Source organism: Flavobacterium flevense, from assembly GCF_900142775.1.
GTDB lineage: Bacteria > Bacteroidota > Bacteroidia > Flavobacteriales > Flavobacteriaceae > Flavobacterium > Flavobacterium flevense.
This window is the reverse complement of sequence record NZ_FRCC01000005.1, coordinates 115,344-173,014: the sequence shown is the minus strand read 5'-3', so window position 1 is coordinate 173,014 and position 57,671 is coordinate 115,344. Positions and strand designations below refer to the sequence as shown.

Annotated in this window: 49 protein-coding genes (2 of these 49 cut by a window edge); 19 read left to right on the top strand and 30 right to left on the bottom strand. The window is 33.3% G+C overall.

All coding sequences use genetic code 11. The annotated features are described in order from the left end of the window. From BUB89_RS10265 to BUB89_RS10240, 6 genes are all read right to left on the bottom strand, one after another. Positions 1–136, bottom strand: the 5' portion of a protein-coding gene (locus BUB89_RS10265; protein WP_073244694.1) for a four helix bundle protein. The gene continues 224 nt to the left of window position 1, outside the view; the window shows 136 of its 360 coding nt (coding positions 1–136); it begins with the start codon at positions 134–136; the stop codon falls past the left edge of the window. 140 nt (positions 137–276) lie between these two features. Beyond that, positions 277–816: an IS1096 element passenger TnpR family protein gene (locus tag BUB89_RS10260; RefSeq protein ID WP_073244692.1), complete on the bottom strand. Its 540-nt coding sequence runs from the start codon at positions 814–816 to the stop codon at positions 277–279. A gap of 101 nt (positions 817–917) precedes the next feature. Continuing rightward, positions 918–1,520 carry an HPP family protein gene (locus BUB89_RS10255; protein ID WP_073244690.1) on the bottom strand — a complete coding sequence of 201 codons (603 nt, stop codon included), beginning with the start codon at positions 1,518–1,520 and terminating at the stop codon, positions 918–920. 10 nt (positions 1,521–1,530) lie between these two features. Next, positions 1,531–2,805, bottom strand: coding sequence for a chloride channel protein (locus tag BUB89_RS10250; RefSeq protein ID WP_073244687.1), 1,275 nt, complete (start codon positions 2,803–2,805; stop codon positions 1,531–1,533). Between the two features lie 199 nt (positions 2,806–3,004). Next, positions 3,005–3,394: an SMU1112c/YaeR family gloxylase I-like metalloprotein gene (gene gloA2 / locus BUB89_RS10245; protein ID WP_073244685.1), complete on the bottom strand. Its 390-nt coding sequence runs from the start codon at positions 3,392–3,394 to the stop codon at positions 3,005–3,007. Between the two features lie 17 nt (positions 3,395–3,411). Then, positions 3,412–3,972: a sugar O-acetyltransferase gene (locus BUB89_RS10240; RefSeq protein WP_073244683.1), complete on the bottom strand. Its 561-nt coding sequence runs from the start codon at positions 3,970–3,972 to the stop codon at positions 3,412–3,414. A 1,174-nt stretch (positions 3,973–5,146) separates the two neighbouring features. Between BUB89_RS10240 and BUB89_RS10235 the strand changes: the two genes are divergently transcribed. Both BUB89_RS10235 and BUB89_RS10230 read left to right on the top strand, forming a co-directional pair. Further along, entirely contained in the window at positions 5,147–5,623 is a 477-nt protein-coding gene (locus BUB89_RS10235) for a TlpA family protein disulfide reductase (protein WP_073244681.1), read from the top strand. 11 nt (positions 5,624–5,634) lie between these two features. Further along, complete coding sequence (locus BUB89_RS10230; RefSeq protein WP_073244679.1) at positions 5,635–6,240, top strand: thioredoxin family protein; 606 nt, start codon at positions 5,635–5,637, stop codon at positions 6,238–6,240. A gap of 58 nt (positions 6,241–6,298) precedes the next feature. Here BUB89_RS10230 and BUB89_RS10225 read toward each other — a convergent pair whose 3' ends face one another. The 5 genes from BUB89_RS10225 to BUB89_RS10205 all read right to left on the bottom strand — a co-directional run bounded on the left by BUB89_RS10225 (position 6,299) and on the right by BUB89_RS10205 (position 10,675). After that, positions 6,299–7,069 carry a CDP-alcohol phosphatidyltransferase family protein gene (locus BUB89_RS10225; protein ID WP_073244677.1) on the bottom strand — a complete coding sequence of 257 codons (771 nt, stop codon included), beginning with the start codon at positions 7,067–7,069 and terminating at the stop codon, positions 6,299–6,301. A gap of 58 nt (positions 7,070–7,127) precedes the next feature. Next, positions 7,128–8,150 (bottom strand): COX15/CtaA family protein, encoded by a 1,023-nt coding sequence (locus BUB89_RS10220; protein WP_073244675.1) that lies wholly within the window; start codon positions 8,148–8,150, stop codon positions 7,128–7,130. An 86-nt stretch (positions 8,151–8,236) separates the two neighbouring features. After that, complete coding sequence (locus BUB89_RS10215) at positions 8,237–9,658, bottom strand: CCA tRNA nucleotidyltransferase (protein ID WP_073244673.1); 1,422 nt, start codon at positions 9,656–9,658, stop codon at positions 8,237–8,239. A gap of 24 nt (positions 9,659–9,682) precedes the next feature. Continuing rightward, on the bottom strand, positions 9,683–10,069 hold the full coding sequence (locus BUB89_RS10210; protein ID WP_073244671.1) for a GxxExxY protein: 387 nt from the start codon (positions 10,067–10,069) through the stop codon (positions 9,683–9,685). 36 nt (positions 10,070–10,105) lie between these two features. Further along, a complete protein-coding gene (locus tag BUB89_RS10205; protein ID WP_073244669.1) occupies positions 10,106–10,675 on the bottom strand; it encodes an L-threonylcarbamoyladenylate synthase in 570 nt (189 codons plus the stop codon). A gap of 299 nt (positions 10,676–10,974) precedes the next feature. Between BUB89_RS10205 and BUB89_RS10200 the strand changes: the two genes are divergently transcribed. Beyond that, entirely contained in the window at positions 10,975–12,807 is a 1,833-nt protein-coding gene (locus tag BUB89_RS10200; RefSeq protein ID WP_073244667.1) for an ABC transporter ATP-binding protein, read from the top strand. Between the two features lie 54 nt (positions 12,808–12,861). Here the strand turns inward: BUB89_RS10200 and BUB89_RS10195 are convergent, their stop codons facing one another. Together BUB89_RS10195 and BUB89_RS10190 are read right to left on the bottom strand one after the other, a co-directional pair. After that, positions 12,862–14,106 carry a glycosyltransferase gene (locus BUB89_RS10195; RefSeq protein ID WP_073244665.1) on the bottom strand — a complete coding sequence of 415 codons (1,245 nt, stop codon included), beginning with the start codon at positions 14,104–14,106 and terminating at the stop codon, positions 12,862–12,864. A 5-nt stretch (positions 14,107–14,111) separates the two neighbouring features. Further along, positions 14,112–15,299, bottom strand: coding sequence for a glycosyltransferase family 4 protein (locus BUB89_RS10190; protein WP_159434573.1), 1,188 nt, complete (start codon positions 15,297–15,299; stop codon positions 14,112–14,114). Between the two features lie 382 nt (positions 15,300–15,681). On the opposite strand from BUB89_RS10190, the gene BUB89_RS10185 reads away from it, so the two are divergent. Beyond that, a complete protein-coding gene (locus BUB89_RS10185; RefSeq protein ID WP_073244661.1) occupies positions 15,682–16,467 on the top strand; it encodes a DUF5672 family protein in 786 nt (261 codons plus the stop codon). An 18-nt stretch (positions 16,468–16,485) separates the two neighbouring features. Further along, a complete protein-coding gene (locus BUB89_RS10180) occupies positions 16,486–17,253 on the top strand; it encodes a lipopolysaccharide kinase InaA family protein (RefSeq protein ID WP_073244659.1) in 768 nt (255 codons plus the stop codon). A 3-nt stretch (positions 17,254–17,256) separates the two neighbouring features. Here BUB89_RS10180 and BUB89_RS10175 read toward each other — a convergent pair whose 3' ends face one another. The 3 genes from BUB89_RS10175 to BUB89_RS10165 all read right to left on the bottom strand — a co-directional run bounded on the left by BUB89_RS10175 (position 17,257) and on the right by BUB89_RS10165 (position 20,293). Further along, positions 17,257–18,294 (bottom strand): CDP-glycerol glycerophosphotransferase family protein, encoded by a 1,038-nt coding sequence (locus BUB89_RS10175; RefSeq protein ID WP_083552680.1) that lies wholly within the window; start codon positions 18,292–18,294, stop codon positions 17,257–17,259. Between the two features lie 3 nt (positions 18,295–18,297). Next, positions 18,298–19,362, bottom strand: coding sequence for a glycosyltransferase family 9 protein (locus tag BUB89_RS10170; RefSeq protein WP_073244656.1), 1,065 nt, complete (start codon positions 19,360–19,362; stop codon positions 18,298–18,300). Positions 19,363–19,477: 115 nt separating this feature from the next. Then, a complete protein-coding gene (locus tag BUB89_RS10165; RefSeq protein WP_073244654.1) occupies positions 19,478–20,293 on the bottom strand; it encodes a 2,3,4,5-tetrahydropyridine-2,6-dicarboxylate N-succinyltransferase in 816 nt (271 codons plus the stop codon). A gap of 186 nt (positions 20,294–20,479) precedes the next feature. Here BUB89_RS10165 and BUB89_RS10160 point away from each other — a divergent pair, with 186 nt between their 5' ends. The 9 genes from BUB89_RS10160 to BUB89_RS10120 all read left to right on the top strand — a co-directional run bounded on the left by BUB89_RS10160 (position 20,480) and on the right by BUB89_RS10120 (position 30,217). After that, a complete protein-coding gene (locus BUB89_RS10160; protein WP_073244652.1) occupies positions 20,480–20,713 on the top strand; it encodes a hypothetical protein in 234 nt (77 codons plus the stop codon). Beyond that, complete coding sequence (locus tag BUB89_RS10155) at positions 20,703–20,984, top strand: type II toxin-antitoxin system RelE/ParE family toxin (protein WP_073244650.1); 282 nt, start codon at positions 20,703–20,705, stop codon at positions 20,982–20,984. The genes BUB89_RS10160 and BUB89_RS10155 overlap by 11 nt, the downstream gene beginning before the upstream one ends. Position 20,985: 1 nt before the next feature. Next, positions 20,986–21,402, top strand: a complete 417-nt coding sequence (gene ruvX / locus BUB89_RS10150; protein ID WP_073244648.1) for a Holliday junction resolvase RuvX — start codon at positions 20,986–20,988, stop codon at positions 21,400–21,402. Between the two features lie 112 nt (positions 21,403–21,514). Then, positions 21,515–23,008, top strand: coding sequence for a malate:quinone oxidoreductase (locus BUB89_RS10145; RefSeq protein WP_073244646.1), 1,494 nt, complete (start codon positions 21,515–21,517; stop codon positions 23,006–23,008). Positions 23,009–23,195: 187 nt separating this feature from the next. Further along, positions 23,196–24,110 (top strand): YihY/virulence factor BrkB family protein, encoded by a 915-nt coding sequence (locus BUB89_RS10140; protein WP_073244644.1) that lies wholly within the window; start codon positions 23,196–23,198, stop codon positions 24,108–24,110. Positions 24,111–24,131: 21 nt separating this feature from the next. Continuing rightward, positions 24,132–24,680, top strand: a complete 549-nt coding sequence (locus tag BUB89_RS10135) for an NADPH-dependent FMN reductase (protein ID WP_073244642.1) — start codon at positions 24,132–24,134, stop codon at positions 24,678–24,680. Between the two features lie 102 nt (positions 24,681–24,782). Continuing rightward, positions 24,783–26,645, top strand: coding sequence for a DNA topoisomerase IV subunit B (locus BUB89_RS10130; protein WP_073244640.1), 1,863 nt, complete (start codon positions 24,783–24,785; stop codon positions 26,643–26,645). Positions 26,646–26,843: 198 nt separating this feature from the next. Next, the gene (locus BUB89_RS10125) at positions 26,844–27,470 is read left to right on the top strand and encodes a hypothetical protein (protein ID WP_073244638.1); all 627 of its coding nucleotides are present in this window, start codon (positions 26,844–26,846) and stop codon (positions 27,468–27,470) included. 11 nt (positions 27,471–27,481) lie between these two features. Further along, the gene (locus tag BUB89_RS10120; protein ID WP_073244636.1) at positions 27,482–30,217 is read left to right on the top strand and encodes a DNA gyrase/topoisomerase IV subunit A; all 2,736 of its coding nucleotides are present in this window, start codon (positions 27,482–27,484) and stop codon (positions 30,215–30,217) included. Positions 30,218–30,288: 71 nt separating this feature from the next. Here BUB89_RS10120 and BUB89_RS10115 read toward each other — a convergent pair whose 3' ends face one another. From BUB89_RS10115 to rsfS, 14 genes are all read right to left on the bottom strand, one after another. Beyond that, complete coding sequence (locus tag BUB89_RS10115; protein WP_073244634.1) at positions 30,289–32,811, bottom strand: pectinesterase; 2,523 nt, start codon at positions 32,809–32,811, stop codon at positions 30,289–30,291. Between the two features lie 162 nt (positions 32,812–32,973). After that, positions 32,974–33,282, bottom strand: coding sequence for a hypothetical protein (locus BUB89_RS10110; protein WP_073244632.1), 309 nt, complete (start codon positions 33,280–33,282; stop codon positions 32,974–32,976). A gap of 139 nt (positions 33,283–33,421) precedes the next feature. Next, on the bottom strand, positions 33,422–34,879 hold the full coding sequence (locus BUB89_RS10105; RefSeq protein WP_073244630.1) for a sialate O-acetylesterase: 1,458 nt from the start codon (positions 34,877–34,879) through the stop codon (positions 33,422–33,424). Positions 34,880–34,990: 111 nt separating this feature from the next. Beyond that, a complete protein-coding gene (locus BUB89_RS10100) occupies positions 34,991–35,740 on the bottom strand; it encodes a shikimate dehydrogenase family protein (RefSeq protein ID WP_073244628.1) in 750 nt (249 codons plus the stop codon). Between the two features lie 2 nt (positions 35,741–35,742). After that, positions 35,743–37,137 (bottom strand): tetratricopeptide repeat protein, encoded by a 1,395-nt coding sequence (locus BUB89_RS10095; protein ID WP_073244937.1) that lies wholly within the window; start codon positions 37,135–37,137, stop codon positions 35,743–35,745. A 127-nt stretch (positions 37,138–37,264) separates the two neighbouring features. Further along, positions 37,265–38,458 carry an aspartate aminotransferase family protein gene (locus tag BUB89_RS10090; RefSeq protein ID WP_073244626.1) on the bottom strand — a complete coding sequence of 398 codons (1,194 nt, stop codon included), beginning with the start codon at positions 38,456–38,458 and terminating at the stop codon, positions 37,265–37,267. 125 nt (positions 38,459–38,583) lie between these two features. After that, positions 38,584–40,218, bottom strand: coding sequence for an OstA-like protein (locus BUB89_RS10085; protein WP_073244624.1), 1,635 nt, complete (start codon positions 40,216–40,218; stop codon positions 38,584–38,586). A gap of 178 nt (positions 40,219–40,396) precedes the next feature. Continuing rightward, complete coding sequence (locus tag BUB89_RS10080; protein ID WP_073244622.1) at positions 40,397–41,179, bottom strand: superoxide dismutase; 783 nt, start codon at positions 41,177–41,179, stop codon at positions 40,397–40,399. Positions 41,180–41,196: 17 nt separating this feature from the next. Then, the gene (locus BUB89_RS10075) at positions 41,197–41,457 is read right to left on the bottom strand and encodes an acyl-CoA-binding protein (protein ID WP_073244620.1); all 261 of its coding nucleotides are present in this window, start codon (positions 41,455–41,457) and stop codon (positions 41,197–41,199) included. Then, positions 41,457–42,110, bottom strand: coding sequence for a phosphatidylserine decarboxylase family protein (locus tag BUB89_RS10070; protein WP_073244618.1), 654 nt, complete (start codon positions 42,108–42,110; stop codon positions 41,457–41,459). The genes BUB89_RS10075 and BUB89_RS10070 overlap by 1 nt, the downstream gene beginning before the upstream one ends. Beyond that, positions 42,100–42,990, bottom strand: a complete 891-nt coding sequence (locus BUB89_RS10065) for a phosphatidate cytidylyltransferase (protein ID WP_073244616.1) — start codon at positions 42,988–42,990, stop codon at positions 42,100–42,102. The genes BUB89_RS10070 and BUB89_RS10065 overlap by 11 nt, the downstream gene beginning before the upstream one ends. Before the next feature lies 1 nt (position 42,991). Continuing rightward, complete coding sequence (locus tag BUB89_RS10060; RefSeq protein WP_073244614.1) at positions 42,992–43,594, bottom strand: lactate utilization protein B/C; 603 nt, start codon at positions 43,592–43,594, stop codon at positions 42,992–42,994. Between the two features lie 111 nt (positions 43,595–43,705). Further along, the gene (ftsH, locus tag BUB89_RS10055) at positions 43,706–45,631 is read right to left on the bottom strand and encodes an ATP-dependent zinc metalloprotease FtsH (protein ID WP_073244612.1); all 1,926 of its coding nucleotides are present in this window, start codon (positions 45,629–45,631) and stop codon (positions 43,706–43,708) included. Positions 45,632–45,647: 16 nt separating this feature from the next. Then, positions 45,648–46,019 carry a ribosome silencing factor gene (rsfS, locus tag BUB89_RS10050; RefSeq protein ID WP_073244610.1) on the bottom strand — a complete coding sequence of 124 codons (372 nt, stop codon included), beginning with the start codon at positions 46,017–46,019 and terminating at the stop codon, positions 45,648–45,650. Between the two features lie 96 nt (positions 46,020–46,115). Between rsfS and BUB89_RS10045 the strand changes: the two genes are divergently transcribed. From BUB89_RS10045 to BUB89_RS10025, 5 genes are all read left to right on the top strand, one after another. Further along, positions 46,116–46,841: a biotin--[acetyl-CoA-carboxylase] ligase gene (locus BUB89_RS10045; protein WP_073244608.1), complete on the top strand. Its 726-nt coding sequence runs from the start codon at positions 46,116–46,118 to the stop codon at positions 46,839–46,841. A gap of 415 nt (positions 46,842–47,256) precedes the next feature. After that, on the top strand, positions 47,257–48,942 hold the full coding sequence (locus tag BUB89_RS10040; RefSeq protein ID WP_073244606.1) for a sodium/sugar symporter: 1,686 nt from the start codon (positions 47,257–47,259) through the stop codon (positions 48,940–48,942). A 340-nt stretch (positions 48,943–49,282) separates the two neighbouring features. Next, complete coding sequence (locus BUB89_RS10035) at positions 49,283–53,344, top strand: hybrid sensor histidine kinase/response regulator transcription factor (RefSeq protein ID WP_073244604.1); 4,062 nt, start codon at positions 49,283–49,285, stop codon at positions 53,342–53,344. A 609-nt stretch (positions 53,345–53,953) separates the two neighbouring features. After that, positions 53,954–55,351 (top strand): hypothetical protein, encoded by a 1,398-nt coding sequence (locus BUB89_RS10030; protein WP_073244602.1) that lies wholly within the window; start codon positions 53,954–53,956, stop codon positions 55,349–55,351. A gap of 43 nt (positions 55,352–55,394) precedes the next feature. Continuing rightward, positions 55,395–57,671: the 5' portion of a SusC/RagA family TonB-linked outer membrane protein gene (locus tag BUB89_RS10025; RefSeq protein WP_073244600.1), read on the top strand. Its footprint extends 753 nt past the window's final position; the window shows 2,277 of its 3,030 coding nt (coding positions 1–2,277); it begins with the start codon at positions 55,395–55,397; the stop codon falls past the right edge of the window.

Below are 57,671 nucleotides of genomic sequence, written 5' to 3'. Positions count from 1 at the left end.
TTGAAATAGTACTTCTTCTTAATTGAGAGGTTAAACCAAAAACTTCTTCTTTTGGAAATTTTTTTGTGTCAGTGTAAATTTTTGTTGTTAACAACATGGCTTTTTGCCAAACTAATAGTTTTCTAAAGTTGCTCATTTTTATTGAAGTTTCTAAGTTGTAAGTTTCTGAACTCCTAAGTTATTGTTTTTGTCTAATTAAAAACTTATATTTCAATAATTTACAATACTAAAAACTTAGATACTTAGTTTCTCAGCAACTTAGTGACTCAAAAAAAACTAATTCCAATTTTCTTCAAAGCCGTAATCTTCATAACTGTCGTCTCCTTCAAACATATCCATGTCATCTTCGTCAAGACCGTCTTCAAATTCGTCATAAAAATCATCTGCATTTTCTGCTTCGAAGTTTTTTTCTAAAGCTTCGTCAGGCATTTCTCCGTGCGAAAATAATGTTTCAGGATAAATAGCTCCTGCTGTTTGTTCTTCAATTGCGGCAAGTTCTACTAAAAAAGTCCACATATTAATAAAATCATACACATAAATGATTTTAGTGTTTTCTTCATCCAGAATATCCGAAAGTTTATAATCACTCATGATTTTTTGTTCGCCGGGAACATCGCCGGTATCAAAAAGCGAAATTTCATCTTCCTGATTCCAGGTTTCATCACAGGTGTAAAAAGAAGCGACTTCCATACCGTCAAACCCAAAGGAATTGAAGATAGCATTGTGTAAATCTTCTAAAGTATCATCATCTAGTATAGCGATATCTCTGAAAATATCTTCTTCTGCGTCTAAGATTACTCTAAATTTATAAACCATAATCGTTGTTTTTATAAAATTCAAAGGTACATTTAATCCTTTTTAATCCCAATGCGATTTGTGAATTTTTATAAACAAACCACGATAGTTTTGATAATGAATTAGTTATTTCGTTTAAGGCGCTGAATGATTTTCTGGTATCGTTTGTGGTAAGTGCTGTGAGCAGGATACTTACGGCTGGAGGTCATATTATTAAAAATCAAAGCAGTAAAAAACAGGATTAAAACCCCGGTTAATACAGGAGATACTACGTACCAATAACCCAATTCTTTAATTTTATCAGTTCCAATAATTGCAATTAAGGCAGTTGCACCTCCGGGTGGATGCAACGTTTTAGTTATTTGCATGAATACAATGGATAGAGAAACGGCAAGAGGAGCAGCAATATAAATGGCATCCGGGAATAAATAATTCACCGATACACCAATGAAAGCCGAAATTAAGTGACCTCCAATAAGATTTCGGGGTTGTGAAAACGGACTTTCGATGATTCCATAAACCAAAACGCTGGATGCTCCAAAAGAACCAATAAGGTAAATAACGTCCTGATGAGAGAAACTTTGGTTTTGAAAATACGAAATAAGCCCTATACCAATAAAAGAGCCTAAAAAAGACCAAAATTGCTCTTTATAATCGATCAGTGTCTCTTTGTATAAAATGTATCGGGTTTTGCGGTATCCGCGTTTAATTTTGCGAGTAGGCATGAGTTATAATTTAAATACTTGGAACAAAAGTATACACCGTGTTTGGGTAAATCATTTTGGCGGTATATTTAGAGATTAAGCAAGCAGCTAAGATTGGAAAAAACAACGTATAATTATTGGTCAGTCCGCAAACTAAAAAGATAGCGGTAAACGGAGCGTGGATACTGGCGCTCAAAACGGCTGCCATACCAATAACCATAAAATTGACCGGGATAATTTGGCTGTCGAAAAAAGTATTCAATAGCAAGGCAAATAATAATCCTAAAAAAGCACCAATAAACAAACTAGGGGCAAATACACCACCGTCACCACCGGATACCAGTGTAATCGACGTTACAATTGGTTTTAAAAGTAAAATACTTAAAAAAGTAAAACCTAATGTAAAAGTCAGAGGGATTTCATTATTAGCATTCATAATTCCTTTTATGGCATGATATCCTTCACCATACAATTGAGGGAATATAAATAGCGAAATACTTAAAATTATTGAGCCAATAATTATTTTGTAATAATGAGTCGAAATTTTTGCAAATTGGGATTTGAAAAACAACACACATTTGGTTAAATAAACCGAATTGATTCCGGCAAGGATTCCCAGTAGAATAAAATAAGGAATAGCTCTTAAATGCCAGGTGGTGATAGTAACCGAAAATAAAGGAGCTTCCTTTAAAAGCGTTAGTAAACCAAAAGCTATCGAAACCGCAATCAGATTCGAGATGACAAAGGCACGTGTGACTTTTCTGGAAATTACTTCCAGAGCAAATAAAATTCCGGCGATAGGACTGCTGAATAAAGCGGTAATTCCTGCTGCAATTCCGGCACAAATAAGTTCTGTTTTGTATTGGCGAAAGATATTTTCTTTTTGTTGTGCTACAGATCCTATGGTGGCTGTGGCAACTACAGTAGAAACTTCTATTCCGGTAGAACCACCAAAAATTACAGTTAATAGTCCGTTTATCGTATGAGAAGGAATTTTGTACGAAGGGAGATTTTTTGTTTTAGAATTAGTGCTTTCAAAAATCTCTTTTATTCCTTTGTTTTCTTTTTTCTTAAAAAGGTATTGACGCAAAAAGTAAATTACTGATAAGCCAAAAACAGGGAATAAAATATAAAAGAACGGATTTACAGTTGCCTGATGAAAGAATATCTCTTCATAATATTCGGTCATTTTTTTTAAACTTATTCCTAAAAGTGCTGAAAGAAAACCAATTAAAAGAGAGACGATTACTAGTTTTTGGAGTTTAATAAGTTGGTAGTTTTTTTTAATTTGTGCGGTAGTTTTCATTACTTGAAATCTTTATTGAACGGCAAAATTATGTAAAAAAAACAAAAACCTGCGTTTTCGCAACAAAAAACAAGTTTTTTTTAACTATAGAAAAACATCTGATATCTTTTCTTTGATTTGTATCAATGATAAGATTTTACAATGAGAGAGTTTGTTAATTGGAGTTTTTTCAGGTTTAGAAATGAATTAAATTAAGAAATTAAAGTTCGTAGAATTCAATAGGTAAATTATCAGGATCAGCAATGAATGTAAATCGTTTACCGGTAAATTCATCTACGCGAATGGGTTCTGCGTCAATGTTTTTCGAATTTAAAAAAGAAACAGTTTGGTCTAGGTTTTCAACGGCAAAAGCCAAATGACGTAATCCTTGCGCTTCTGGTCTGGAAGGTCTTTCGGGAGGATTAGGGAAAGAGAATAATTCGATGCAATAATTTCCTGATAAAGCTAAATCCAGTTTGTAGGATTTTCGTTCTTTGCGATATACTTCACGAACAATTTCCAGTCCGAGTATTTCAGTGTAAAACCGTTTCGATTTTTCGTAGTCCGAACAAATGATGGCGATATGGTGAATGTGTTTTAGTTGAATCATTTTTTGAAATGGCTAGATTAATCTTGATTTAATTTTCGAATTACTTTAGCGGGATTGCCAACAGCAAGTGAATTGTCAGGAATGTTTTTAGTTACAACTGAACCGGCTCCGATGACGCATCCTTTTCCAATAGTCACTCCGGGACAAATTACCGAATTGCCACCTATCCAGCAATCGTCTCCTATGGTTATAGGTAATGCATTTTCAAGTGTTTTTCTAAGTTCGGCATCGAGCGGGTGAGTGGCGGTGTAAAGCTGAACAGCAGGCGCGAAAAAAACATTGGAACCAATGGTGACTGTACTGCAATCCAGCACCACACAATTGACATTAAAATAGACGTTCTCTCCACAAATAATATTGTATCCATAATCGCAATGAAAAGGTGGTTCGATATATAAATTGGGACCGGCATTTGGGATCAGTTCTTTTAAAATTTCTTTCGCTTTTTTAGTCAATCGGTATTCGGTTACGTTCAATCGATGTAATAAATTTTTAGCTCTTCTTCGGTCTTTTACTAGGGTAGTATCGCCTGCTAAATAATAGTCTCCGTCAATCATTTTTTCTTTCTCCGTTTTCATGTTTTTCGAGGTGTTTTTTTAGTGATTTTTAAGTCTGTTTATTTGAATCTTTTTTGAGCCTTTTTTAAGTTGGAAAAAGGAATTTTTATTTGTTGTTTTTTGGTGATAAGTTCAGCTGAAAAGGGGAGAGTAAAGCTGCTTTTTTTTCTTCGGTTTTTGCTACTTGTAAATATAGATTAAAAATGCAAAACAGCGATCTTTTTGTTATGATTATTTGGGTGAAGAAGTAGAGAGGAAGACAAAGCTGTTTTTCGAAATTCAATTTGAAGGTAATGGAAAGGTGTTTTTTTGATGCCTTCTCAGGTGCTAAAAAGGGGTGTTTTTTTGATTGTTTTTTATTTAAAGTAATTATTTAGGTAAATGTAATTATTGTTTTTAATTTATTTGTTTTTGTTGAGGTTTTTAGTTTTTTGGATAGGATTAAGTGTGATGTTAATTAAAAATCAGTTGCTTAACTTTTTTGTTTAGGTAATTATTTTTAATGTACTGGAATATAATTTTTTAAATTGTAGTTATAGATTATTTCTATAGTGCTTTTTTAATGAATTTAGGTGATTTATAACTGATTTTATCTCCGTTTTATTAAGGATTTTGATTTTTTGAGACAAAATTATTTTTAATTTATTTTTGCAGTTATGTTTGGTAAAAATATAATTATTAGTTCGTTTAAAAAACGTTTTTACAACTTTATTTTTAAACCAATTTTGGATTCTGAAAAGCGTTATTTTCTTTCTTGCTAAAAATGAGATTAATTTTTTTTGGAGAAAAAATATTGGAATTAAAATTTAGTTTTGAGTTCAGGAAATTATTTTCAGACTCAAATTTTAGAATCTTTTCTGTTTTAAATCTAGTGTAAAAAGCAGTAAAATCAGGAAGGATTTTTGCTGCTTTTCAGAAGGTTTTTTTAGTGGTTTTTCGAGTGTAATTTAAGTAGGTTTTTTAGCCCTTAATTCAGCTTAAAAAGGGGGCTGAAAAAATCATTTTTTTTGCATTTTTTTCGGACTGTTTTTAGAAAGAAAAAAAGGTGTTTTTTTTACTCCGGATGAGGCTCTTTTTTTGATGAACCGAGAAGCTTTTTCCGGATGCTTCGAGTAATAATTTTATGTTAATAGAGAAAGGAAAACAGTTTAAAGATTGTAAATTCGTTCGATTGATAATTTAAAAAATAACTAATATGAAATGGTATATTTTAGGAGCTTTTATGTTTCTTTTTTCTGTTCAGATTCAGGCTCAAAAAGTGGCTGTTTTTGATCGTTATGCTGATATTGAAAAGACAGTCTTGAATGATGAAAACACAACTTATGTGGTGAACTTTTGGGCTACCTGGTGTGCTCCATGTGTGAAAGAATTACCCCATTTTGAACAACTCAATTCAGAAAATAAAAAGGTAAAAGTAGTACTTGTCAGCCTGGATTTTAAAGATCAGTATGAGGCAAAATTATTACCTTTTATAAAAAAGAAGAACATAAAATCAGAAGTGGTTTTACTTACTGATAAGGATTATAATTCCTGGTTGCCTACCGTAGATAAAGACTGGTCGGGTTCTATTCCGGCAACTTTAATTATAAAAAATGGTAAAAAAGTATTTGTAGAAAAGATGTTTACCAGCTATGAAGAATTAGACCAATTTGTGAATTCGAATATTAATTAACAATATTAACTATGAAAATTTTATCTCCTGTTTTGTTATTTGTTGCTGTCTTTTGTCTGGCAGCTTTTACCTCAAATGCGCCTTCCTCCTATAAAATTGGGGATACCGCTACTGATTTTAAGTTAAAATCTGTAGATGGAAAAATGTATAGCATGGCTGATTATAAAAATGCCAAAGGGTATATAGTGGTTTTCACCTGTAATCATTGTCCTTTTGCTGTAAAGTATGAAGACAGAATTAATGATTTGGCTAAAAAATACAAATCAAAAGGCTATATTTTGCTTGCAATTAATCCGAATGATCCTGCCGTGCAACCGGAAGATAGCTTCGAATTAATGAAAGTAAGGGCTAAAGAGAAAGGATTTGCGTTTCCTTATCTGTTTGATGAGGGACAGAAGATTTATCCGCAATATGGTGCTACTAAAACGCCTCATGCTTTTTTATTGGATAAAAACCGTGTGGTAAAATACATTGGAGCGATAGATGATAATGTGGATAGTGCAACTGATGTAAAAGAAAAATACCTTGAAAATGCGATTGCTGCATTAGAAAAAGGAGAAACACCATCACCGGAACTAACAAAAGCTATTGGCTGTACGATTAAAACGAAAAAATAATACGTTAAGTAATATTTTATGGAAAAAAGAGTAAAAACAAGCCGTTTTTACTCTTTTTTTATTTAATGTAAATTCTGCGGATTCCTATTAAAACAAAAATCAATAAGGAATAGCTAATAAAAAAGGGAATGATTATTTCTATCCAGCCTAAGGGCAGTAATACGGCAATCAGTAATAATTGAAACCCTAAGCCGTACAGTGAAAGAAAGGTCATGAACCAGTTAGGAAATGTTTTTACTTTATAAGCTTCAGGGTCTAAAGTGTGGATGATTTTATCAAAAATACCATAGACCATCGTATAAATCCGGAAAAGAAAATCAACTGCTTTCTGGCTTTCTCCCGGAAGTGCCTTAGGAGATTTATATTCGAAAATTTTACTCGTTGAATCGCCACCAATGGACTTGGTTCTTAAAATGACATAGTAATAATTGTATAAAGTGCCCTGTAACTGAATGCAGCAAAAAGACAATAAGGTCAACCATAATGAGGTGGCAGAAACGTAGCAAATAGTCAGAAAAAATAAAAAGTTAAGGATGATGTCAAAAATACTATCCAGATATCTTCCGCTGTAGGACGGTGTGTTTTTTATGCGGGCTAATTCCCCGTCGGCTGCATCAATAATAGATTTTAAAAGTATAAAAAATCCCGCCCATACATAATGATTACTCCAAATGCAATAAATACCCACAATCCCTGAAATGCCAAACAAAAGTGTGACATGAATAGGGGTAAACCGGGTATTTTTTAATGAATTGGCTATTAATTTTCCCAAAGGCCTTCCGTAATCGGATAAATCTAAAAATTTATCATGTGCAGCAAGTTTAGACATTATAAAAAAGGAACAGAAGATGCGACAATATAGTCCATGTAAATATAGTTTATTTTGATTACTTAGACAATCTGTGCAAAGTATAGGTCATGGCTAATAACAGGAAAAAAGCATTTACCTGATGAATTAATCCCAGCCATAAAGGTACTCCGTAAAGTAAAGTAAATACTCCCAGGGCAAATTGTACAAAAACAAGAAAAACTAATGTCAGAATTCCTTTTTTCTGATTGAAATCTAAAATATATTTTTTGCTTTCGATATATAAATACAGCATCATTCCTACCACCACATAAGCTAGGGTTCTGTGAATGAATTGTACGCCACTCTTGCCTTCGGTGAAACTTAAAAGAAGGCTGTCCTGCTCCAGAAAAACACTCTCATGTATGAATTGTCCATCACTCATCAATGGCCAGTGATTGTGAATTAATCCTGCATTTAATCCTGCAACAAAACCGCCGTAGATAATTTGCAATAACAGAAAAAACATCGCATAGCGGGCTATTTTACGTAATGATTTTTCTATATTTCTCTTTACAGGATAAATCAAATCTAAGGCTACCCAAAAGGTATAAGCAAATGTAATAAAAGCAGTGGTAAGATGTAAAGCAAGTCTGAAATGGCTTACATCAGGATTGTCTATTAATCCGCTTTTTACCATAAACCATCCAAAAAAGCCTTGCAATCCTCCCAATAACAGCAGAATAATGCATTTTTTTATAGTACTCTTGTCCAGTTTTCTTCGAATTAAAAAATAAATAAAAGGAATGATAAATACCATCCCGATAGCACGACCTATAAAACGGTGAAACCACTCCCAGAAATAGATGTACTTGTAATCATCAATGGTGAAATCATTGTGTATGTTGATTTTTTGATATTCAGGAAATTTCTTGTATTGCTCGAAAGCTTCATGCCATTTAGCTTCCGTAAGCGGAGGAAGTGTATCCGTGATCAAATGCCAGTCGGTCATGGATAAACCGGAATTAGTCAATCTGGTGATACCGCCTACTATGACCATTATAAAAATTAACACACAGCCTGAAAGTAGCCAGATAATAACGGGTTTATTCTCTTTTTTCATTTTGTATTCTTTATTTTAGAACATTAGGGTTTTGTCTATTTGTAAACGAACTTAATGATTTTTTATTTTCGAACTTTATGATTTAGTTATTTTGTAATTTTTTCTAATCCCAGTTTCTTAGCTCTTTTGATCACAAATTCATAAGCCGCTTCGTATTCATTTGGAATCTCACCTTCTAAAATTGCTTCTTTAACTGCTTCTTTTAAAACACCAATTTCTCGGGAAGGTTTTAAATTAAAGATCTCCATAATTTCTTCGCCCGAAATAGGTGGTTGGAAATTCCGAATAGAATCTTTCTCTTCAACTTCAACGATTTTCTTTCGAACAATCTCAAAGTTTTTATGGTATTTCTTGAATTTTGCCGGGTTCTTAGTGGTAATGTCTGCTTCGCAAAGTGTCATCAAATTTTCAACATCTTCACCTGCATCAAAAACCAGTCTGCGAACAGCGGAATCGGTTACAAGATCCTGAGATAAAACAATAGGACGCGAACTCATAACTACCATTTTTTGAACAAATTTCATTTTTTGATTCAAAGGCATGTGCAGGCGTTCAAAGAGTTTTTTGACCATTTTTCCGCCTAAAAACTCGTGACCGTGAAAAGTCCAGCCTTGTTTTTTATTGAAACGTTTGGTAGGTGCTTTTCCAATATCGTGTAATAATGCCGCCCATCGTAACCAGACATCATCCGTATTTGGACAAATATTATCTACCACTTCAAGTGTGTGATAAAAATTGTTTTTATGGGTTTGTCCTTCAATTTCTTCTACCTGATTTAATGCTGTTAATTCCGGGATTAACAAATCTAAAAGGCCTGTTTTGTATAAATGTAAAAAACCAATTGAAGGCTTATCTGTAGCCAGAATTTTGTTCAGTTCATCAACAATTCGTTCACCGGAAATGATTTTGATACGCTCCGCATTTTTTGTGATAGACTGAAGCGAATTTTTCTCAATTTCAAAATTTAATTGTGTGGCAAACCGGATGGCCCGCATCATTCGGAGCGGATCATCAGAAAAAGTAATGTCCGGATCTAATGGGGTTTTCAGAATTTTATTTTCTATGTCCTGCAAACCATTAAAAGGATCCAGCAATTCACCAAAATTGTTTTCACTTAATGATAATGCTAATGCGTTAATGGTAAAATCACGTCGGTTTTGATCGTCTTCCAGCGTTCCGTTTTCTACAACAGGGTTTCTGCTGTCGTGTGTATAAGATTCTTTTCGGGCACCTACAAATTCGATTTCGGTGTCTTCAAATCGCAGCATGGCAGTTCCGTAGGTCTTAAAAACCTGAACTTTTGGTTTTTTAGGGAGTAATTCAGATACTTTTAAGGCCAGTTCGATTCCGCTGCCTACAGCAACAATATCGATGTCTTTTTTAAAATCCCGTCCTAAAATTAAATCCCTCACAAAACCGCCTATGACATAGCTGTCCACGTTAAGCGCTTTGGATGCTTGAGAAATAACTTCGAAAATTGGATTATGTAGAGATGATTTGTAGTTCATAATGGATTACCGCAAATTCGCAAATTAATTTTTTGAATCTATAATACGTTTATATTCTAATGATATTAAGTTGAAATTGGCAAGTATTGCTAATTTGTTTTTAGAGATTTTGAGGTAGTTTAAACACTGATTGTAATGACTGTTGTTGAAACAATCAACAGTTTTTATTTCAAGAATAATTTTATCATAAACTACAAAATCTGCATAAAATTTATGTTTTAAAGTCGTGTCTTTATATTTAACTGAAAACTCTTTTTCTCGTTGAAATGGAATATTTTGTTTTAGGAATTCATATTCGATAGCATCCTTATATACAATTTCAGAAAATCCTTTCCCCAAATTTTTATGTACTTCAAATAGAATGCCTACTATTTTGTAATTTTCTTCCTTGTAAATGTATTTTTCTTCCATACGAGTAAAAATAATTTGCGAATTTGCGGTAAATATTTATTTCCGTATCACTTTTACCTGAGAATCATTAGTCAATTTAATAATTGTTGACGGGTTCTGGCAAATTTTTTCGCGATGCAAATTTACAACATAGTCCACGCCTTTTATAATTTCGGGACTGATTTCTTTGAAACTTTTTGGAGTGGGCTGACCTGAAATATTAGCCGAAGTGGATACTAAGGGTTTCTTCATTCGTTCCAGTAATTTAAAACAAAAAGGCTCTTTAATTAGTCTGATTCCCAGGGTTTTGTCAGGTGCAATGATATTTGGAGCAACATTTCTTGGGTTGTCCAGGATTAGTGTCGTAGGTTTTTCAGATAAATCCATGATTTGCCATGCCACTTCAGGAATTTCTTTAAAAACGTTGTACAGCATTTTTTCGCCATTCATCAAAACAATCATGCTTTTGGTTTCTTCCCGTTGTTTTAAAGCATAAATTTTTGCAATAGCATCGGGGTTTGTAGCATCACAACCTATTCCCCAAACAGTGTCGGTGGGATAAAGGATGATTCCGCCTTCTTTAATTATTTCAAAAGCTTTATGAACTTCTTCGTTTAGATTTTCCATTTGATATAAAAAATACAAGTGATAAATTGATAATTGCAAAGGAACAAAAAATATTGATGAAATTTTCAGGTATTTATATACATCTGAGGGAGAAAATAAGGCTGATTTTGTTAAAAAAGGGTGTTTTGTTCTTTGTAAATTTTATCAAAATTGAATATAGAATTAGCAGCGGAAAATAAATACCTAAAAGTTGTTAATTTATAGGCTCTTCCCTTTGATTTGCTAGGTTTAATACTATTTTAATTTTATCTTTGTACGCAAAAAAGATTCCTAAAAAATTATATAGTTTAGTCTTCTCAATGAAAAATTTCAAACGCTTTTTAAAGTATTTAATACCTCACAAGAAAAATTTAATAATCAGCATCATTTTTAATGTTTTATATGCCTTTTTTTCGGCTATTTCGATGCTTTCACTGTTTCCATTAATGAAAGTATTGTTTTCTGATGGTGAAAAAGTGCGTGTAAAACCGGTTTATGAAGGTTTTAAAAGTTTAGACAAAAGTTATTTAGAAAATTCACTAAATTATTTTATTACACAAAACACCGAAACCAACGGCGCTTTAAGCACTTTGATATGGATGGTGGTATTTGTATTGACAACATTTTTATTAAAAAATCTGTTCAATTTTATTTCGATAGTTTACATGACGTATCTGAATAACGGAATTTTAAAAGATTTGAGAAATGATGTGTATCAAAAAGTCATCAGTTTACCGGTTTCTTTTTTCTCGAATGAAAGAAAAGGAGATTTGATTTCGAGAATGACCTCAGATATTAATACGATAAAAAGTGCTTTCTTAAGTATTTTGATGATGGTTAGTGAGCCTTTGACTATTGTATTTACATTGGCATCTATGTTTTTTATAAGTTGGAAATTAACCATTTTTGTATTTCTTTTTCTGCCAATTTCCGGGTTTTTAATATCCAGAATGAGTAAATCGATTAAAAGTCAGTCAGGAGATATTTTTTCTTTGGAAGGACATTTATTATCCGATATCGAAGAAACTCTGGGCGGGATAAAAGTGATTAAAAACTTTACATCAGAGAATTTCTTTATTCGACGTTACTTAAATTCTACAGAATTTATCAACAATCTGAATAACAAAATTGGAGTCAGAATGAGTCTTGCCGGTCCTATGAGTGAATTTTTAGGGATTTTTGTAATCTCTATTTTGTTAGTTTATGGAGGATCTTTAGTTTTAATTGATGGTTCGATGAGTGGTAGTGCTTTTATAGCTTACATGGGATTAGCCTATCAGATATTAACACCGGCTAAATCGATTACTAAGGCTAATCAGGCTTTGATGGGCGGGAATGCTGCTTATGAAAGAGTTGCTTTTATTCTGGATGCGACCAATCCGTTAAAAGACAATCCGGATGCTAAAGAAATCACCGAATTTAAAAGTGAAATTAAGTTTACGAATGTTTCGTTTAAATATGATTCGGAATATGTTTTAAGAGATTTTAATCTGACTGTTCCAAAAGGAAAAAGAGTCGCATTAGTAGGAGAATCGGGTAGTGGAAAATCTACTTTGGCAAATTTGGTTACCCGATTGTATGATGTTACCGAAGGAAGTATCACCTTTGACGGTGTCAATATCAAGGACGTTACGACCAATTCTTTGCGAAAACAAATGGGAATTGTAGCTCAGGATTCTATTTTGTTTAACGATACCATTGCTAATAATATTTCGTTAAGCATTGATAATCCTAGTATGGATGCTATAATAAGTGCTGCAAAAGTAGCGAATGCTCATAATTTTATTTCGGAATTCCCGGAGCAATACAACAGTCCTGTAGGTGATGGAGGCGGAATGTTGTCAGGCGGACAGCGTCAGCGTGTGGCAATTGCCAGAGCGGTGATGAAGAATCCTCCGATTATGATTCTGGACGAAGCCACATCAGCTTTAGATACCGAATCGGAAAAATTAGTACAGGTAGGATTAGAAAACATGATGGAAAACAGAACATCGATTGTGATTGCACACCGTTTGTCAACCATTCAAAATGCCGATTTAATCGTGGTAATGAGTAAAGGAAGAATTGTGGAACAAGGAACTCACGAGGAGTTGTTAAACAAGAATGGTAATTATGCTAATCTGGTAAGTTTACAGTCGTTGGAAGTGAATTGATTCTAACAATTAATACAAACCTGGTACTAAAAAAGGTTTGATAAATAACTGAAATTACCGATTGGTTTTTTCTTTTTTGTGAGTAAGAAGCGTTTTTATCTTTATAAACAGATTCTTTTCGTATTTCTTAATATCGTTTTTCAGCCGTATGTTTTCGGTGATTAGATTGTTGTTTTTTTGTAAAGAGATATTGTTTTTTTCTTCAAATAAAACATTTATTTTCTCTAATCGGGACCGCATTAAATTCCCAATATTTTCTTTACTAAAGTAATTTTCTATGGTTTGTTGGGCATTTAGTTTTATGTCTTCCAGATTTTCATAATTATCGTACACCAACTTTAAAATTTTCTTTGCATTTTCAATATCCGGTTCGGCATATTCATAACCCTGCTTTATAAAACCGGAATCTTTATCTTTTTGAAGTAATTGATAGGGAACCAGAAAACTGTTTTGATTATTCATGAATTCTAAATTTCCTGAATAAGCTGTCCCAATAACTATTTTATACCTTAGCATAGCCTCGGCAAGAGTAAGTCCAAAACCTTCTGCCCGATGTAGCGAAACATACGAATGACAGGAATCTATAAGCTGTATAAGTTCTTTTTTAGTATAGTTTTCGTTAATAAGAATTATGGAATTTTGGTTTTTTGTCTTTTCAATAAGTTCTTTGTAAAGGCGTTTGTTTTTTTCTAAATTAACTGTTTTTAAGATTAATACAACGTTAGTGGTATTAGGAAATGTGTCTAAAAAGCATTGAATAAGACCATCGGTGTTTTTTCTTTCAGGTGTGCTCAGTGAGTCAAATATGGATAAAAAAACAAATTTATCTTGTAACTCTATTTTTGATTTATTTTTCTCAACTTCAATAGCTTCAATTAAATGAGGGATTTTTATAACTGGTTTAAAAGAATAGGAAGCGAATACATTTTGGCAAAAGCCGCTTGGAACCCATATCTCATCAAAAAGGGAAAGCAAATCGATATATTCTTCCAGAAGTTTATTGAATTCCCAAGCCCAGTAAGCAATATTATAACTGTTTGAAGACGAATCTATGTTATTATTTAAAAGAAAACGAGAAATATCATTAATATTGATATGATAAATATTAATTATTTCACCATTATTTGAGTCAGATAAAAGTATACTTTCTTTAATAAAGCGGTCTCCTTTCTCAATGTAATTAACTTTGTTAACGGAGAGAAAAGAGTTTTTTAGTGCTGCAAAATTGGCTCTTGCAGCTTCTGAAATACCAGAGGTTTTGGAAAAAGTAGCATGATAATTAATAATGGTATTTTCCATTTTTTTTAAATTTCTTTTAATACAGATTTTAATTTTTCTTTGGAAAAAGGATAAAGACTTTGGGCTGAGTTGTCCGATAATTTTGACCAAATTTCTTTATCATTATAAAGTTTGATTATCTGTTTAGAGAATTCGTCAGCAGTTTCAGATATATAAGCATTCTTTTTGTTTTCTAAAAACATTCCTTCAGCTCCTATTGGGGTTGTAACTACAGGAAGGAAATACTCAAAAGACTGACCTATTTTACCTTTTACTCCTGCTCCGTATCGCAAAGGTGCAACCATTAGTTTAGAAGAAATAAAATAGGATTCAATATTTTCTACAAATCCTAATAATTTAAAATTGGGATGGGAAATGGAATGAATTTTGTTTTTTACATTCCCTATTACGTTAACCTTTATGTTAGGTAATTTTAGCCAGACTTTTGGCATTATTTCTTCATATAAATAATGGATAGCATCAATATTTGGTTCATGTGAAGAACCAATAAATAAAATATCATTCCTCTTTTCGAATGGAGCAATTTTACTCTCTTCTATTTTGCAATAATGTATATTTGAAATTAACAAAATCAGACTTTCTTTTAAGTACTGAGACATGATTTCTTTTTCTACTTCTGATATGGCAATAATGATATCAGCTTTTTTTGCTAACTGAGTTTCAATTTTATAATAATGATAATATTTTTTCCTTAGTGAAATTCGAAAAGGATCTAATTCGATAGCTCTTTTGTATCTTAAAAAATGAATGTCAATCATGTCAAAGATAGATTTTGAAAGAGGGAAACACGTGGAAAGTTTATATAAGTATTTATTAAAGTTTTTTGGTCCATTATACCAGATATAATCAATATGGGGAATCGATTGTAAAAAAGCAATATAATTTTTGAATAGATTGCTCTCTAAATAGACAATAACCCCCAACTCTTTAAAAAAGGTAACATATTTATCAATTTTAAAAATGTTTTCTACACAAATGATGCAGTTATAACCCATTTCTTTATATGAAATGATTATTTCCTTAAATCGGTTAGAACCAGAATCCTGATCATATTTAGGTAAGGAGTTGCTTACAAATACAATTGTTTTTTGATCATAATTGTACAACTCAAGATTTGGTATAAAAGTAATACCGTGTCTTTTTAATTCTTTTTTTTTCTTAAAATGGATTTGTATAGACTTTATTATTTTCATAGCTTTTTTAGCAATCATGGATTATTAATGAAAATAATTTTAGATATTATTCTTTTATTATTTTAAGTTAAGATGCTTGAATTTTAAAAAGGTTGCTTGTTAATTTTAATAAAGAGTCAGCAAAGGATTAATTGTTTCAGGCATGAGTTAATTACCATGTGGTAGGAAATAAAAACAATTCATACATATGCATATTGTTTATATCGTGTTTAAGAGTTATATGGAATTAAATTCTATAATATTTGAAAATTTAATTTATAAATAATCAGGTTTTATTATTTATAAGATTATTTTTGTGATGTTGATTTCAATTTTTAAGAAAGTTCAAACAAGTTTGTTAAAGACTAAAGAAGCTTGAAATTTTAGATTTAATATAAAATATATGTCTGAACATTTAGTAAAAGTAGTTATCCCTGTTTATAGAGAATTTTTTGGTGAACTTGAAGAAAAATCATTTTTACAATGTTGTAAGGTTTTGAAAAATTATGAAATTGTAATTGTCCATCCTGATGGATTAAACTATTCGTATTTGTCTGAAATAAATCAAAGAATAACTACAGAAAGCTTTCCTGAATATTATTTTAAATCTATTAAAGGTTATAATGAATTGCTGTTGAATTCTTTGTTTTACGAAAGATTTTCGGATAGTGAGTATATTTTAATTTATCAGTTAGATGCTTTTGTTTTTAAAGATGATTTGGAAAAATGGTGCAATAAAGGATATGATTATATTGGATCACCGTGGATTGCTACACCAATAGATTCATTAGGAATGAAAATTTTTGATAAAATTGCCAGAATATTTTGGTCTAAAAAGAAAAAAGAGAGACAACAAATTTTTTATAAAGTTGGTAATGGAGGTTTTTCTCTTAGAAAAGTGGCTTCTCATTTAGCGATTGCTAAAGATAAGCATCAATTCATTTTTGATTTTTTAAATCAAAAAGAAAAGAAAATTTATGCAATTGAAGATGTTTTTTGGTCTTTAAAAGCTCCGGAGTTTGATGAAAATTTCAAAATTCCGGATTACAAAGAAGCTGTTTTTTTTGGAATGGATAGAAAACCTGAACTTGCTATGAAATTAACTAAGAATGTACTTCCTTTTGGATGTCATGGAATAAATAAGCCCAAAGTAACTGAGTTTTGGAAACCAATAATTAACAAATATTAAAATTGATTTTCTAGATTTATGACTACAAAATTTGAATCGAATAGAATTATAATAAATCAGACAGAAATAAACAATTTTATTAATAACTTCAATTCACAGGGAACTCTTTTTGGGGATGGAAAAAGAAATAAAATAAAGTTGTTTGAACTTGAAGGAAAAACAATCAATATTAAATCCTTTAAAATTCCGCATTTAATTAATAAAATCGCCTATAAATATTTCAGAAAAACAAAAGCAAGACGTTCTTATGAGTATGCTACTGTTTTACTGGAAAAAGGAATCGGGACACCACAACCAATCGCTTATTTTGAGAATTACGATAGTGTAGGATTAAAAGAAAGTTATTATGTTAGTGAACATCTTGTAACCGAATTGACTTTTAGAGAATTAGTTACTAATCCGGAATATCCGGAGCATGAGATTATTTTACGCCAGTTTACTCGTTTTTGTTTTAACATGCATGAGAAAGGAATCGAATTTTTAGATCATTCTCCCGGTAACACTTTAATTAAAAAAAGCAGTGAGGGTCAGTATCAGTTTTTCCTGGTTGATTTGAACAGAATGAATTTTCATCAGCAAATGACTTTTGAACAAAGAATGAAAAACTTAAACAGGCTTACACCTCAAAAAAGTATGATTGCTGTAATGAGCAACGAATATTCACAATTTTATACTGAAAAAACCGAAGCTGAAATTTTTGATAAAATGTGGCAGGAAACCTTTGAGTTTCAGGAAAAATTTGCTCGAAAAAAACGATTAAAAAAGAAACTAAAATTTTGGAAATAAAGCTTACCACAATTTATAATATTTCAACAATTTTCTAATCTTATATTTTCGAATTAAATTCCATGGTTTTGATTTTAGGTGGGATTTGTCTTTATTAAAAAAAGTAATAGAAGCATCAATTACCCGCTCGCTGGATTTTCCATCAAAATAAGGATGAGTCAATTCGATATATTCCCGAATAGTTTTCATAATATTTTCGGGTTTTGTCAAAGCTAAATCAATTGCATTTTCAATTTCAGAAACTACTGTAACATCAATAAGATGTTCAAATGGGACTTTAGTTTTAAAAGTAACAACTGGTTTTTCTTGTAGCAAAAATTCAACAATTGCAGATGTCGTGTCAGAAAACATCAAATCTGCTTGCTTGAAAAGAGGAGTTAAGTCAGTAGTGTCAAAATAACTAAAATGCTCATTTTCTAGTTGTATAAATTTTAATTTTATCTCTTCTTCTAACTTAGGATGCAATACACATAAAAACTGATATTTTCCGGTTTCAGACAATCTTTTTATTTCTTGGTAAACCAAATCATTTTTAGCAAGACTCAAACTTGTGGTAAAGGTAGAAGAAATTAAGATTACGGGTTTTTCGGTTTTTGGTTTAGGAACAATAGGGAATAAAGGATCTACTTTAGACCAGCCGGTTTCTATAACTTCAAAATAACCATATTTTTTTGCTAATTGCTGAAAAATCACTGTTGTAGAAGGACCTTGAGTGGTATAGAGATCAAAGAAACCACGAATTTTGAAATGAGAATTCATTTCTTGTCGTTTATTGGATAAAAAACCATGAAAAATTTGAACTTTAATACCTGAGAAAAAATCTGCAACATTATCCGTCGCTGTTAAGACAATGTCAGGATTATAGTTGATGACCTCATTAACCGTGTTGAGAATTTTTTCGCTTTTAGAGAAATAGTGTTTTGTTTCCTCTAAGTCAGAAAACCAATATACTTCATATCCGCGTCGTTCAATTTCTTCCTGAAGCGGTTTTCCAATGGGGATGCTATATGAATAGGATATATAAATTAGGAATTTGTACATGGTTTAATGTAAATGTGAATTTAAAAAATGAGTTAAACTCTCAAAGATAAGAGATGGTTTTAAAAGGCTGTAATAATGAGCATAGTTTTTTTTACGCTCTTTTCTGTTTTTAGTAGTCAATAAATTGGGATAAAAATCTTTTAAATGGATGGCTTTGTTTATTATGCCATCGTCGAATGTACTCCAACTTTCCTTATCTATCCAGGGAGAAAAAATAGTATATGTGGGCTTGTTTAGTGCTTTTGCCATATTTATGGCGCCTCCATCATTTCCTATAATTACATCACATTGATTCATAAGGGCAATAAAAGTCCTTAAATCATTTCCTAATAAGTCAAAATAGATTTTTTTTTGGGTTGCTGTTTCGCAAGTATTAAAAATTATTTTAGCGTCTTCTATTTGTTTTGGAAGATAATTAAAAATAATATTTACATCATTATTTGTGGCAATATGATCAATTATTTGAGCCATGTAATCCAGTGGATAAGTCTTAGTATTCTCGCTTCCTAAAAGACTAATCATTACTGTTTTTTTGCTTTTGTTTACTTCATGTTTGTTAAAAATTGCAATTGCTTGTTGGTTTTCTTCAGTACTAACAAATAATTTGGGGTAAGGATCAATTGCAATGGTTAATTTCAAAGGATTTAATAAAGAAAGTCTTCTTTCTATAGCTAAACCCATTTGAGTTTTTGGATTCATGGCAAAAGGAACCTTATCGGTATATAAATAGGAAAAAAAGTTTTTCTTATAGGATATTGTTTTTTTTGCACCGCTTAAAAATACTATAAGTGTACTTTCTAATTTTAGATAAGCATCTATTATTACATCGTATTTTGTTGCTCTAATCTGAAAAGCTAGCGCTAAAAGTTCTTTTTTGTTTTTTCTGTGTTTTTTTTCAAAAGGGATGATAGTGTCAATATTCGAATTGCCTTCTAATACAGGAATGGTTTCCTTGTAGACTAAATAATCTATTTGAGCTTCAGGATAAGCTTTGCGTAGATTGTTACAAATAATACTACTGGCAAGCACATCACCAATCATTTTTTGTTGAATTACAAGTATTTTCATGTAGAAGTTGAATCTTTTAAAAGAATACAAATTGAAGCAAAAAATTCCAAATTACAATCATTTTGCAGACTGTAATTTGGAATTTATATATTTAAAATTTCTAATATTAGAAAAATTATACCGCTACGTCATACTCTCTTAACGCATTGTTTAGAGATGTTTTTAAATCAGTAGATGGTTTACGGGTTCCAATGATTAAAGCACAAGGAACCTGATATTCTCCACCTGGGAATTTTTTAGTATAACTTCCTGGAATAACTACTGAACGGGCAGGAACAAAACCTTTCATTTCAACAGGCTCATCACCAGTTACATCTATAATTTTAGTAGATGCTGTCAAACATACGTTAGCACCCAAAACGGCTTCTTTACCTACGTGAACTCCTTCAACAACGATACAACGAGAACCTACAAAAGCACCGTCTTCAATGATAACCGGAGCTGCTTGTAATGGCTCTAAAACACCACCAATACCAACACCGCCACTCAAGTGAACATCTTTACCTATTTGAGCACAGCTACCTACAGTTGCCCAGGTATCCACCATGGTTCCGGCATCAACATAAGCACCAATGTTTACATAGCTTGGCATCATAATAACACCGCTTGAAATATATGAACCGTAACGGGCAGAAGCACCAGGAACTACACGAACTCCTTTTTCAGCATAGTCTCTTTTTAATTCCATTTTGTCATGGTATTCAAAAATTCCTGCTTCCAATGTTTCCATTTTTTGAATAGGGAAGTACATTACTACCGCTTTTTTTACCCATTCGTTTACTTGCCATCCTTCACCTTTTGGTTCAGCAACACGTAGTTTACCAGAATCTAATAATTCGATAACTTCTCTAATCGCGTTAGTTGTTGTTTCTTCCTGCAACAAAGCTCTGTTTTCCCAGGCTTGTTCTATAATTGTTTGTAATGCGCTCATTGTTCTATAAATTTTTGGCAAATATAGACTTTTTAAGTAAAAGCAAAAAGTGAAAGTTTTTGCAAAATGTTAGTTTTTCGTTATTACGATTGCTTTGAGTATTCCTATCTAAACGTAAGAAACTCACTGTCTAAAAAAAGCAACCTATTCCCAAATGTTTTATCTTTGTATACTAAACTCAAAATTATGGAAACCATTAGATTAGAATTTCAGCCCAATATTAAAGCCAAAATTTTAGAAGTTTTGAGTGCTTTTTCTTCGGATGAACTAAAAATAGTTCAGGAAGATGCAGATTTTGATGAAAACAAGAAAAAATTAGACGCTGCTTTGGCTAAGATTAAAAACGGAACAGCTGAAAGTTGCTCTTTGGAAGAGTTAGATGCGTTTCTGGAAAAGACTATTTCAGAATATGAAAATTGAAATCACTAAAGATTTTAGATTGGATTTAGATATTCAGATTAGATATATTTCCAAAGACAAACCTATTGCTGCAAGAAAGTTTAAGGTTGACTTAATTAAAAATATCAAGAAAGATTTAAAAAATCCATTTCATTTCAAAAAATCCAGATATTATAAGGATGAAAACATTCGAGATTATGTTTTTAAGGGATACACTATTGTATATTATATAGATGTAAAACAAGAAATTATTTCAGTTTTCGGTTTCATAAAACATAAAAATTCGTTGTAAAATGCCAAGAATTCTCTCCATAGACTACGGTCAAAAACGTACCGGAATTGCGGTAACTGACGAAATGCAAATTATAGCATCGGGATTAACAACCATTCCCAGTGCTACGGCTATTGATTTTTTGAAAGATTATTTTTCGAAAGAAAAAGTAGAGTTGGTACTCATAGGTGAACCCAAACAAATGAACGGCGAACCTTCGCAAAGCGCTTCCATTATTAAAGGATTTGTAACGCATTTTACCAATCATTTTCCGGATATGAAAGTGATTCGTGTTGATGAACGTTTTACTTCTAAAATGGCTTTCCAAACCATGATTGATAGCGGATTAAATAAAAAACAGCGTCAGAATAAAGCATTGATTGACGAAATTTCGGCCACTATAATGCTTCAGGATTATTTGTCTCGTAAAACATTTTAATTATTTATCAAAACCGTATTGTTTAGTGATAAATGTAACTTTTTGGAGATGAATTAGCCTTTTAATTGTGATAATATTAAAGTATCTTTGCACTTTATAAAAAAACACAATTATGTCTGATACAACCATACGCTCAAATAGTGATGTAGTTCTTATTGGAGCTGGAATTATGAGTGCTACCTTAGGTTTGATTCTGAAGGAATTACAACCTGATATTACCATTGATATTTATGAAAGATTAGATAGTGCAGCAGCCGAAAGCTCTGATGCATGGAATAATGCCGGAACGGGGCATTCTGCATTTTGCGAATTAAATTATACTCCCGAAGGAGCTGATGGAAGTATTGATCCTAAAAAAGCGATCAGTATTGCAGAATCTTTTGAAGTTTCCCGTCAATTTTGGGCTTATTTAGTGCAGCAGGAAAAAGTATCAGCTCCGGAAAATTTTATTAAAAGAATTCCGCATATCAGTTTTGTATGGGGAGATAAAAACGTGGAGTATCTTACAAAACGTTTTAAAGCCCTTCAGGCCAATCCGCTTTTTGAAGAAATGGAATTCAGTACTGATTTTGCTGAATTAAAAAAATGGATGCCGCTGGTTATGGAAGGCAGAAAAGAATCGGAGAAAGTAGCAGGAACTTCTATGGCTATAGGAACCGATGTGAATTTTGGAGAACTGACAAGAAATATGTTTGGTTACCTGACTAAAATGGAAGGTGTAAATATGTATTTCCACCATGAAGTTAGAAAGTTAAGACAACGTGAGGACAAATCATGGAGAATAAAAATCACCGATTTAAGTTCAGGTAATAAACGAAAAGCCTATACTAAATTTGTGTTTATTGGTGCAGGTGGAGGTTCTTTACCTTTATTAGAAAAAGCGGATATTCCGGAAGGAAAAGGTTTTGGAGGTTTCCCGGTAAGTGGGCAATGGTTAAGATGCACCAACCCGGAAGTAATTGCAAAACACGAATCTAAAGTATATGGTAAAGCAAGTGTGGGTGCACCCCCAATGTCTGTTCCACATATTGATTCCCGAATGATTAATGGAGAGAAACAACTGTTGTTTGGACCTTTTGCTGGTTTTTCAACACGTTTCCTGAAAAATGGATCCTACTCTGATTTGCCAAAATCTATTCAACTTGACAATATTGTGCCAATGGTTATGGCTGGAATAAAAAACATTCCATTGACTAAATATCTTATTGAGCAAGTGCGTCAATCTCCTGCTGACAGGATTAAAGCTTTAAGAGAATATGTTCCGGGAGCGAAGTCTAAGGATTGGGTAATTGAACGTGCCGGACAACGCGTACAGGTGATTAAGAAAGATGAAAAAGAAGGTGGTAAGTTAGAATTTGGTACTGAGGTAATTACTTCAGCAGACGGAACTTTATCAGTATTACTGGGAGCTTCACCAGGAGCGTCAACGGCGGTTTCTATTATGCTTGATGTCATAGGAAGATGTTATAAAGACGAAATGAAAACTCCGGAATGGCAGGATAAATTCAAAAAAATGATTCCTTCTTACGGACAAAAATTAAACGAAAATCCAGAGTTGTTAAAAGAAGTGAGAGCAAATACAGCCGAGGTGCTTAAATTAAAATAAAACACTTTGGATTACCAAGGATATAACTAATCCCAGCATTTGTATGTTGGGATTTTTTTATGTGTGATTATAATGTAAAAAAAAGAAGCTTTTAGAAGGTGGAAATATGATAACTATTTGATGAAATGTCGAAATATGTTTTTTTAATTATTGCTTAAATTTGGAAGGATAATTAAAAAACAGTCACGTGAAAAGTCAAAATACATTTTCAAAATCATGGAACTTACTAAAAGATACTTTTTTAGAATTTATAGATGATAATGCCATTAAATTAAGTGCCGCATTATCCTATTACACCATATTTGCATTACCGCCTTTGTTGATAATAATTATAACAATATGTGGTTTCTTTTTTGGAGAAGAAGCAGTTACGGGACAGCTTTATGGACAAATAAACAGAATGGTAGGTGATGACGCTGCAATCCAGATTCAGGAAGCTATAAAAAACGTACAATTAGCAGATAGTAATATTTTTGTCAGCATCTTTGGGGTAGTGATGCTGCTCATAGGTGCATCCGGTGTTTTTGCCGAAATACAAAGTTCTATAAATTTTATTTGGGGATTAAAAGCCAAGCCAGATAAAGGTTTGAAAAAATTCATTCAAAACCGGCTTATGTCATTCTCGATGATTGTCTCTGTAGGTTTTTTAATGCTTGTAAGTTTGATTTTAAATGCTACTTTAGATGTTTTAAATGCCAGATTAAAGCTTTACTTACCTGAGAGTACCATCTATCTTTTTTATGTGATTAATTTAGTAATTGTTTTTGCGAGTATCACGTTGCTTTTTGCAATTATTTTCAGGACCCTTCCTGATGGAATCATAAAATGGAAAGATGCTTTTATTGGTGCTTCTTCAACTGCCGTTCTTTTTATGGTAGGTAAATTTGCAATAGGATTTTATCTAGGGAATTCAACTATTGGTAGTGTTTATGGAGCAGCAGGATCTGTTATTATAATATTAGTCTGGGTCTATTATTCGGCTATAATTTTGTATTTTGGAGCTGAATTTACTAAAGTTTATGCCAAATCTTATGGAGGAGCAATTACTCCAAATGCGTATTCAGTTAAAATAAAAAAAGAAATTTTTGAGGAAAAAGAGTAAAAATATTCAATACATATAATTATGAAAATAGTCGCTTTTGGCGCAAGCCCAAGTAAAAATTCGATAAATAAAAAACTGGCTACTTATGCTGCAGGTTTGTTTAAAGATGCCACAGTGGAAGTATTGGATTTAAATAACTTTCAAATGCCGGTTTTTAGTGTAGATATTGAAAAAGAAATTGGTCAGCATGATTTAGCCAAATCCTTTTTGGATAAAATAACAAATGCTGATTTTTTAGTAGTTTCATTAGCGGAAAACAATGGGAATTATTCGGCAGCTTTCAAGAATCTTTTTGACTGGTGTTCCAGAATTTCGGTCAAAGTGTTTCAGGAAAAGCCTATGCTTTTAATGGCAACTTCGCCAGGAGGAAGAGGAGGTAGTTCGGTATTAGAAATAGCAACGAATGCATTTCCAAGATACGGAGCCGATATTAAAGCTACTTTTTCATTGCCGTTATTTAACGATAATTTTGATGTTGAAACAGGGAAAATTTCTAATTCAGAAATGGATTATCAATTGAAAAAAATAGTCGAAAGTATCCAGCTTAATTTTAAAAATAGTAATCTGTAAAAATTCTATTCCATTGTCAATATCATTATTGATAACTTTGGCGGCAAGCCCTTTTAAAATAGGGTTAGATATGCTATATTAGCAGAAAATCCACAAAATTTAATGTCAGATCAAAGTAAATATACCGAAGATAATATTCGGTCACTCGACTGGAAAGAGCATATTCGTATGCGTCCGGGTATGTATATTGGGAAATTAGGTGACGGTTCGTCTCCGGATGATGGTATCTATATTTTATTAAAAGAAGTTCTCGATAACTGTATCGACGAATTTGTAATGGGTGCCGGTAAAACGATTGAAGTATCCATTAAAGATAAAACGGTGGCTGTAAGGGATTATGGTCGTGGAATTCCGCTGGGAAAAGTAGTAGATGTGGTTTCTAAAATGAATACCGGAGGAAAATATGATTCTCTGGCATTTAAGAAATCGGTAGGTTTGAATGGGGTAGGTACTAAGGCGGTGAATGCTTTGTCTAATTATTTTCGTGTAGAATCAGTTAGAGAAGACAAGCAAAAAGCAGCCGAATTTTCTGCCGGAAATTTAGTTCTGGAAGAAGATGTTATTGATACTACAAAACGAAAAGGAACCAAAGTTACCTTTACACCTGATGAAGCTATTTTTAAAAACTACAAGTTCCGTAATGAATATGTGGTAAAAATGCTGAAAAATTATTGCTACCTGAATGCAGGATTAACGATAATTTATAACGGTGAAAAATATTTTTCGGATAATGGATTAAAAGATTTATTAGATGAAAATATTGCTATCGAAGATATGGTTTATCCTATTATTCATTTAAAAGGAGATGATATCGAAATCGCGCTGACGCATAGCAAATCCCAATACAGTGAAGAATACCATTCTTTTGTAAACGGACAAAATACAACTCAGGGAGGAACACACCTGGTAGCCTTTAGAGAAGCAATTGTAAAAACCATCAGGGAATTTTATAATAAAGGTTTTGAACCTTCAGATATTCGAAAATCCATTGTCAGTGCCGTAAGTGTAAAGGTGATGGAACCTGTTTTCGAATCACAGACTAAGACAAAATTAGGTTCTACAGATATGGGTTCTGAACCCGGAATGCCATCGGTACGAACTTTTGTCAATGATTTTGTCAAAAATAATTTAGACAACTATTTACATAAAAATCCGGAAACGGCTGATTTGCTTTTGCGCAAAATTCTTCAGGCCGAAAGAGAGCGTAAAGAGCTTTCAGGTATTCGAAAATTAGCCAAAGACAGAGCTAAAAAGGCGAGTTTACACAATAAAAAACTACGGGATTGCCGCGTGCATTTACCGGATGTTAAAAATCCGCGATATCTGGAAAGTACTCTTTTTATAACCGAGGGAGATTCGGCTTCGGGTTCTATTACTAAATCACGTGATGTGAATACACAGGCTGTTTTTAGTTTGCGTGGTAAACCATTGAATTCTTACGGGATGAGCAAGAAAATTGTTTATGAAAACGAAGAATTTAACTTGTTACAAGCGGCATTAGATATCGAAGACGACATGGAAAACCTGCGTTACAACAACATTGTAATTGCAACCGATGCCGATGTTGACGGAATGCACATTCGATTATTGCTGATTACTTTTTTCCTGCAATTTTTTCCGGAACTCATCAAGGAAGGACATTTGTATATTCTGCAAACGCCTTTGTTTAGAGTTCGAAATAAAAAAGAAACTATCTATTGTTATTCAGAAGAAGAACGAAAAGCAGCCATTGAAAAATTAAAACCGAAACCGGAAATCACCCGATTTAAAGGTTTGGGAGAGATTTCGCCTAATGAGTTTCAGTTTTTTATTGGTGAAGACATTCGACTGGATCCGGTGATGATGGATAAAAATACCTCGGTAGAACAATTGTTGTCTTTTTATATGGGAAAAAACACACCGGACCGACAAGAATTTATCATCAAGAATTTAAAAGTAGAATTGGATACTCTGGAGGAAGCTTAATGATTATTAAAAAGGAGTTAGGGAAAGGGTTTTCTGTTGAAAATCTTGACAGAATGAGGAAATTTTATCAAACCTATTCAATTTCGTCGATACTGTCTACGATTTTGGAATTAAAGAATTCCGCAACAGTGTCGCGGAATTGAATTTTTAAAAATTATTTTCTGTTTTCAAACTCACGTAAACTACTATTTGTAATAAATGAAGAGAATAATATTTTTGATTGTTATTATAGCTTTAGTTTCTTGTAAAAAGGAGAAAACTAAGAGTTCAACTTCATCTGTGACAGAAGGTATTCCGATTGCTAGATCAGTTAGTAAAATAATTAAACAAAGAGATTTTTCTATAAAGAATTTTTCAAGAATTGAATTAATTTCTTATTATGATAGAATCTCTTGGGATACAATAAAATACAAAGGCGAACAACCAATTAATAAAATCTTAGTAGATGATTTTAAACTTACTTTTGATTCTACCATGGTTCAAGAGAGGGTTGTTTTGAATAAAACTCAAGAAAAAGAACTTATAAATTTAATAGTTTGTGATACTTGTATTCCTGAAGAAATTTCTTCGGCTTGTTATATGCCAAGACATATGATTATATTTAGAGATTCGAAAGATAGAATTATAGGTTATAATGAGTTTTGCTTAAATTGTGCGGGGTCTAGAATTTCACCTAATTTAGATGGATTTCAAAAATATTGTTATTCAGACATGGGAGAATTATTTAAAAAATTCGGGATTAAGCTTTTTGTCGAAGATGATCAACTAGGAAAAGAATATTCAATTATTGATAGTTTAAAAAGAAGTAAAAAGAAACTGAAATAAATTCAGCATAAATGAAAGACGAAGAAGACGATAACATCATTCCTGATAACGAAGAAAATAATTCAGAAGAGAATCCTATTGATGCGAATCAGGAGGGAGAAGAGAGCGAAGAAATTATTGAAGTAAATGCAAATTCTTTTGAAGGAGAGCATTTTTATAATCATGATGAAGAAGGAGATGGCAGTGACACGATTACTAAAGTTACCGGTATGTACAAAGACTGGTTTCTGGATTATGCTTCTTATGTAATTTTGGAGCGTGCTGTTCCGGCTATTGAGGACGGATTTAAACCTGTTCAACGCCGAATTATGCATTCGTTAAAAGAATTAGATGATGGACGTTACAATAAGGTGGCTAATGTTGTAGGACATACCATGCAGTATCATCCTCACGGAGATGCGAGTATTGGTGATGCGATGGTGCAAATAGGTCAAAAAGACTTATTAATCGATTGTCAGGGGAACTGGGGAAATATCCTTACTGGAGATGGTGCTGCGGCTTCCCGTTATATTGAGGCGCGTTTATCTAAGTTTGCTTTGGAGGTTTTATATTCGCCTAAAATTACCGATTGGGGTGTTTCCTATGATGGTCGTCGGGCAGAACCGAACAATCTTCCGGTGAAGTTTCCGTTGCTTTTAGCACAAGGAGCTGAAGGAATTGCTGTGGGACTTTCTACTAAAGTGTTACCGCACAATTTCAATGAATTAATTGATGCATCGATTAAAATACTTAAAGGAAAACCGTTTACGCTATATCCTGATTTCATGACTGCCGGTATTGCTGATGTGTCCAATTATAATGACGGAATGCGTGGTGGTCGTGTACGTGTGCGTGCCAAAATTGCGCAAATAGACAAAAATACCTTAGCGATTACTCAAATTCCTTTTTCAACAAATACGACTACTTTGATAGACAGTATTTTGAAAGCTAATGAAAAAGGGAAAATCAAAATCAAGAAAATTGAAGACAATACCGCTGCTGAGGTCGAAATTTTAATTCACCTGTATCCTGGCGTTTCTCCGGATAAAACCATTGATGCGCTGTTTGCCTTTACGGCTTGTGAAACTTCGGTAGCACCTTTAGGTTGTGTAATTGAGGACAACAAGCCTTTGTTTATAGGGGTTTCGGCAATGTTGAAAATTTCAACTCACAGAACGGTCGATTTATTGCGACAGGAATTAGAAATTCAATTAGAAGAGTTAAAAAATAAATGGCATTTTGCTACTTTAGAGAAAATCTTCATTCGGGAAGAAATGTACATTGATTTCAAATTGTATTCAGACAAAGAAGCTTTGTTTAAATACATGTACGATCGATTTGAACCTTTCTCGAAATCATTTGTCAGAGCAATTAATGATGACGATTTACAGCGTTTGACGCAAATTCCGATGATTCGTATCACGCGTTTTGATTCTGATAAAGCAGATGATTTTATCGCCAGATTAGAAGATGAAATGAGAGAAGTAGAACATAATCTCGAACATCTGACTGATTTTGCGATTGCTTATTTTACCAAATTAAAAGAGAAATACGGAAAAGGTCGTGAACGCCAGACCGAATTACGCATTTTTGATGATATCGAAGCCACTAAAGTAGTTTTAAGGAATACGAAGTTATATGTAGATCGCGCAGAAGGTTTTGTGGGAACGAGCCTGAAAAAAGACGAGTATGTTGCCGATTGTTCGGATATTGATGATGTGATTGTTTTTCTTCGCGATGGAAATATGATGGTAACTAAAGTAGATGCTAAAACTTTTGTGGGGAAAGATATTATCCATATTGCTGTTTTTGACAAAAGTGATAAACGTACTATTTATAATATGGTGTATCGCGATGGAAAATCAGGACCTTCTTATATCAAGCGATTTAATGTTTCAGGAGTCACCAGAGATAAATTATATGATTTAACTAATGGGACAAAAGGTTCACAAGTATTGTATTTTACTTGTAATCCAAATGGTGAAGCTGAGGTAATTACGGTTATTTTACGCCAGATAAGCAGCATTAAAAAATTAAAATTTGATATTGATTTCGCTAATTTAGCTATTAAAGGGCGTGCTTCTAAAGGGAACTTAGCCAGTAAGCATCCAATTAAAAAAATCGAAATTAAAGAAAAAGGAATTTCGACTTTATTACCAAGAAAAATTTGGTATGATGATACCGTTCAACGATTAAATGTAGATGGAAGAGGGGAGCTATTGGGTGAATTCAGACCAAATGATAAAATTTTAATTGTTCAGCAAACCGGAAAATTAAAAGTTGTTATTCCGGAACTATCCACTCATTTTGAACCTGATATGATTGTTTTAGAAAAATGGATTCCTAAAAAACCAATTTCTGCAATTTATTTTGACGGCGAAAAAGAACGTTATTATCTGAAGCGTTTCTTAGTGGAAACAGAAAATAAAGAAGATATTTTTATCACCGAACATCCAAAATCACAACTGGAATTAGTCTCTACAGATTATCGTCCGGTGGTGGAATTGGTATTCTCAAAAATCAAAGGAGTTCAAAAAGAAAGTATTACAATAGATGTAGAAAATTTTATCGCTGTAAAAGGCTTTAAAGCGCTTGGTAATCAATTGACTACGGATAAAATAAAACAGGTGAATAATCTGGAACCGTTACCTTATGAAGCTCCTGAGGAAATAATTCCCGAGGAATTAGAAGTAAGAGGAGAGTTGAACGCTGATGATACTAGTATTCAACTGGAAGACGATGGTCAGATAGGGCTTGTTTTAGAATAAAAATAAGTGATTTAAAAAAATATAATACCCCAAAAAAGTCAGATACTATTTTGGGGTATTTTTATACAATATTATTTCCATTCTGCATGGATTTCATTAATCATTGTTGGAGAACCACCGTTATAAAGAATTCCAAAATTCCCTGAAACACCAGGCTGAATAATTGCATCTAACATAGCTTCTGGATAAACCCCGTCAGTAGTTGCTTTTTTCACAGTCGAACTGCTGTTGGATACTTTTGCCATGAATTGATTCGCTTTTATTTCCATAGTAATGGTACAATCTCCGTTAAAAGCATTGGTGGTTACGGCTTTGCTTATTTCAGTAGCAACTCCATTTTTATATTCTAATAAAATACAATCTACGGCATCGTGGTGCTTTGTGGTTCTAATCAAACGCAGCCCATAACCACTTTGGGTTTCCGGATTGTACTTTATCAGTACATCCATGTACATATGCGCGACACTAAAGCCTTGACCGGCAGTTTTAAAAGGCGTTACGTCCAGAATAAGTTTCATATCAGTATAGTCTCTTTTAGCTGCGGTATAAAGCAGTTTTCCGGTGCGTCCTGTTTGTAAAAGGCCACGTTTATTATTGGCACCATCAATCCCTTCGCCATAATACCAAACATCTTTAAGATTCGAAGGAGTACCATTTTTTTCTTGTTCCAATGGAGCAAATGTCCAAAATCCCGGAATAATGGCGAGTTGGTTTTTAGTCGAACTGTTTTTGAAATCAGTGGAAAGAATATTGCTGTCAGCAGTAATATCCCGGCTCGAAATGGGTTTTGGTGTAATTACAGTGAAAGCTTTTCCGGCATCACTCCGGATGTGTTTTGGAGCCACCGAAGCCATAATGTAATATCCTGTGTCATTTATAGTAAGCGGATAGCTTACAAGCGGGACATTATCTCTTGAAACCAAAATTTCAATAGCATTTTTTCCTGTACTATCTGAACAGCGGTACCAGTTTACCTGAGATTCATCTTTAAAAGAACTGTCAATCTGGTATTTCAAAGTAATTATTCCGTTATTTATTTTCGAAAGTTGTGGTGCTTTTGCAAATGAGGGGCTGGCTAGTTTTGGCGGAGCCACATCAATCACAGTAGCCGCTTCTAAACCGGAAGCCGTTTTTGCAGTTATAAGTATCGTTTGTACTTCGTTCTTAGAATTATTAGGAATCACTTCGCATTCGCTTCCATCCTTATTTGGTTTCAAACTTACAAAGGTTGTGTCTTTGTCTTCCAAAGACCAGATTATTTTTTCTCCTTTTAATTCATAATTGCCAAAACGGTTTACGGTTGCTTTTAAGACCGCTTTATCTTTGTTGGTTTCTATAGCATTTTGGGACGAACTAATTAGTAGTTGGGTTGGAAGCTGCGTGTATTTTTTCTGATTTTCTTTTTCAGCAGCCAAAACGGTATTTTTTAGCTGCATGGGATCCCAGTTATCATCAGCTGCTAAAAGGTTATAAGTATTGTAAATGGTTTTTCCGTTAAAATTAAAACGATACGCATCAAGAACAGCAAGATTACTCATGTCTACAGTAGAGGCGGGATTCTTTTTTTCGATAAAAACCGGATTGTTATTGAGGCTTACTTGATATTGATAATTCCGGGTTTCTTTAGGAATATTATCGTTCCATCCCAAATAAATAGTATTTTCTGCCGAAAAACGAGTGTCAATAACAGCAACTTGTCCATTGGCTTTTGTGAAAAACTGATTTCCTGAAGTAAATGATTTTATGTCACAATTAAGAAAAACAGCTCCTGTACCGCGCGTCCAGTAAAAAGGTTTGGAGCTATAAAAATCCAGCGTGCAGTTGAGATAAACAGCGGTTCCGCACAGTGCATCGTCAGTAGATTCAAAATGGCAGCGGTCAAAAAGGACTCTTTTACCGCCCACAAACGGACAAAGGTTAAGCCGACTGATAAAGCGGGTGTTGCGAGCTACAATTTTGTCCCCATCACAATGAATCAACTGTGCCTGAACAATTGCCGAAGCCCGTTTTGTTCTGTTTAATGCTGGTTTTAAAGGAAAGTTTAAATCTACATTACAGTAATTCCCAAAAGTAATATTTTCAGAACTGGTACCTTGTCCGGAAAATTTAAATAACGTAAAATTACCAACAGCACCAATGGTTTGTCCCCGATTAGCTGCCAGTACTACGTTTTCAGGATTATCAGTAAGACCATAGAATTTTAGCCATTCGCATTTTATAATTAATCCATAAGGAACACTGCCATTGTCTTCGGGTTTTCTAATTTCGGGATCATCCGGATTGTCAATCCAGTATACATTCGGAGCTATAAATAATGTCATTGGTTCCGTCTCATTTCCATCAGTGAGATGCTTAACAGCTTCGTTAACCGAATTATAAACATAAGGATATCTGGCTGTTTGAGCATCTGTTAATTCTCGGTCTATGAAAAAAGATTTTGGACCCAATTCAATAGTTTTTCCTTTATAAACAATCGACTTTCCGTTAAATTTAATTGGGTTTTTACTATCAAGAGATTGGTATGTAATTTTTTCCTGTCCCTTTACTATCAGGAAAAATAGTAGCAAAAAAGTACAAAAAACAGTTTTTTTCATAATCCGTATTTCTTTTAGGAATTAAATGCAAACAGTATAGCTGTTTTAATGCTGTCTGGCTAATCGTAAATATAGTAGATTTTTAGTAAACCATAAATTGCTTTCAATTACTGAACAAAAAAGTCCCGCCAAAGCAGGACTTAAAAAAGGTAATAGTCTGTTTTATTGATTATCACCTTGACTGTAATAATTGTTTTCTTCGTCTTCTGATCCAATTTCTTCCTGAGCGTCATCAAGTTCACTACCCGGAACGTCCAGATTATCTCCGGGTTTATTGTCTTTCTCGATGTTTAAACTGTTTTCGTTCGCTTCGAGATCAATCCCATTTTCAGTATTGATAGTATTTAAATTGATATTTTTTACTTTCTCTTCCTGATTGTAAATGTCTTCATTGGCAGGATAATCTAATTCATTTAATTTTCTTTCGATTTCATTTTCCGTTCCATCTTTTTTGTATTCAGAATTTTCCATGGCTTTTATTTTTAATTATACTTTGAATATTTTTGAGTATAAGTAAAGTTATAAAGCGTTTGCTGTATGTGTGTTACATTTTAGTCCTGGATTGTTTTAGTATTCGCATGTGTTTCTGATAAAAAAATTGCAGACTGTTTTATTTAAAGAGTTTCTCCCACGGATTATCAGTTCTGAAAGGAACGGCAGGAAGTCCTTCTTTGTTTATAAAATTAGATTGAGCGGTTTCATGCCAGCCAAATCGCACATAATACGGATGTTGAACTCCGGCAGCCGAAACAATAACTTTATCACCTTCTATAATTGCTTTTGCCGGAACAAATTCCTTGTCGGCTCCTGCAATAGTAAACCAGCTAAGTGCTTTTTTATCACGAGAGGCTAAGCCGCTACCAGTGTTAGAAAAAGTGATTTCAATAGTATTGTCAATAGTTTTCATTTTTTGGTAAACGGGACCTGAACAAACGACATTTTTTTGTCCGTACGCTTTATTTAAAGAAACAAGACTCAATCGATGCCCTATTTTCCATTTGTTTCCCGGATGTAAATCGGTGGTTTTTTCAACTAAATCGGTAATGGTAACCATGGCTGTATTTTGTAAATTTAATACCAGTGCCTGTGATTCCCAAAATTCAGGAAGATTTTCAGTGGTATGAGTGCGAGCATCTTTTGCTTCAGAATAAATGTAGGGAGCTATTTGTACAAAGTAAAAAGGAAGTTTTTTATCTTTCCAGTCACTACGCCAACTTTCAATTAATGTTTTAAACTTATAGGCATACCGAATATCTTCATTTAGAAAACAATTTGACTCTCCCTGATACCATAAAAATCCTTTGAAAGTATACGGAATTAACGGCTGAATCATGGTATCATAAAATTTTCCGGGATCGCCGCCGTCGCTGCTAAGTTTGTCCAGAATCTGGCCGTTTTTTAGCTGGGACTCTATTTCTAATTTTGATGCCTGAATCCAGGGTTCAATGCGGCTTCCGGGCACTGCTGCGGATATCATTCCGATGGGTACTTTTAATTTGGCATACAAATCTTTAGCAAAATAATAACCAACAGCCGAAAAATCAACTAATGGTCGTCCCATGGCGCTATCCCAACCCAAATGTTCCGGACTTGGTTCCATGTATTTTCGCCGATCAAGAAAAATACGGATATTAGGATTATCAGCAGTATTTAAATCGTCAACAGGCGGTTTGTATCCTTTTGCCAGTGAATCATATTTGCTGTATTTACGCATGGCAAACTCCATGTTAGACTGTCCTGAACAAAGCCATACTTCGCCTACCAGAATGTTTTTTAACACAATGGTGTTTTTACCTTTAATAGTCATTTCGCGTGGTGTGAAGGAAGCTGTTAGTGGGTTTAAATACACTAACCAGTTTCCGGAATTGTCTGTAACAGCAGTTTTAATTTGCTTAGAAAAAGCGACTGTTATTTTTTCGCCCGCAGTGGCAGTTCCCCAAATAGCTACTTTTTTATCCCGCTGCAAAACCATATTGTGTCCCAGAATTTTAGGGAGTGTTATTTGGGCAAAAAGACTGGATGTAATAATAAAGAATGCGCTTAAAAATAGAAGGAGTTGTTTTTTCATTGTGTTGTATTTTAAAAAAAATCCACGAAGCCCTTTTTTTTCAGGAACTTCGTGGATAAGGATTATTAGTTGCTATCGTATTGAAACGAATAGAAACGGAAGGAAATGTCTTTATTTGTTCCAAATTTCCCAAGCCTTTTCGGCCTGAAAAATAAGCATATCCAAGCCATTTTTTATCTGAGCTCCTTTTTCTTTGGCATTTTTTAGAAATTGGGTTTCAGCCGGATTGTAAATTAAATCGTAAGCGATGTGTTTTTCTGTAAAAAAAGCATAAGGAATATCAGGACAGGCTTCGATATTAGGGCTTGTGCCAATAGGAGTAGAGTTTATAATAATTTGGTACTCCTGAAATGTATCCGCATTGAGCTGACTGTAATCAATCGCTTTTTCAGATGCATTTCTGGAAACGAAAGTATATCCTATTCCTAATTCCTCTAATGCAAAAGCAACCCCTTTAGAAGCACCACCTGTTCCCAGAATCAATGCTTTTTTATGATGCGGTTGTAACAGCGGTTTTAAAGATTTTAAAAAACCAAAATAGTCGGTGTTGTAGCCTTTCAGCTTTCCTTTTTTAGTGATTTTAATGGTATTTACAGCACCAATTTTAGTTGCTTTCTTAGATAATTTGTCTAAAAACGGAATGACTTCTTCTTTATACGGAATAGTAACATTCAAGCCTTTTAAATGTTCTGTGTTTTTAATGATTTCAGGAAATGCTGAGATTTCCTGAATATCAAAATTTTCGTAGGTATATCCCTGGTATTTTTCTTTTTCGAATTTAGTTGTAAAATGGCCTTTAGAAAAGGAATAACTGATATTACGCCCCAGTAAACCGAAGCGTTTTCTTGAATTGTGGGTCATTATTATTTTTTATGTTTTTCGATATAATTTTGCACCATCTTTTTTGCCCAGACTACAGGAAATAAATCTTCAATCAGGATATAATTATCAAAATTCAATCGAAGTGCATTACTTAAATGGAATTTGGCTTTTCTGTTGTCCTGAATCATAAAATAAAGACCCGCTAAACGGTATTCTATTTCATTTTCTTCCGGGAAATAATCGGCAGCCTGCAATAAAGTATGAATAGCACTTTCGAATTCGCCTAAAAACTGCAAGATATCTACCCAGAATAACCAGGTATCCAGTTCGGTATCACCAAATTCAACTGCTTTTCTGAAACCAAATTCAGCTTCTTCAAAAAAGTTCATCTGCTTGTTGATATTAGCATATCTTTTCCAGTACAAACGATTTTGATTGTCAATTGCTAACGCTTTATTGACATAAAAAAGTGCTTTTTGGTAATTTTGCTCACGCAAATAGAAATCAGTAATAGCAATCCATCCTTTATCCAGCAGTGGATCTTCATGTACTGTTTCATTATAAAATTTAAGTGCTAATACTTTATTTCCTAATTTTTCATAACATTTACCAATTCGAAGCAAGGCATACGAAGTGGCATCGTCTAATTCAATCGTTCTGTTATAGCTTTCGATGGCTTCATTGTATTTTTCCAAACGCTCTAAAGCTTTGGCTTTTTCCATAAAAGCACCTAAGAATTCATCGTCTATGAGTGTCGCATAATCAAAGGCACGAATGGCATTTTCATAATCTTTAAGTCCGTAATGCAAGCGCCCTTTTTGATGCCAGGCAATTTCGCTATAAGGATTTTTATCAATATAATTATCCAGATAGCTAATGGCTTCTTCGTTTTGATCTAAAAACTCAAAGCAGTACACTACATTGTATAAAGCAGACTGATCTTCAATATCTTCTTCCAGACATTTGATAAAACTCTCTTTAGCTAACTCAAGATTATCCATAAAAAGATACTCCATACCTATTAAATTATACACATCGGCATAATCATCAGTGTATTGTAAAGCAATTTTCAGTAATTCAACAGCTTTTTCATGCTGGTCTCTTTTAGAGTAGATGTTAGCCTTTTGAATGTAAATTTCTTCATTGTTCGGTTCAATGGCATATAGCTCGTTGAGTAATTTCTCAGCTATATCCAATTTGTTGTCATAAACCAGCATTTCAACCTGAACAAGCTTTAAGCCAGTAGACTTAGGGTGTTGGTCTAATGCTAATTTAAGCGCTTTTTTTGCTAAAGCGGCCTTACCTATATCGAGATAATGAAGTATGATTTCTTCAAATTCTTCAGAGTCAAAAAAGAGTACTTTGTTGGTTTTCAACATGGACTCAAATTTAGATAGAGATAAGTTATAATCTTCTTCTTCGTTGCTTAGTTGCATACTTTCTGTTTTTAGAATTTGGCCTAGCTTAAAGTTAGGCATCCTTAATGTTATTTTTGAAGAAAAAAATGAATTATTGTGAACAATTTAATTAACAAAAGGAATTAAGTTAATTGTAGTGTTGTATTTATTTTTTTTGTGAAGCCATTATTTCGTTCATAACTTCAAGTATTATGGCACATCCTTCACGTATTTCTTCGTTAGAAATGGTTAAAGGAGGTGTAATTCTGATGGCGCATCCTTCAAATAGGAGCCAGAATAATATAAGTCCCTTGTCCTGACATTTTAAAATAACTTCATTTGTGATCGTTGCATCTGCTGTCATTGCAGCAAGCATCAATCCTTTTCCTCTAATTTCCTTTATCAAAGGGTGTACCAAAAGTGACCTGAAGAGCTTTTCTTTTTCTAAAGTTTGCTGCATGAGGTTAGTTTGGGTCAATTCCTTCAAAGTAGCCAGACAGGCTGCCGCAATGACAGGATGCCCGCCAAAGGTCGTTATGTGTCCTAATTTTGGATTTTCAGTTAATAAATCCATCATAGCCGATGATGCTGTAAAAGCACCTACGGGCATTCCGCCACCCATTCCTTTTCCCATGACCACAATATCAGGAACAACATCGTAATTTTGGAATCCAAATAATTTCCCTGTTCTCCCAAAACCGGGCTGAATTTCGTCCAGAATCATCATTGCACCAACTTCAGTACAACGGGCACGGACTTTTTTAAGGAAATCATTATGGGGTTGTATAAATCCAGCGCCACCCTGAATGGTTTCGAGTAAAATACCCGCAGTTTTAGTCGTTATTTTTTCTAAATCGGCTTCGTTATTAAAAGTAATAAAATCAACATCAGGAATTAAGGGGCGAAAAGCTTGTTTGCGCTCTTCAAATCCCATCACACTCATGGAGCCCATAGTATTACCGTGATAAGCGTTGTGGCAGGAAATTAACTGGCTTCTGCCGGTAACTCTTCGCGCTAATTTTAAAGAACCTTCAATTGCCTCGGTTCCTGAATTGACTAAATACGTTTTTTCTAAAGGAGCGGGAAGGAGTGAAGCCATGAGTTTGCAATATTCCACCGCCGGACTTTGTGAATATTCCCCATAAACCATCACATGCGAATATTTATCTAACTGGTCTTTTATGGCCTGATTGACTCCCGGATGCTGATGTCCTAACGTACATGCCGAAACGCCGGCAACAAAATCAAGGTATTTTTCATTATTAGTATCGTAGATATAAGAGCCTATGGCATGAGAAACTTCCATTCCTAACGGGTATGGAGAAGTTTGTGCCTGGTATTTTATAAAGTCGTTATTCACGTTTACTTTTACCGCAAAGTTCGCAAAGATTTTCGCAAAGTCACGGAGTTTTATTTAATTATTAATGTTGTATTCACTTGCCAAGTCTGCCTTCTAAAGTCTAACTTCTAACTTTTAAGCAGTGCTTACTTCTTTTTCTTCTTCTTTTTATCGTAATCTAAAGTTTCTTTTCTGATTTCCATTGGGACATTTTCCTTCGCAGCATCTTTTTTAGCTTCTTCAATCATCTTATCATTGTATTGATTTTCTTCCTCAGGAAAAATATCGTCTTTGGATTTTATTCTTTCGTCGCCACGCCATTTAAATCCTCTGAATTTCCTGTCATGTTCATCCAGTTCGTCTTCGGGGAAAATATCACCATCAACCTGTTGGAAAAAAGTGATTGTTTCAATGGTATTTTTGTCAAAAAGAATATTGATTTTACTACTTACATTTTTATTGATACCAATGAGTTCCTGATCGTCATTTCGCATATAATAAATAACTTCGGCATTCTTAACAATATCAACATCGTGGAGTTTTCCCTCGAGGAATTTGCCGTACAGATTTAAACCTTTTATTTGATTGTAACCCGTTCCCAGCGTATCCTTAGAAATAATAAAGGTATTGTTGAGTACTTTGAGCGAGTCTAGTTTTTGTGTTTTATTATCTCCAATAAGATGCATGATATCTCCGGTTATCTGGCTTTCACCGTTCCAAAGAATGGGGTTTCCTATGAGTTTTGTGAGACCTTCTTTAGAACTTGAATGAATGGAATCACATTTCCCGCTCATGTCAACTTTGAAAAAACGAACATTATTAAAAGCCCTGATAATTCGGTTTCCTTCTTTTCCGGTCACCATCAGTTTTTTTCCATGAATATAAACAGAGTCATTTTCGACAAAATTAACAGCAACGGCTCTTTTGGTTACATACATCGAATCTTTCTTTTGGAAAATTTCGGCATAATGGCCTTTTACAACACCTCGGTTAATGGAGTCGGTAATTTTTACATTTCGCGTAGCCGATGCAAATTCCTGATTTCTGTCATAATATAAACTGTCACCTTCTATAAGTCGGTTGTCATATTTAATATACGATTTCCGAAGAAAATGGGCGAGATTTTTTTTGGAGTCATAAAAGCCTTTTTCAGTATAAATAAAGTTGGCTGCACTTGTTATCGTTGAGGGTCCAAAAAGATAAGAATGCCCGGAATTGCTATAGTAATCTAAATGATTCGATTTGATGACATATTTGGGGTTTGTTACCACAACTTCGGTTAAAAACTTGAATTTTTTTTCGGCAACAAAATACCTGCCGGATTTACTTACCAGCGTGTTTTCTTTGTTTACAATGGTTCCTTTAGTATTGTAAAAAACTTCCTGAACATTCCGGTCAAAATTGATAGTATCTGTAGAAAGAGTTGCATCGGGAGAAGTCATCACGGCATCACCGGTTGCAAATGCTTTTTTTACATTTCCGTTATATTCAGCGTATTTACTATTTAAATAAAGGGTGTCACCTTGTACTAATTGCACATTTCCAAAGGCTTTTATGTAGTTTTCTTTTTGAAAATAATAGGCTTTATTACAAGTTAATACTACACCGTCATGATTTACTACTACATTTCCGGTTAGTAAAAAAGCATCGGGCATTTCGGCCTGATTTACATCGGCAAAATCAGAATGCTCAATGATTATTTTTTTAGGTGTTTGTGCACTTACGTTAATATAAGTAAGTAGAAACAAAGCATAAAAAATGAAATATAGTGATTTGTTCAAGGGTATATATTTTTGTCAAATTTATGAAAAAGGAAACAATCCCAATAAATATTACTATTTATTTATGATTTTAAAAGTAGTGTATTGAAGTATAAATTCTTAGTTGCTTAGATTTTTAAACTAAAAAAAGCTGATGAATATTTTACATCAGCTTTTTTTGGGTTATTCGAATAAAGAACTAATAGTACCTCTTTCTGATAAAAGTATTTTCGTAATTTTCATTTATTTTTTTCCAATTAATCACATTAAAAAAGGATTCAATATAACTTCTTCTGCGGTATTGATGGCCTAAATAATAAGCATGTTCCCAAAGATCCAAAGCCAGAATAGGAGTGCCGGGAACAGCAGCGTTTCTCATCAATGGATTGTCCTGATTTTGAGAACTGGTAATTTTAAGTTTACCGGCTTTGTCTACAATTAACCAGACCCAGGCTGAACCAAATTGTTTTGTTGCTTCTTGTTTAAAAGCGGTTTTAAAATCCTCAAAGGAACCAAAATCTCTGTTTATAATCGCTGCAATAGTATCTGTAGGAGTTCCGCCTGAATTAGGCGCCATTGATTTCCAATACAGCGAATGGTTGTAAAAACCTCCGGCATTGTTTCTTAATTCTGTATCGTTGATATCAAGTTTACCTAAAATCTCTTCGATAGTCATGTTTTCATATTCAGTTCCTGCAATTGCCGTGTTTAGATTGTTAGTATAAGTCAGGTAGTGCTTAGAATAATGCATTTCTAAAGTAAGCGGAGAAATTGTAGGTGCTAAAGCGTCATAAGGATAAGGTAGTTTTTCTAATAAAAATGAGCCTGGAGCTGCTTTTACATCATCAGGAAAACCGATGGTTACTTTTTCCTGAGCAGTTGGTAAAGGAACTTCGACTACTTCGATTAGTTTTTTCTTCTGACAAGAAATTAAAAAACTAAAAAATAAGAGGGATGTAATGGTAAAAAAAAGTTTTTTCATTGTATTACTTCTAATTTTCAAAGAGAATTAATAATTTCTATATAGTTTTCTTTGGCTTCCTCAGCAGAAATATGACTAATTTGCATCCAGGCATTTATTTTAAAAGCATCTCTTAAATGAAAATTAGAAGTTTGTCTGATTTCCATTGTGCCAATAGTTGCCTGTTTGTAATATGCATAAAGTCTTAATTGAACATCCTGAGGAAGAGATGCCTGAGTCATTTCTGAAGCCTTTTTTACCGCTTCGTTAAAACGGGTATCTAAATCTTTTTCAATCATTATTTTTTTATTGCAATAATAGTTTTTCCTCCAATTACTTTTTGATTTAAAACTACATTCACCGGAGTACCTAAAGGTAAAAATAAATCGACTCTGGAGCCAAATTTTATAAAACCGGCATCTGTACCCTGTACTACCTGCATTCCTTCCTGAGCATAATTAACAATCCTTTTTGCTAATGCTCCGGCAATTTGACGGTATAAAACAGCGCCAAAAGTATTATTTTCTATAACCACAGTTGTTCTTTCGTTTTCTTCGCTTGCTTTTGGATGCCAGGCAACTAAAAATTTTCCGGGATGGTATTTACTAAATTTTATAATCCCGCTCATTGCATATCGGGTTACGTGAACGTTTATAGGTGACATAAAAATAGAAACCTGTAAACGTTTGTCTTTAAAATATTCGCCTTCATATACTTCTTCAATTACCACAACTTTTCCATCTACAGGAGCAAGAATCTGAGTCTCATCGAGAGCTACTGTTCTTTTAGGATTTCTAAAGAATTGTAAAATGATAACGAGGATAAAAAAAGCAAAGATTTGCAATCCTTTTCTAAGCCAGACTATATCGATAAAATTGTCAGAAATTAATAGTACTAAAGCAGTAAAAATAATTCCCAGTAAAATGGTCTTGGTTCCTTCTTTATGAAACATAATTTAAAATTTGATAAAATAAAAATATAATTGGTGCTACAAATATAACACTATCTAGTCTATCTAGTACACCTCCGTGTCCAGGCATGATGTTTCCGCTGTCTTTAACTCCGGCAATTCGTTTAAATTTAGATTCTACTAAATCCCCAATTGTTCCAAATATACCAACAATTGCAGCAATTGAGACCCATATTAAAATAGACTGGCTGCTAAATTCAGGATTAGGTCTAATGTAAAATTTAGAAATCAAATAGCCCGATAATATGGCAAAAAGAATTCCGCCAAGGAAACCTTCGATGGTTTTTTTAGGCGAAATACGTTCAAATAGTTTATGTTTTCCAATAGATTTCCCAACAATATAAGCAAAAGTATCGTTAGTCCATATTATTAAAAATAACCCAATTATAATCTTAGGATTATAATCTTTTATTCCAAATGAAATTTTAGTGATAAAAATAAACGGGAGTATGATGTACCCAAAGAGATAAAGGTATTTAGACGAAGTACTTATTTTTTGAATGTTATCATAAAATAAAAAAAGAATGCATTTTACTGATACCACTAAAGTTATAGCTAATAATATAATATTGAGTTGTTGTATGTTAACTGTAATCTCAATGTTAGTATCAAAAAGTTCATTGATTGTTGTCGTGGTAATTGTATTGTAATGACTAATTAAAGTTACTGTACTGTATAATAAAATACCGACAATTAACGGGAGTGTTTTATTTACTTGTGCCAAATTACAAAATTCAGCTATAGCTATTACCAGAAAAACACCAAAAAGCAGGAAGAAACTTTCGGTAGAATATAATATGGAAGCTATCAATAATAGGATATAAATAGCACCCGATATTGATCTTTTTAGAGTTTCATTCATTTTAAAGATCTTCTAAAAGCAATAAATAAAGGTTTTTAGCCGAACTTCCGTATTGAGTGAAGTCTTCTTCTTTTGCTTTTTCAAAATATTTTATAGCAGTAATATTGGTAGGGTAATCTCTTTCGTATTTCTTTTTTATGGCACTAAGACCGTCACTTTTCATTGCTAAAATTTGGCTGGTAGTTGCTAAAACTACGATATTAACAGGCAATTCATTGGGTTTTAGTTGTTTGATTTGTTTAGAAGAAAAAAGAATAGATCCTTCCTCGGCAATCAAATTTTCACAACTGGAAAATAAAAATTTAGGATTTCCAGGTTTGTTATAAATAAGTCTGTTTTCTTCCAGTAGTTCAAAAAGTTTTGGATCATAACAAAGGACTTCGCTTTCAAACCAGTCATTTTCTTCCAGAATATTTTCGAATTGGTCTTTTACTTCCTGAGCATTTTCACAGTATAAAAATTTACCTCCATTTTTTTTAAAATTGTAGATAAATTGTTCGTCCACAGATATATTACTCTCAGGAAAGAAATTACTATTTTGGTTTTCTTTTTCCTCATCTGACGGCGAAATACTAGATCCGAAAATTTTTCTAAAAAGACTCATATTTTGAAGGGGACTTTTATATATTATTTGTAACCGTTCAAAGATAAAAAAATCTTAATTCAAAACGCGGTTTTGAATTAAGATTTTAAATAATTTATGTCAAGAGTCTAATTAAGAGACTACTTCTTCCAGATTTTTATCAAAGCTTCTTTTTCCAAAAATAGCCTCTAAATCGTCTTTAAAAATGACTTCTTTTTCGATAAGGATATTAGCCAGTTGATTTAACTTGTCTTTGTTTTCCTCTAAAATCTGAATCGCTCTTTGATATTGACTTTCTATAAGTGCTGATATTTCAGTATCTATCACCTTTGCAGTTTCATCTGAATACGGTTTTGAAAAACTGTATTCGCTTTGTCCTGATGAATCATAATAAGTAACATTTCCTATTTTGTCATTCAAACCATAGATTGTAACCATGGCACGGGCTTGTTTAGTTACTTTTTCCAAATCACTCAAAGCACCGGTTGAAATTCGGTCAAAAGTTACTTTTTCGGCGGCACGGCCTCCCATAGTAGCACACATTTCATCCAGCATTTGGTCAGGACGAACAATTTGGCGTTCTTCAGGTAAATACCATGCAGCTCCTAAACTTTGTCCACGAGGAACAATGGTTACTTTAATTAAAGGTGCGGCATGCTCCAGCATCCAACTTACGGTTGCGTGACCGGCTTCGTGAATTGCAATTGCTTTTTTCTCTTCGGGTGTGATGATTTTGTTTTTCTTTTCTAATCCACCTACAATTCTGTCAACGGCATCAAGGAAATCTTGTTTGTCAACAGCAGTTTTGTTATTTCGTGCAGCAATTAAAGCTGCTTCGTTACATACATTGGCAATATCTGCACCGGAGAAACCGGGAGTTTGTTTTGCTAAAAAGTCTAAGTCTAAACCTTCTACTTTTTTTAAGGGTGCTAAATGAACCAGGAATATTTCGGCACGCTCACGTACATCCGGTAGGTCTACAAATATTTGTCTGTCAAAACGACCGGCACGCATTAAAGCTTTGTCTAATACATCGGCTCTGTTTGTAGCTGCCAGAACAATTACGTTTGTCTGACTGCCAAAACCGTCCATTTCAGTCAGTAATTGATTCAAAGTGTTTTCTCTCTCATCATTACCACCTGACATATTGTTTTTGCCACGAGCTCTACCTACAGCATCAATTTCATCAATAAAAATGATAGCCGGCGATTTTTCTTTTGCCTGTTTGAATAAATCACGTACACGTGATGCACCAACTCCTACAAACATTTCAACAAAATCAGAACCTGATAAGGAGAAGAAAGGAACCTGAGCTTCTCCAGCCACCGCTTTAGCTAACAAGGTTTTTCCTGTTCCAGGAGGTCCTACAAGTAGTGCTCCTTTAGGGATTTTACCCCCTAAATTGGTGAATTTTTCAGGGTTTTTCAGGAATTCTACAATTTCCTGAATCTCTTCTTTTGCACCTTCAAGTCCAGCGACATCTTTAAACGTAGTTTTAACATCATTTTTTTCATCAAAAAGTCTCGCTTTAGATTTTCCGATATTGAAAATTTGTCCACCTCCGCCAGCGCCACCACCTGACATTTTACGCATGATAAAAATCCACACTCCAATGATGATGATTACAGGAAGTAAACTGATAAGAATATCCGACCAATTGCTGGCTTCTTTAAAGTCATAATCAACCAGTTTTTTTTCAGCCTTAGCTGCATCCAGTTTTTCCTGAAAAGATTTTAAATCACCAAATTTCGTAGTATAATGTGGTCCTTTATTAGGTCTGTCAAATATATCTTTAGCTACTTTCTTGTTTGCAGGATCTTTTAATCCTTTTTCTGAAAGGTAAATCTCAGCATCTTTATTATTGAAAATAATAACATTTTTAATTTCGCCTTTGGTTAACATGCTGTCAATGTTAGACGACTTTAGCTGAGCCGGCTCTTGTAAGCTGGAGCTGCCAGTTACAAAGCTGATAAACAAGAAAATAAGCAAAATAGCAGTGTAAACTAACCACGGACTTATTTTAAATTTATTAGGATTTGGATTATTGTCTTTTGCCATTATCTTTTATCTTTCTTTAATATTTGTTTGCAATTGTAGTAATTTTTGCATCTCCCCACAAACTTTCGATATTGTAATATTCTCTAATTTGTTTTTGAAAAACGTGAACTACTATATTTACATAGTCCATAAGCACCCATTCGGCATTGTCAGTACCTTCAACGTGCCAGGGTTTATCCTTAATTTCCTTTGAAACAACTTTTTGAATGGAGTTAACAATTGCGTTAACCTGTGTATTTGAATTTCCGTTGCAGATAACAAAATAGTCGCAAACTGCGGTATCAATTTCTCTAAGATCGAGAATATCTATATCATTTCCTTTTACTTCTTCTATTCCTTTGATAATGTTTGCCAGTAGGTCATCATTATTTACTGTCTTTTTTGCCATGAATTATTTTTATAATAAGTGTGTAAAGTTACCATTTTTTGTGATTATTTTTGAACCTTAACATAATATTAAATTATGTTACAATAATAATTGCTAATGAAACTAATCAAACTCGATGCCATAGATTCTACAAATGATTTCCTTAAAGGCTTATCAGTAACACAGGAATTAGAAAATTTTACTGTAGTTAGTGCTGAAAACCAAACTAAAGGACGCGGGCAAATGGGAGCAGTTTGGAATACTGAAGCGTCTAAGAACTTAATAATGAGTGTTTTTGTGAAAGATTTTGTTCTGAATCCAAATGGGATTTATCAACTTAACATTGCAACAGCATTAGCAATTATCCAAGTGCTGAAAACTTTCAATATTAAGGATTTAAGTATAAAATGGCCAAACGACATTATGTCAGCTAATTTTAAACTGGGTGGCATTTTGATCGAAAATACTTTTAAATCGGGAGGGCGTATTTCATCTGTGATAGGTATAGGTTTGAATGTGAATCAGACTAATTTTGATAATTTACCCAAAGCTTCTTCGATGGCAGTAGTTGCTGATACTGTTTTTGATAAAGAAAAAATTCTGGTTTTGATTGTTGAGCGATTGAAAGCTAATTTGGCCTTAATTAATACCAATTCGCAGGGTTTGTGGAATGAATACTTATCCATACTGTTTAAAAAAGGAGTTCCGATGCCTTTTAAAGTAAAAGAAAAATCTTTTATGGGAATAATTACATCTGTTTCGGCAGCTGGAAAATTAGTTGTATCATTAGAGGATAATAGCTTTGTTGAATTTGAGGTAAAAGAAGTTCAGATGCTTTATTAAAACCGCTATAGTATGTTTAAAAACTATTCTTTATAGCTTTTTTTAGCTCAAAATAATGGTTTGTCAGCGTCTTTTTAGTAAAAAATTATTAAATAAACCAATATTTTTAATTGTTTAAATACTTGTATAGTAATGCTTTATGTTTTGTGTTGTCGGTAAGTGTTGTTTTTACATTTAAAAAAATGAGGTTAATAAGTTTTTTTATTTTACTTTTGGATTTCGTTTTTCGTAAAAAAATGTTCTTAATAAAATGTATGTGCTATTTAATACTGGGAATTTTAACGAAATTCTAAAGTATTAAAAGTTATAGTTTGTGTTTTTCTTAAAAAGGGAAAACTTTAAAGTGCATATAAATTAACGGTATAAAAAAATAATATTCTATAACAATCATTAACCAACTAAAAACAAATTTCTTATGAGCTCAAGTCTCGAATTTGCAGATTATGCAGTATTTATCGTCTACTTTTTAGTAGTCTCAATTTACGGATATATTATCTATCGTAAACGCGAAAAAAACGAACACGATGCTAAGGCGTATTTCTTAGCCGAAGGAACTTTAACATGGTGGGCTATTGGTGCATCGTTAATTGCTTCAAACATTTCAGCTGAACAGTTTATCGGAATGAGTGGAGAAGGTTTCTTCTTAGGGATTGCTGTTGCCGCTTACGAGTGGGTTGCTGCAATTGCGTTGATTATTATTGCAATATGGTTTATTCCTGTTTATCTTAAAAACAAGATTTACACGATGCCGCAATTCTTAAAAACCAGATATAATGAAACTACAGCGTTAATTATGGCTGTTTTTTGGTTGTTTTTGTATGTTTTTGTAAACTTAACTTCTATTTTATACTTAGGAGCGGTTGCTATTAACGGATTAGCCGGAGGAGAATACCTTCATGTTATTATGTTAGGATTAGCAATTTTTGCTTTGATTATCTCTCTTGGAGGTATGAAAGTAGTGGCTTATACGGATGTTATTCAGGTGGCAGTATTAATTATTGGAGGTTTAGTAACTTCTTATATTGCGTTGACTACAGTAGGAGAATATTTTGGAGTAGGTAAAGACGCTATTGCCGGATTTAATGTCTTGATGGAAAAAGCACCGGAACATTTCAAAATGATTATTCCAAGACCGGATGCTAATTCTACTCAGTTAGAGATTGATAAATACCTTACTTTCCCTGGAATATTATCTTATTTAGCAGGTATCTGGATTATCAACCTGAACTATTGGGGATGTAATCAGTACATCACTCAAAGAGCTTTGGGAGCCGATTTACAAACAGCACGTACAGGAATTTTATTTGCAGGATTATTAAAATTATTAATGCCTGTAATTGTAATGTTGCCTGGTATTGCTGCTTATGTTTTATATGAAGGAGGACATTTACCACAATTAGTAGGTGGAAAAGACGGAGCTTATTCAGCGATGTTGACTTTCTTACCAACAGGTTTAAAAGGATTATCCGTAGCGGCATTGACTGCTGCAATTGTAGCTTCGTTAGCAGGTAAAGTGAATAGTATTTCTACTATTTATACTTTAGACGTTCATAAAAAATACATTCAAAGAGAAGCTTCAGACAGAGCTCAGGTAAATATTGGTCGTTATGCTGTTTTTGCTTCAATGGTTCTTGCAGTAATGTTTACTTGGAATGATGTTTTAGGTATTGGTGGAGTAGGAGGATTTACTTATATCCAGAAATATACCGGATTTATCAGCCCCGGAGTTTTTGCAATGTTCTTCCTAGGGATGTTTTGGAAAAGAACAACTGGTACAGCTGCTATTGTGGGTGTAATTGCAGGTTTCTTATTATCTGTTTTATTTAACGAATACGCTCCGGCAATGTTTGGAAACGAAACATTATTATACACAGCCTGGCCAAATGGTAAAGGTGGTTTCGAAATTCCGTTCCATATTTGTATGGGATTATCATTCTTCTTTACAATGTTGTTAATGATTGGAATCAGTTTTGGAGGACCAAAAGTGAATCCTAAAGCATTCGAATTAGATACTGAAATGTTTAAAGTAAAACCACAAACTACAGTATTAATCATTATTACCTTATTAATTATCGCTGCTTTGTACGTGAAGTTCTGGTAAGAAATAATAAAGTATATTTTTAAAAAAGTGCGAATTAATCTTTATTAGTTCGCACTTTTTTTATGTTCTAAAATCGGTTTTCGGAGTAAAAAATCTATATTTGAAAGCAATCAGGACAAACGTATCCGTTTTATTTTTGCCATGAACCTGTCTGCCAACCACTAGGTTATACTAATTGCAGATTTGTGTTATTTCGTGTCATTCGTGGCTGATTTTTTTATTTCTGAAACTCATGTGTTAGCCCTATGAAAACAATAATGAATTTATGAGATTAACTAATTTTATTATATCTTGTGCTGTTCAATTATAATCAAGTGACTTAATACTTAAATCCTATATTTTGAGATATTTAGCTTTAATACTAGCGCTGTTTTTTTCTTCATTTATTAGTTTTTCACAAGATTATTCCGTGCGATTTCTTGATATTTCGGATGGATTGTCAAACAATTCCATTACTACAATTTATCAGGACAACGATGGTTATATGTGGTTTGGTACTTATGATGGTTTAAATCGCTACGATGGTTATGCTTTTAAGATATTTAGAAACGAAATCAATAATGAAAACTCCTTATCAAATAACACCATCTATACTTTAGACGGAGATTCAAAAAGAAATATTTGGATAGGTGGAAACAAAGGAGCCTCTGTTTATGATAAATCAAAAGCCTTATTTCATCAGGTAAAATACAAAGAAAAGGAAGATGGAACCAGTCTGGTTTTAAAAAATGTGGTGCATCAGATAAAAGCGGTTTCGGGTAATTTAGTGGCGTTAGCAACACAAAATGCCGGATTACTGATTTTTGAAAATGGCTCATTTGTTGGAAAAACTATTCCCATAACAAAATTAAGAAAACCTTATAATTATGATGTATTAGGGATTCAAAAAGATAAAACCGGGAAAGGTTTATGGCTATATGTTAGGGATCAGGGAGTGTGTTATTACAATTTTGATACTCAAAAAATAAAATTAATTACTCCTATAATTATGGAGGTAAAGTGTATGGAAAATGATACTAGTGGTAATCTTTGGATTGGTACTGATGAAGGTCTTTTTCTGTTTAATACCAGCACCTTTTCAATTTCAAAAAATTATTTTTCAAATAAATATACGATAACCAATATTCTGAGAGATAAGAAGAATCAATTTTGGTTTGCTACTGATTGTTGCGGAATTTTTATTTTAGACAGGACAAATCAAAAAGTAGTTCCTTTTAGTAAGGATAATTCTCAGCAAATTATTAAAAGTAGTGCTGTTTGGAGTGTTTATGAAGATTATTTTGGTAATGTCTGGTTTGGAACACTTCGGGGAGGGATTAGTATGATAAGTGCTGCTCCTAAATATTTTAAGACTGTAAAATACAATGCTAAGGAGAATAATCTGGCTCAAAATTTTATTTTGTCGGGTTGCGAAGATGAAAAACACAATTTATGGATTGGAACTGATGGTGCGGGATTGCGTTATTGGAATAGAAAAACAGATACTTATACCGTTTATAATAATAATCCCAATTCGGCAAATGCTATTTCGAGTAATTTTATTACCAATGTTATTTGTGATAGTAATAAGGAAATTTGGTTGTCTACCTGGGCAGGAGGAGTTAACCGGATCAACCCTAAAACCAATTACATAAGCCGATATTCCTGTTATAATCCGTTTACAAAACAGATAGAGAAAAATATTTGGCTGGTTTATGAGGATGCTCAAAAAAATATTTGGGCAAGTGCCACGAATGAAGGCTGTTTGTATCTTTTTGACCGCAGTAAAAATTCATTTATACTTTATAATAAGGATATTAACAATTTACAATGTCTGACTCAAACCAGTGATGGTAAATTGTGGGGAGGAAATTATACTTCTATTGTGTGCATCGATAAAGTGCGTAAAAAACATTACAAAGTTAATATTGGTTATCCTGTTCGTGCTATTCATGAAGACAGAAAAAAACAACTTTGGGTTGCTACACAGGAAGGCGGTTTATTGTTATTTGACAGAAAAACCAATGCATTCAAAAGATTTACCACTGCCGATGGATTGGCTTCTAATACTATTTTGAGGATTTTAGAAGATAAAAATGGCAATTTATGGATGAGTACCTACAATGGTTTGAGTCGATTGGATACCAAAACAAATACTTTTAGAAGTTTTTCTAAAAATGATGGGTTACAAAGTAATCAGTTTAGTTTTAATGCCGCTTTGAAATTAGCCTCGGGTGAGTTTTTCTTTGGAGGAATCAATGGATTTAATCTGTTTTATCCTGAGTTGATAAAAGAAGAAGTTTCGAATACAAAGATTCTTCTTTCGGATTTGAATGTAAATAATGAACCTATTGTCACTAAGCCCGATTTAATTTCGGAATGGACTTTAAAGCATCAGATTAAAGAAATTCGATTGCCTTATGATCAGACTACTTTGTCCATTGAGTTTGTGGCTTTGGATTATTCGAGTGCCGATAAAATTAATTATGCCTATTTTCTGGAAGGCTGGGACGATCAATGGAGTAATGCCGGACAGAACAGAAAGGCTAATTATCCGCATCTTTCTGAAGGAACCTATCTTTTTAAAGTAAAAACATCCAATTTTCAGGATGAATTAAGTAAGGCTGAGACTTTAATTCGAATAGTAGTTTTACCGCCTTGGTACAGAACCTGGTGGGCTTATCTTTTGTATTTTCTAATTGGTGGAACGATTATTTACAATTATGTAAGGTATAGTAAATACAAAGAAAGATTAAAGTATAAGGTTAAAATAGCCGAATTAGAAAGGAAAAAAGAGAAAGAAATTGCCGAAAAGCAATCGTCGATGTTTACCTACATTTCTCATGAGTTCCGCACGCCACTTTCATTGATTATTAATCCTTTGAAAAAGGTAATTAAAAAAGAGGATACTCAAAATGATTCTTCTAAGGGGGATTTGCAAATTGCCTATAGAAATGCACGACGACTTTTGAGCTTAGTAGATCAGTTGTTGCTTTTCCGTAAGGCTGAAAATGATGCCGATGTCTTGCGATTGTCTGCCATTAACATGAATGATTTATGTCAGGAAGTGTATCAGTGTTTTGTAACGCAAGCCCGGGATAAGTCCATCAATTATACGATTGAAATTCCTGATGAGACACTTCAAATTGTTGGGGATTATGAAAAGATTGAAATTTCGTTGTTTAATTTAGTTTCCAATGCTTTTAAATACACCCCTGATGGCGGAAGTATTACTGTTAAATTGACTCAAACAGAAAAAAAAGTGTCAGTAGCTATTGCTGATACCGGTTCCGGAATTGCCCAGCAAAATATTGAAGCTATTTTTGAAAAATTCAAACAATTAGATTCAAAAGCTACTGTAAGTGCCGGTTTTGGAATTGGTTTGTATATTGTCAAATATTTTGTAGATAAACACAAAGGAACGGTAGTTTGCGAAAGCGAATTGGGTAAAGGAAGCTGCTTTACATTGACATTTTTAAAAGGGCAGGAGCATTTTGATGATTTGCCAATAAGTTTGAATACTCCTAAAATGAGTGAATTACTGGAAGAACTTTTGGTAGATGATTTGGATAATAAAAATGAATTAAACAAAGAAAAAGCTGATAAAGAATTCCATGAAGAAATACTGACTGATAAGAAATCAGTATTGATTATTGATGATAACGCTGAAATTCGAAATTATTTAATTCAGTTGTTTTCCGAAACGCATTTGGTTTATAATGCTGTAAATGGTCACGAAGGCTTAAAAATGACCGAAAAACACATGCCTGATATTGTTATTTCGGATATTGCAATGGAGGTGATGGATGGATTAGAATTGTGTAGAAGAATAAAAGAAAGTGATCAATTATCACACATACCGGTTGTATTGTTAACAGCTACCAATAATCCCGAGACTCATTTACAAGGAATTACCGACGGAGCAGATGATTATATTACCAAACCATTTGATGATGATTTGCTTTTGGCACGGGTAGATACTTTATTAAAAAACAGAGGTAATTTAAGGAGGTATTTCTTAGATAGTATTACCTTGAAGGAAAACTCCCAAAAAGTACCTGCTGAATATCAGGAATTTTTAAAACGATGTATTGATATCATCGAAGCCAATATGGGTAATAGGGATTTTACAATTAAGAATTTTGCTCTCGAAATGGGGATGAGTCATCGTACTTTATATACAAAAATCAAGATAATCTCGGGAGAAACGTTAAATGCTTTTATTCGTTCCATTCGTTTACGAAGAGCTGCAATGTTATTGCTTACCGAAAACATAAATATTGCCCAAGCCAGTGCAGAAGTTGGATTTGAAGATCAAAAATATTTCAGACAGCAATTTGTTAAACTGTATGGGATGACTCCTTCGGCATATATTAAAAAATATAAAGATTCCTTTAATAAGGATTTAAATATTATTAAGTAGTCTGTTGTTTTGCTAAAAAGTAAATTTTCTGCTGTAGCACTATGTAAATCACAATCTGCAATAATCCGTTTCAATATCGCTATTCTAAAATGATTGGTATATGAAACGAATAGGTATTAAATTTTACGTGTTCACTTTTCTGAATCAAAAAAAACAATAATATTTCAGGTAATCCTAATCTTATTAATATTAAGGTTAGGTTTTTTTTGTTAATATGTAAATTATATAACGTATAATTTACATAGAAATCAAATAAAGTCAGATTTTTTTGTTGAATTGTCTTTTTTGAATGATTTGTCCTTATCGTTTTCAAATTTACCCTTCTTTTTTTTCGAATATCCCCCCTATGATTACTGCTATTTAGTCATTCCTTTGCTAGGATGATAGTTTATTATTTATGACTTGACGTTTATTTTAAGTTAAATTATCATAAAGAAAAATTAAAAAAACACATTCATTTATTAACCAAACTAACAAAAACTAAAGCTTATGAAAAGTATAGGAACTCAATAAAGCGATGTATGGCTATGAAAATTTAGAACTACTATTTAAAATCAAAAAGTTGTTTAGAAAATTATATAAACGACAACCAAAACTAAAATCAATGATATGAAAAAACTCTCGTATTTATTTTTATTTACATTTTTCGCACTCCTTTTTACAGGATGTCAGGAAGATGAACCAAGTTTTCCTTCATCTGAAAATCCCACAGTTGAAGTATTAACAAATGAAATTTATGGTGCTCCAAATAGAAAATTTGAAATCAAAGCTACCCTGAATGATGATTTAGGTTTGAAAAGTGTCAGAATTCAAATTCCCGAATTGAGTTTAGACAAAATAATCAATTTTGCTACAGAACCTCTTTTAACCACTTATGATCTGAGTTATTTCTTTGAAGTGCCTGCTGATAGAGGAATATCGGAAGCTTTTAAAATTAAATTGACTATTGAAGATGTTTCGGGTAACGAGATTGATCAGGAGATTGATTTACGTTTGGATGGCGAATTTAGTGCTCCTGCAATTAGTATGATTACTCCTAAGGAAGGTGCTGTGGTTTTATTGTCTTCCAGTACTGATTTACCGGTTAATTTTGTTGTTAATGATGATTCAGGAATTGATTATATCGAAGTTAAATGTGAAGCTCTAGGAATTAATGAATTGATTCAGTTAACAGGATCTCCTCAGTCCTATACTTTTAATAAAACGTATACTTTGCCGGTAACTGCTGCTCAGTATGTTTTGACCATTACTGCAAAAGATAAATTTGCGATTCCTAATATGGGAACAATGAACATTAACATTGTGGCAACTAATGAATACCCTGCAATATATTTATGTGACCAGCCTAAAGGAACTAACCTTACTACTGATGCAGTAGGTGTACCAATGTATTTCCATACTAAAGTAGGGCAGGACTTTGAATTCAAATATTATGCTGATACAGATAATAAAGAAATTTATTTCTTAGGACAGGAAGCTGATTTTGCACCACATTGTTTTGGTTTGAATGCTTCGGGAGATTTAGTTGATGATGTGGCTTCATCTGCTATTGTTTTACCTACAAAAGGTTATTATAAAATCAAAGTAAATCCAAGTACTTTAGTTTATTCAGTGGCTAAATATACTCCTACAAGTTATGTTTGGGCTAATGTTGCAAACGGTTTATGGCATGATGACGAAACTCAAAGAAGACCTTTTGTAAGTATTGCAGGTGGAGGAATTCAAGGTGCTAACTGGGATACCTGGAATGCCTGGGTTCAAACAAGTTTACATTTGGCTAATAATCCAGACAATCCGTATCAATTAGTAGGTGAATATACACTTACAGGTACTATGGAAGGAACTTTTACAGGACAATGGTGGAGTCCATCATGGAGGCTGATTAAAAATGGTATTGCTACCATGTCTCCGGGTTCTAATGGAAATGCTAAATATCCTGCTGCTCCGGGTGTTTATAAAGTGATTCTGGATACCGAATTAGAAAGAGCATTTATCACTAAAAAATAGTTTGTTATAGCTGATATAACATTAATTAATAAATTATCTTGATATGAAATATAAATTTATAGGCTTACTAATTGCTATTTTATGTAGCTCGGCAGCCTTTGCACAAATTACAGTAAAAGGAACTGTCAAAGACAAAGGAGCTGTGCCAATTCCTGGAGTAAATGTTTTTGTAAAAGGAACACAAACTTCAGTCTCAACTGATTTTGATGGAAAATATGCTATTGTAGTTCCTAATAAAGAAGCCCAAATTGAATTTTCTTTTATTGGTTTTGCTACACAAACAATTAAAGTAGATCAAAAAACAGTAGTTGATGTAGTTTTGATGGAAGACAGTCAATCATTAGAGGAAGTTGTTGTTGTGGGATATGCTACTGTAAAAAAGAAAGATGTTACCAGTTCGATTGCTTCTGTAAAAGGAAAGGAACTTCAAACCATGACAGTAGGAAACGTTACGGAATCCTTACAAGGAAAAGTTTCAGGAGTTCAAGTTACAGGTGCAGGTGGTCCAGGTGCTCAGCCCAGAGTGCTTATTCGTGGAATATCTACAGTAAACCTGAGCACAGATCCTCTTTATGTAGTAGATGGTATCCCAATGGGAACAAGTATCAATTTTTTAAGTAACAATGAAATTGAATCTATGGATGTACTTAAAGATGCTTCTGCAAGTGCTATTTATGGTTCTCGTGCTTCGAATGGTGTTATTTTAATTACTACTAAAAAAGGAAAAGCCGGTAAAACAAAGTTTACAGTTGATATGAGTACAGGTTACCAAATCATGGAGAAACCTTACGATATGGCAAATGCAGAAAATTATGCTACTATAATGAATACTGCTTATACTAATTCAGGGTATTCGGAATATTTGCCTAATGCTGAACAATACAGAGGAAAAACTACCGACTGGTGGAAAGCAGGAATCAATAAGGCTTCATCAGTTACGAATACTTCTATAGGAGTATCAGGAGGATCTGAAAAAAATACTTATGCCATCAGTTTGAACTATTACAATTCAGATTCATTTTATGACATTGGAGGTTGGGAAAGAGTAACTGCCAGAATTGCAAATGATTTTAAATTCTCAGATAAATTTTCGGCAGGAATCACTTTGAATCCTCGTTATGAAACTTGGGGAACTCCTGGAAACTGGGCTGATTTTGTGAAGATTGATCCAATTACTCCAATCTACAAGCCTGCAGATCAATTAAACGGTACTGAAAATGAATACAGTATCTATGCCAGATCTCCATCGTATGTATGGAATCCTGTAGCTTCAGTGAGCCGATTTGATGATTATACAGATCAGTACAATTTGAATACAAACGGTTATTTACAATACGAACCTATTAAAGGATTGATAATCCGTACACAAGGATCGATTGAGATTGGAAACAGAGTACAAAGTATATTTAGACCCGATTTTGTGATTGATGCAGCTCACGAAAAAGCTGAAATTAACAGTATTGAGAGAAGAGCTACTACTAATAATGACTGGACTTGGCAAACTACAGCAACTTATTCCAGAGCATTTGCTGACAAACACAATACCTCTTTAATGATTGGTAGTACAATGGAGGAGTATAATGGTAATGATGTTTGGGGTTATGGAGAAGGAGTTCCTAACAACTCTGAATCAATGAGAGAGTTGAATGCAGCAACTAAAAACCGTAACAGCGCTGGAAACAGATGGTCTAATTCTTTGATGTCTTATATCTCTCGTTTTTCTTATAATTTCGATAGTAAATACTATTTAACAGCTTCATTTAGACGAGATGGTTCTTCTAAATTTATGGCTAATAACAAATGGGCTAATTTCCCTGCGGCATCTGTTTCATGGAGAATTTCAAATGAAGATTTTATGACTAATGCCTCTGTATTTAACAATTTGACTTTTAGAGCAGGTTGGGGTAAGGTAGGAAATCAAAATTTACCGGCTTCAGTTTATCAGTCTAATATTGGTCAGGGATATTATGTTATCGATGGTCAGGTTGTAGATACTTCGTATCCATCTACTATGGCTAATAGAGACATTCGTTGGGAAACTGTAGAGGATATCAGTTTTGGTCTTGATTTTGGATTGTTCCAAAATAAAATCTCAGGATCATTAGAATATTATCAGAAGAAAACAAACGATATGTTATTCCTTAAACAGTTCCCTACTTATAGTGGTTTCCCGGGATACTCCACAATCTGGACAAATGTAGGTGCGATGCAATCCAGCGGAATCGATTTATTATTATCCTATAAAGATACTAAAGGAGATTTCTCTTATGGTGTAGATGTAACTTTTACTACTGTTGATGTTGAGATGTTGTCATTATCT

Bases quoted from the DNA above. Each gene is read 5' to 3' on its own strand.
- BUB89_RS10155 (WP_073244650.1), top strand. From the start codon at position 20,703: ATGAAAATTGAAATCACTAAAGATTTTAGATTGGATTTAGATATTCAG.
- BUB89_RS10045 (WP_073244608.1), top strand. From the start codon at position 46,116: ATGAAACTAATCAAACTCGATGCCATAGATTCTACAAATGATTTCCTT.
- BUB89_RS10120 (WP_073244636.1), top strand. From the start codon at position 27,482: ATGAAAGACGAAGAAGACGATAACATCATTCCTGATAACGAAGAAAAT.
- BUB89_RS10225 (WP_073244677.1), bottom strand. From the start codon at position 7,069: ATGTCTAAACTTGCTGCACATGATAAATTTTTAGATTTATCCGATTAC.
- BUB89_RS10180 (WP_073244659.1), top strand. From the start codon at position 16,486: ATGACTACAAAATTTGAATCGAATAGAATTATAATAAATCAGACAGAA.
- BUB89_RS10065 (WP_073244616.1), bottom strand. From the start codon at position 42,990: ATGAATGAAACTCTAAAAAGATCAATATCGGGTGCTATTTATATCCTA.
- BUB89_RS10040 (WP_073244606.1), top strand. From the start codon at position 47,257: ATGAGCTCAAGTCTCGAATTTGCAGATTATGCAGTATTTATCGTCTAC.
- BUB89_RS10125 (WP_073244638.1), top strand. From the start codon at position 26,844: ATGAAGAGAATAATATTTTTGATTGTTATTATAGCTTTAGTTTCTTGT.
- ruvX (WP_073244648.1), top strand. From the start codon at position 20,986: ATGCCAAGAATTCTCTCCATAGACTACGGTCAAAAACGTACCGGAATT.
- BUB89_RS10145 (WP_073244646.1), top strand. From the start codon at position 21,515: ATGTCTGATACAACCATACGCTCAAATAGTGATGTAGTTCTTATTGGA.
- BUB89_RS10030 (WP_073244602.1), top strand. From the start codon at position 53,954: ATGAAAAAACTCTCGTATTTATTTTTATTTACATTTTTCGCACTCCTT.
- BUB89_RS10190 (WP_159434573.1), bottom strand. From the start codon at position 15,299: ATGAAAATAATAAAGTCTATACAAATCCATTTTAAGAAAAAAAAAGAA.
- BUB89_RS10215 (WP_073244673.1), bottom strand. From the start codon at position 9,658: ATGAACTACAAATCATCTCTACATAATCCAATTTTCGAAGTTATTTCT.
- BUB89_RS10060 (WP_073244614.1), bottom strand. From the start codon at position 43,594: ATGAGTCTTTTTAGAAAAATTTTCGGATCTAGTATTTCGCCGTCAGAT.
- BUB89_RS10240 (WP_073244683.1), bottom strand. From the start codon at position 3,972: ATGAAAACGGAGAAAGAAAAAATGATTGACGGAGACTATTATTTAGCA.
- BUB89_RS10220 (WP_073244675.1), bottom strand. From the start codon at position 8,150: ATGAAAAAAGAGAATAAACCCGTTATTATCTGGCTACTTTCAGGCTGT.
- BUB89_RS10210 (WP_073244671.1), bottom strand. From the start codon at position 10,069: ATGGAAGAAAAATACATTTACAAGGAAGAAAATTACAAAATAGTAGGC.
- BUB89_RS10185 (WP_073244661.1), top strand. From the start codon at position 15,682: ATGTCTGAACATTTAGTAAAAGTAGTTATCCCTGTTTATAGAGAATTT.
- gloA2 (WP_073244685.1), bottom strand. From the start codon at position 3,394: ATGATTCAACTAAAACACATTCACCATATCGCCATCATTTGTTCGGAC.
- BUB89_RS10165 (WP_073244654.1), bottom strand. From the start codon at position 20,293: ATGAGCGCATTACAAACAATTATAGAACAAGCCTGGGAAAACAGAGCT.
- BUB89_RS10195 (WP_073244665.1), bottom strand. From the start codon at position 14,106: ATGGAAAATACCATTATTAATTATCATGCTACTTTTTCCAAAACCTCT.
- BUB89_RS10250 (WP_073244687.1), bottom strand. From the start codon at position 2,805: ATGAAAACTACCGCACAAATTAAAAAAAACTACCAACTTATTAAACTC.
- BUB89_RS10200 (WP_073244667.1), top strand. From the start codon at position 10,975: ATGAAAAATTTCAAACGCTTTTTAAAGTATTTAATACCTCACAAGAAA.
- BUB89_RS10100 (WP_073244628.1), bottom strand. From the start codon at position 35,740: ATGACCCACAATTCAAGAAAACGCTTCGGTTTACTGGGGCGTAATATC.
- BUB89_RS10080 (WP_073244622.1), bottom strand. From the start codon at position 41,179: ATGAAAAAACTTTTTTTTACCATTACATCCCTCTTATTTTTTAGTTTT.
- BUB89_RS10115 (WP_073244634.1), bottom strand. From the start codon at position 32,811: ATGAAAAAAACTGTTTTTTGTACTTTTTTGCTACTATTTTTCCTGATA.
- BUB89_RS10230 (WP_073244679.1), top strand. From the start codon at position 5,635: ATGAAAATTTTATCTCCTGTTTTGTTATTTGTTGCTGTCTTTTGTCTG.
- BUB89_RS10235 (WP_073244681.1), top strand. From the start codon at position 5,147: ATGAAATGGTATATTTTAGGAGCTTTTATGTTTCTTTTTTCTGTTCAG.
- BUB89_RS10105 (WP_073244630.1), bottom strand. From the start codon at position 34,879: ATGAAAAAACAACTCCTTCTATTTTTAAGCGCATTCTTTATTATTACA.
- BUB89_RS10205 (WP_073244669.1), bottom strand. From the start codon at position 10,675: ATGGAAAATCTAAACGAAGAAGTTCATAAAGCTTTTGAAATAATTAAA.
- BUB89_RS10160 (WP_073244652.1), top strand. From the start codon at position 20,480: ATGGAAACCATTAGATTAGAATTTCAGCCCAATATTAAAGCCAAAATT.
- BUB89_RS10260 (WP_073244692.1), bottom strand. From the start codon at position 816: ATGGTTTATAAATTTAGAGTAATCTTAGACGCAGAAGAAGATATTTTC.
- BUB89_RS10175 (WP_083552680.1), bottom strand. From the start codon at position 18,294: ATGTACAAATTCCTAATTTATATATCCTATTCATATAGCATCCCCATT.
- BUB89_RS10170 (WP_073244656.1), bottom strand. From the start codon at position 19,362: ATGAAAATACTTGTAATTCAACAAAAAATGATTGGTGATGTGCTTGCC.
- rsfS (WP_073244610.1), bottom strand. From the start codon at position 46,019: ATGGCAAAAAAGACAGTAAATAATGATGACCTACTGGCAAACATTATC.
- BUB89_RS10070 (WP_073244618.1), bottom strand. From the start codon at position 42,110: ATGTTTCATAAAGAAGGAACCAAGACCATTTTACTGGGAATTATTTTT.
- BUB89_RS10255 (WP_073244690.1), bottom strand. From the start codon at position 1,520: ATGCCTACTCGCAAAATTAAACGCGGATACCGCAAAACCCGATACATT.
- ftsH (WP_073244612.1), bottom strand. From the start codon at position 45,631: ATGGCAAAAGACAATAATCCAAATCCTAATAAATTTAAAATAAGTCCG.
- BUB89_RS10135 (WP_073244642.1), top strand. From the start codon at position 24,132: ATGAAAATAGTCGCTTTTGGCGCAAGCCCAAGTAAAAATTCGATAAAT.
- BUB89_RS10075 (WP_073244620.1), bottom strand. From the start codon at position 41,457: ATGATTGAAAAAGATTTAGATACCCGTTTTAACGAAGCGGTAAAAAAG.
- BUB89_RS10130 (WP_073244640.1), top strand. From the start codon at position 24,783: ATGTCAGATCAAAGTAAATATACCGAAGATAATATTCGGTCACTCGAC.
- BUB89_RS10110 (WP_073244632.1), bottom strand. From the start codon at position 33,282: ATGGAAAATTCTGAATACAAAAAAGATGGAACGGAAAATGAAATCGAA.
- BUB89_RS10095 (WP_073244937.1), bottom strand. From the start codon at position 37,137: ATGCAACTAAGCAACGAAGAAGAAGATTATAACTTATCTCTATCTAAA.